The organism is Methylobacterium nodulans ORS 2060 (assembly GCF_000022085.1).
Classification (GTDB): Bacteria; Pseudomonadota; Alphaproteobacteria; order Rhizobiales; family Beijerinckiaceae; genus Methylobacterium; species Methylobacterium nodulans.
The window spans coordinates 890,460-945,648 of the sequence record NC_011894.1 but is presented as its reverse complement, the minus strand read 5'-3'; the positions used below and the strand labels follow the sequence as shown (position 1 = coordinate 945,648).

54 protein-coding genes and 6 pseudogenes (2 of these 60 only partly in view) are annotated in these 55,189 nt (G+C 65.4%); 31 read left to right on the top strand and 29 right to left on the bottom strand.

The genetic code is table 11. The features are described from left to right. The 13 genes from MNOD_RS41230 to MNOD_RS04145 all read right to left on the bottom strand — a co-directional run. Positions 1–1,194, bottom strand: partial view of an acyltransferase family protein gene (locus MNOD_RS41230; RefSeq protein ID WP_015927598.1) — the 5' portion only. 894 nt of this gene lie to the left of the window's left edge; only the first 1,194 of its 2,088 coding nucleotides appear in the window; it begins with the start codon at positions 1,192–1,194; the stop codon falls past the left edge of the window. Between the two features lie 51 nt (positions 1,195–1,245). Next, positions 1,246–2,775: a flippase gene (locus MNOD_RS04205; protein WP_015927597.1), complete on the bottom strand. Its 1,530-nt coding sequence runs from the start codon at positions 2,773–2,775 to the stop codon at positions 1,246–1,248. Positions 2,776–2,939: 164 nt separating this feature from the next. After that, on the bottom strand, positions 2,940–3,935 hold the full coding sequence (locus tag MNOD_RS04200; RefSeq protein WP_015927596.1) for a glycosyltransferase: 996 nt from the start codon (positions 3,933–3,935) through the stop codon (positions 2,940–2,942). Between the two features lie 310 nt (positions 3,936–4,245). Then, complete coding sequence (locus MNOD_RS04195; protein ID WP_015927595.1) at positions 4,246–5,139, bottom strand: glycosyltransferase family 2 protein; 894 nt, start codon at positions 5,137–5,139, stop codon at positions 4,246–4,248. Then, entirely contained in the window at positions 5,139–5,813 is a 675-nt protein-coding gene (locus MNOD_RS04190) for a class I SAM-dependent methyltransferase (protein ID WP_015927594.1), read from the bottom strand. The genes MNOD_RS04195 and MNOD_RS04190 overlap by 1 nt, the downstream gene beginning before the upstream one ends. Positions 5,814–6,662: 849 nt before the next feature. Continuing rightward, positions 6,663–7,355 carry a class I SAM-dependent methyltransferase gene (locus tag MNOD_RS04185; RefSeq protein WP_043750351.1) on the bottom strand — a complete coding sequence of 231 codons (693 nt, stop codon included), beginning with the start codon at positions 7,353–7,355 and terminating at the stop codon, positions 6,663–6,665. 245 nt (positions 7,356–7,600) lie between these two features. Next, the gene (locus MNOD_RS04180; protein ID WP_015927592.1) at positions 7,601–8,449 is read right to left on the bottom strand and encodes an FkbM family methyltransferase; all 849 of its coding nucleotides are present in this window, start codon (positions 8,447–8,449) and stop codon (positions 7,601–7,603) included. A gap of 14 nt (positions 8,450–8,463) precedes the next feature. After that, positions 8,464–10,689 carry a glycoside hydrolase family 16 protein gene (locus tag MNOD_RS48775; RefSeq protein WP_244424660.1) on the bottom strand — a complete coding sequence of 742 codons (2,226 nt, stop codon included), beginning with the start codon at positions 10,687–10,689 and terminating at the stop codon, positions 8,464–8,466. 398 nt (positions 10,690–11,087) lie between these two features. After that, positions 11,088–12,233, bottom strand: a complete 1,146-nt coding sequence (locus tag MNOD_RS04165; RefSeq protein WP_015927590.1) for a glycosyltransferase family 4 protein — start codon at positions 12,231–12,233, stop codon at positions 11,088–11,090. A gap of 288 nt (positions 12,234–12,521) precedes the next feature. Next, the gene (locus tag MNOD_RS04160; RefSeq protein WP_015927589.1) at positions 12,522–14,132 is read right to left on the bottom strand and encodes a tyrosine-protein kinase domain-containing protein; all 1,611 of its coding nucleotides are present in this window, start codon (positions 14,130–14,132) and stop codon (positions 12,522–12,524) included. A 68-nt stretch (positions 14,133–14,200) separates the two neighbouring features. Then, a complete protein-coding gene (locus MNOD_RS04155; protein ID WP_015927588.1) occupies positions 14,201–15,514 on the bottom strand; it encodes a polysaccharide biosynthesis/export family protein in 1,314 nt (437 codons plus the stop codon). A 115-nt stretch (positions 15,515–15,629) separates the two neighbouring features. Further along, positions 15,630–16,784 carry a glycosyltransferase gene (locus tag MNOD_RS04150; protein WP_015927587.1) on the bottom strand — a complete coding sequence of 385 codons (1,155 nt, stop codon included), beginning with the start codon at positions 16,782–16,784 and terminating at the stop codon, positions 15,630–15,632. Positions 16,785–17,342: 558 nt separating this feature from the next. Further along, positions 17,343–18,020: a sugar transferase gene (locus MNOD_RS04145; RefSeq protein WP_015927585.1), complete on the bottom strand. Its 678-nt coding sequence runs from the start codon at positions 18,018–18,020 to the stop codon at positions 17,343–17,345. A gap of 399 nt (positions 18,021–18,419) precedes the next feature. On the opposite strand from MNOD_RS04145, the gene MNOD_RS04140 reads away from it, so the two are divergent. Further along, positions 18,420–18,722, top strand: a complete 303-nt coding sequence (locus tag MNOD_RS04140) for a hypothetical protein (protein WP_015927584.1) — start codon at positions 18,420–18,422, stop codon at positions 18,720–18,722. A gap of 209 nt (positions 18,723–18,931) precedes the next feature. Here the strand turns inward: MNOD_RS04140 and MNOD_RS04135 are convergent, their stop codons facing one another. From MNOD_RS04135 to MNOD_RS04125, 3 genes and pseudogenes are all read right to left on the bottom strand, one after another. Next, positions 18,932–19,603, bottom strand: coding sequence for a response regulator transcription factor (locus MNOD_RS04135; RefSeq protein ID WP_015927583.1), 672 nt, complete (start codon positions 19,601–19,603; stop codon positions 18,932–18,934). Next, positions 19,600–20,298 (bottom strand): sensor histidine kinase, encoded by a 699-nt coding sequence (locus MNOD_RS50490; RefSeq protein WP_083786303.1) that lies wholly within the window; start codon positions 20,296–20,298, stop codon positions 19,600–19,602. The genes MNOD_RS04135 and MNOD_RS50490 overlap by 4 nt, the downstream gene beginning before the upstream one ends. 439 nt (positions 20,299–20,737) lie before the next feature. Continuing rightward, positions 20,738–21,451: pseudogene (locus MNOD_RS04125) on the bottom strand (IS66 family transposase); the annotation flags it as partial. A gap of 354 nt (positions 21,452–21,805) precedes the next feature. Between MNOD_RS04125 and MNOD_RS04120 the strand changes: the two are divergent. From MNOD_RS04120 to MNOD_RS04105, 8 genes and pseudogenes are all read left to right on the top strand, one after another. Then, positions 21,806–23,470 (top strand): IS1182 family transposase, encoded by a 1,665-nt coding sequence (locus MNOD_RS04120; protein ID WP_015927581.1) that lies wholly within the window; start codon positions 21,806–21,808, stop codon positions 23,468–23,470. Positions 23,471–23,885: 415 nt separating this feature from the next. Further along, positions 23,886–24,584: a response regulator gene (locus MNOD_RS04115; RefSeq protein ID WP_015927580.1), complete on the top strand. Its 699-nt coding sequence runs from the start codon at positions 23,886–23,888 to the stop codon at positions 24,582–24,584. A gap of 183 nt (positions 24,585–24,767) precedes the next feature. Then, positions 24,768–24,854: pseudogene (locus MNOD_RS46080) on the top strand (MucR family transcriptional regulator); the annotation flags it as partial. Between the two features lie 715 nt (positions 24,855–25,569). After that, a complete protein-coding gene (locus tag MNOD_RS49880; protein WP_280113446.1) occupies positions 25,570–25,701 on the top strand; it encodes a hypothetical protein in 132 nt (43 codons plus the stop codon). Positions 25,702–25,704: 3 nt separating this feature from the next. Beyond that, positions 25,705–25,857 carry a hypothetical protein gene (locus MNOD_RS46075; RefSeq protein ID WP_244424838.1) on the top strand — a complete coding sequence of 51 codons (153 nt, stop codon included), beginning with the start codon at positions 25,705–25,707 and terminating at the stop codon, positions 25,855–25,857. Next, positions 25,800–26,072, top strand: a pseudogene (locus tag MNOD_RS04110) (IS21 family transposase); the annotation flags it as partial. The gene MNOD_RS46075 and the pseudogene MNOD_RS04110, both read left to right, overlap by 58 nt. A gap of 39 nt (positions 26,073–26,111) precedes the next feature. Next, positions 26,112–26,216 (top strand): annotated as a pseudogene (locus MNOD_RS46070) (IS630 family transposase); the annotation flags it as partial. A gap of 193 nt (positions 26,217–26,409) precedes the next feature. Further along, entirely contained in the window at positions 26,410–27,441 is a 1,032-nt protein-coding gene (locus MNOD_RS04105; protein WP_015927579.1) for a medium chain dehydrogenase/reductase family protein, read from the top strand. Between the two features lie 233 nt (positions 27,442–27,674). Here the strand turns inward: MNOD_RS04105 and MNOD_RS46065 are convergent, their stop codons facing one another. Further along, positions 27,675–27,869 carry a hypothetical protein gene (locus MNOD_RS46065; RefSeq protein ID WP_157091375.1) on the bottom strand — a complete coding sequence of 65 codons (195 nt, stop codon included), beginning with the start codon at positions 27,867–27,869 and terminating at the stop codon, positions 27,675–27,677. Positions 27,870–27,987: 118 nt separating this feature from the next. On the opposite strand from MNOD_RS46065, the gene MNOD_RS04095 reads away from it, so the two are divergent. Beyond that, positions 27,988–28,245 (top strand): hypothetical protein, encoded by a 258-nt coding sequence (locus MNOD_RS04095; RefSeq protein ID WP_015927577.1) that lies wholly within the window; start codon positions 27,988–27,990, stop codon positions 28,243–28,245. Positions 28,246–28,737: 492 nt separating this feature from the next. Here MNOD_RS04095 and MNOD_RS48765 read toward each other — a convergent pair whose 3' ends face one another. From MNOD_RS48765 to MNOD_RS48760, 7 genes are all read right to left on the bottom strand, one after another. Further along, the gene (locus MNOD_RS48765; RefSeq protein WP_015927576.1) at positions 28,738–28,935 is read right to left on the bottom strand and encodes a hypothetical protein; all 198 of its coding nucleotides are present in this window, start codon (positions 28,933–28,935) and stop codon (positions 28,738–28,740) included. 71 nt (positions 28,936–29,006) lie between these two features. Continuing rightward, entirely contained in the window at positions 29,007–29,369 is a 363-nt protein-coding gene (locus MNOD_RS04085; RefSeq protein ID WP_015927575.1) for a DUF6481 family protein, read from the bottom strand. Between the two features lie 3 nt (positions 29,370–29,372). Further along, complete coding sequence (locus MNOD_RS46060) at positions 29,373–29,594, bottom strand: hypothetical protein (RefSeq protein WP_015927574.1); 222 nt, start codon at positions 29,592–29,594, stop codon at positions 29,373–29,375. A gap of 87 nt (positions 29,595–29,681) precedes the next feature. Continuing rightward, positions 29,682–29,891: a cold-shock protein gene (locus MNOD_RS04075; RefSeq protein ID WP_015927573.1), complete on the bottom strand. Its 210-nt coding sequence runs from the start codon at positions 29,889–29,891 to the stop codon at positions 29,682–29,684. A gap of 413 nt (positions 29,892–30,304) precedes the next feature. Further along, positions 30,305–30,682 (bottom strand): hypothetical protein, encoded by a 378-nt coding sequence (locus tag MNOD_RS04070; RefSeq protein ID WP_015927571.1) that lies wholly within the window; start codon positions 30,680–30,682, stop codon positions 30,305–30,307. 98 nt (positions 30,683–30,780) lie between these two features. After that, positions 30,781–31,170, bottom strand: coding sequence for an SOS response-associated peptidase family protein (locus MNOD_RS50485; RefSeq protein ID WP_015927570.1), 390 nt, complete (start codon positions 31,168–31,170; stop codon positions 30,781–30,783). 41 nt (positions 31,171–31,211) lie between these two features. Next, entirely contained in the window at positions 31,212–31,625 is a 414-nt protein-coding gene (locus MNOD_RS48760; protein WP_015927569.1) for a hypothetical protein, read from the bottom strand. A 163-nt stretch (positions 31,626–31,788) separates the two neighbouring features. Between MNOD_RS48760 and MNOD_RS04055 the strand changes: the two genes are divergently transcribed. The 4 genes and pseudogenes from MNOD_RS04055 to MNOD_RS04040 form a co-directional block, all read left to right on the top strand. After that, on the top strand, positions 31,789–31,992 hold the full coding sequence (locus MNOD_RS04055; RefSeq protein ID WP_015927568.1) for a hypothetical protein: 204 nt from the start codon (positions 31,789–31,791) through the stop codon (positions 31,990–31,992). Positions 31,993–32,675: 683 nt separating this feature from the next. After that, positions 32,676–32,960, top strand: coding sequence for a hypothetical protein (locus MNOD_RS04050; RefSeq protein WP_015927566.1), 285 nt, complete (start codon positions 32,676–32,678; stop codon positions 32,958–32,960). A 484-nt stretch (positions 32,961–33,444) separates the two neighbouring features. Then, complete coding sequence (locus tag MNOD_RS04045) at positions 33,445–33,852, top strand: EF-hand domain-containing protein (protein WP_015927565.1); 408 nt, start codon at positions 33,445–33,447, stop codon at positions 33,850–33,852. Between the two features lie 497 nt (positions 33,853–34,349). Beyond that, positions 34,350–34,604 (top strand): annotated as a pseudogene (locus tag MNOD_RS04040) (IS701 family transposase); the annotation flags it as partial. A 148-nt stretch (positions 34,605–34,752) separates the two neighbouring features. On the opposite strand, the gene MNOD_RS04035 reads toward MNOD_RS04040, so the two are convergent. Then, positions 34,753–35,202, bottom strand: coding sequence for a GNAT family N-acetyltransferase (locus tag MNOD_RS04035; RefSeq protein WP_015927563.1), 450 nt, complete (start codon positions 35,200–35,202; stop codon positions 34,753–34,755). A 187-nt stretch (positions 35,203–35,389) separates the two neighbouring features. On the opposite strand from MNOD_RS04035, the gene MNOD_RS46050 reads away from it, so the two are divergent. The 7 genes and pseudogenes from MNOD_RS46050 to MNOD_RS04000 all read left to right on the top strand — a co-directional run. Further along, on the top strand, positions 35,390–35,845 hold the full coding sequence (locus tag MNOD_RS46050) for an SRPBCC family protein (RefSeq protein ID WP_015927562.1): 456 nt from the start codon (positions 35,390–35,392) through the stop codon (positions 35,843–35,845). Further along, entirely contained in the window at positions 35,832–36,173 is a 342-nt protein-coding gene (locus MNOD_RS46045; RefSeq protein ID WP_015927561.1) for an ArsR/SmtB family transcription factor, read from the top strand. The genes MNOD_RS46050 and MNOD_RS46045 overlap by 14 nt, the downstream gene beginning before the upstream one ends. 17 nt (positions 36,174–36,190) lie before the next feature. After that, positions 36,191–36,541, top strand: coding sequence for a DUF1428 domain-containing protein (locus MNOD_RS04020; RefSeq protein WP_015927560.1), 351 nt, complete (start codon positions 36,191–36,193; stop codon positions 36,539–36,541). A 48-nt stretch (positions 36,542–36,589) separates the two neighbouring features. Continuing rightward, entirely contained in the window at positions 36,590–36,985 is a 396-nt protein-coding gene (locus tag MNOD_RS04015) for a VOC family protein (RefSeq protein WP_015927559.1), read from the top strand. 200 nt (positions 36,986–37,185) lie between these two features. Beyond that, complete coding sequence (locus MNOD_RS04010) at positions 37,186–37,371, top strand: hypothetical protein (protein ID WP_043748026.1); 186 nt, start codon at positions 37,186–37,188, stop codon at positions 37,369–37,371. Positions 37,372–37,382: 11 nt separating this feature from the next. Next, positions 37,383–38,477 (top strand): alpha/beta fold hydrolase, encoded by a 1,095-nt coding sequence (locus tag MNOD_RS04005; RefSeq protein ID WP_015927558.1) that lies wholly within the window; start codon positions 37,383–37,385, stop codon positions 38,475–38,477. A gap of 184 nt (positions 38,478–38,661) precedes the next feature. Next, positions 38,662–39,180: pseudogene (locus MNOD_RS04000) on the top strand (IS6 family transposase); the annotation flags it as partial. Here the strand turns inward: MNOD_RS04000 and MNOD_RS03995 are convergent. Next, complete coding sequence (locus MNOD_RS03995; RefSeq protein ID WP_015927557.1) at positions 39,147–39,599, bottom strand: MarR family winged helix-turn-helix transcriptional regulator; 453 nt, start codon at positions 39,597–39,599, stop codon at positions 39,147–39,149. The pseudogene MNOD_RS04000 and the gene MNOD_RS03995 overlap by 34 nt on opposite strands. Before the next feature lie 472 nt (positions 39,600–40,071). Between MNOD_RS03995 and MNOD_RS03990 the strand changes: the two genes are divergently transcribed. The 5 genes from MNOD_RS03990 to MNOD_RS03965 all read left to right on the top strand — a co-directional run bounded on the left by MNOD_RS03990 (position 40,072) and on the right by MNOD_RS03965 (position 46,262). Further along, positions 40,072–41,976, top strand: coding sequence for an FAD-binding monooxygenase (locus tag MNOD_RS03990; RefSeq protein ID WP_015927556.1), 1,905 nt, complete (start codon positions 40,072–40,074; stop codon positions 41,974–41,976). A gap of 1,107 nt (positions 41,977–43,083) precedes the next feature. Continuing rightward, positions 43,084–44,019 carry a LysR family transcriptional regulator gene (locus MNOD_RS03980; RefSeq protein ID WP_015927554.1) on the top strand — a complete coding sequence of 312 codons (936 nt, stop codon included), beginning with the start codon at positions 43,084–43,086 and terminating at the stop codon, positions 44,017–44,019. Between the two features lie 150 nt (positions 44,020–44,169). Further along, complete coding sequence (locus tag MNOD_RS03975) at positions 44,170–44,880, top strand: SDR family NAD(P)-dependent oxidoreductase (RefSeq protein ID WP_015927553.1); 711 nt, start codon at positions 44,170–44,172, stop codon at positions 44,878–44,880. 21 nt (positions 44,881–44,901) lie between these two features. Further along, entirely contained in the window at positions 44,902–45,132 is a 231-nt protein-coding gene (locus MNOD_RS03970) for a tautomerase family protein (protein WP_015927552.1), read from the top strand. Positions 45,133–45,191: 59 nt separating this feature from the next. Beyond that, entirely contained in the window at positions 45,192–46,262 is a 1,071-nt protein-coding gene (locus tag MNOD_RS03965; RefSeq protein ID WP_015927551.1) for an NAD(P)H-dependent flavin oxidoreductase, read from the top strand. On the opposite strand, the gene MNOD_RS03960 is transcribed toward MNOD_RS03965, so the two are convergent. Both MNOD_RS03960 and MNOD_RS03955 read right to left on the bottom strand, forming a co-directional pair. Continuing rightward, a complete protein-coding gene (locus MNOD_RS03960; protein WP_015927550.1) occupies positions 46,246–47,577 on the bottom strand; it encodes a sensor histidine kinase in 1,332 nt (443 codons plus the stop codon). The genes MNOD_RS03965 and MNOD_RS03960 overlap by 17 nt on opposite strands. A gap of 5 nt (positions 47,578–47,582) precedes the next feature. Further along, positions 47,583–48,323, bottom strand: a complete 741-nt coding sequence (locus tag MNOD_RS03955) for a response regulator (protein ID WP_015927549.1) — start codon at positions 48,321–48,323, stop codon at positions 47,583–47,585. A gap of 495 nt (positions 48,324–48,818) precedes the next feature. On the opposite strand from MNOD_RS03955, the gene MNOD_RS03950 reads away from it, so the two are divergent. The 4 genes from MNOD_RS03950 to MNOD_RS03935 all read left to right on the top strand — a co-directional run bounded on the left by MNOD_RS03950 (position 48,819) and on the right by MNOD_RS03935 (position 54,038). Beyond that, positions 48,819–50,588, top strand: a complete 1,770-nt coding sequence (locus MNOD_RS03950) for a cytochrome c biogenesis protein DipZ (protein WP_015927548.1) — start codon at positions 48,819–48,821, stop codon at positions 50,586–50,588. Between the two features lie 152 nt (positions 50,589–50,740). Continuing rightward, entirely contained in the window at positions 50,741–51,793 is a 1,053-nt protein-coding gene (locus MNOD_RS03945) for an alpha/beta fold hydrolase (RefSeq protein WP_015927547.1), read from the top strand. A gap of 334 nt (positions 51,794–52,127) precedes the next feature. After that, positions 52,128–53,174 (top strand): adenylate/guanylate cyclase domain-containing protein, encoded by a 1,047-nt coding sequence (locus tag MNOD_RS03940; RefSeq protein ID WP_043748019.1) that lies wholly within the window; start codon positions 52,128–52,130, stop codon positions 53,172–53,174. 282 nt (positions 53,175–53,456) lie between these two features. Then, a complete protein-coding gene (locus tag MNOD_RS03935; RefSeq protein WP_015927545.1) occupies positions 53,457–54,038 on the top strand; it encodes a TetR/AcrR family transcriptional regulator in 582 nt (193 codons plus the stop codon). A gap of 51 nt (positions 54,039–54,089) precedes the next feature. On the opposite strand, the gene MNOD_RS03930 is transcribed toward MNOD_RS03935, so the two are convergent. Continuing rightward, positions 54,090–54,431, bottom strand: coding sequence for a carboxymuconolactone decarboxylase family protein (locus MNOD_RS03930; RefSeq protein ID WP_015927544.1), 342 nt, complete (start codon positions 54,429–54,431; stop codon positions 54,090–54,092). A 219-nt stretch (positions 54,432–54,650) separates the two neighbouring features. Between MNOD_RS03930 and acuR the strand changes: the two genes are divergently transcribed. Continuing rightward, positions 54,651–55,189, top strand: the 5' portion of a protein-coding gene (gene acuR, locus MNOD_RS03925; protein WP_015927543.1) for an acrylate utilization transcriptional regulator AcuR. 106 nt of this gene lie beyond the right edge of the window; the window shows 539 of its 645 coding nt (coding positions 1–539); it begins with the start codon at positions 54,651–54,653; the stop codon falls past the right edge of the window.

The following is a 55,189-nucleotide window of genomic DNA, read 5'->3' as shown; positions in this document are numbered from 1 at the left end:
CGGGTAGGGCCATTCACCGGCGATCGCCTCGTTGTCGGCGATGAACTGGCGCCTCCCAGGCTCGAACCGCTGCGGGAGGCCACCGCTCGCGAAGAGGCCGAGACCGAGGGCGCAGACCAGGGACGAGGCCGCTCCGCCCCCAACGAAGACCACGCTGTGCCTCGCCTTGGCGTACGACCTGCGGAAGGGAACCTCCACCCAGCGCCAGGACGCGGCGCCGACAGCGAACGAGGCCGCGATGAGAGTCACCTGTGCGCCGGGTTTGAATTCCTCCTGCGTCACGTAGCGGTAGAAAGCAAAGATGGGATGGTGCCACAGATAGAGCGAGTAGGAAATCTTGCCGATGAAGACCAGACCCGCGGCGGAGAGCAGGCGGTTGATCGGGGAGCCGGCCCTGGCACTGCCGACTATGACGAGCGCCGCGCCGAGGGTCGGCACCACGGCGGCGAGGCCGGGAAACCGCGTCTCGCTGTCATAGCGCAGGATTGGCCAGACGATCATGGCGAGGCCGACGAGGCCGAGCGCGTTGGGCGCCAGCGACGGAGGGCGGCCGGACCGCATGAAGATCGCCGTCATGCTTCCGACCAGCAATTCCCAGGCGCGCGTCGGAACGAGGTAGAAAGCCGCTTTCGGCGAGGCCAGAACCGCGACGAACGACAGAAGCGCCGAGCCGACCAGCACGACTCCGATTACGGCCGTCCTCCGCGGCGGGGACAGGCGCGTCAGGGCCAGCACGAAGACGGGGAAGACGAGGTAGAACTGCTCCTCGACACCGAGGCTCCAGGTGTGCAGCAGCGGCTTCTCGGCCGAGTCGGTGTCGAAGTAACCGGCCGAGCGCCAGAACGCCACGTTCGACAGGGAGAGCGCGGCCGCAACGGCGCTCAGACCGAGGCTGCGCAGATCGCCCGGGGTCAGGATCAATGCCCCGACCACCATCGTCACCGTCGTCATGACCGCGAAGGCGGGCAGAATCCGTGTGATCCGGCGATGATAGAAGGCCGCCAGCGAGAATTGGCCCGCATCGATCTCGCGAAGAATGATCTCCGTGATCAAGAAGCCCGAAATGACGAAGAAGACGTCGACGCCGACGTATCCGCCCGATGCCGCGCCGATCTCGGCATGGCACAGGACGACCGCCAGGACTGCGATTCCGCGCAGCCCGTCGATATCGGGGCGATAACTCATGGCAGACATACACGACGCCCTTGCGCAAGGGGAGGGCCGGGACGGCAGCCGGCCAGGAAACTAGGTTTGTGGTTTCGACGCGAGATGAATGAACATGGCGGTAATCGGGACGCGCAGGACGCCAGGCGCGCTGTTGAGCAGCGATCTCAGGCGGTCCACGTCGCTGTGCTCGAGACCCCTGAGCAGACGGACGAGGAGGAAGTAGACCGCGGCCGCGACGCAGACCGCGCTCACCATCCCGGCGATGCCGGGATTCACCTGGAGGATCAGTCGCGCACAGACGGCGCATCCGATCGCGGCGAGAAGCAGGCGCGAGAGATGCGCGAACGGGATCGGATAGCTCAGGCGCCGCAGGACGAACCACGCACTCAGCACGAACAGGTACAGCTGAACGAGCGCCCGTCCGAAGGCCGCACCGACCGTCCCTAAATGCGGGATCAGCAGGAACCCGATCAGGAGGGTCAGAGCGGCGCCCGAGAGATTGAGATAGAAGGAAAAATCGCTCCGCTCCATGCCGATGATCAGCCCGGCGAACAGCATCGAGTTGCCTCCCAGGCAGGACGAGGCGATCAGGATGACGGCTGGATCGGCCGCCTCGCCGAAGGCCTTACCGAAGAGAAGCGGCACGAGCTCCGGGGCGAGCGCCGCCGTTCCGAACGCCATCGGCAGGATCATGAACGCCATGAGGCGCGTGCCGGACGACATCATCTTCTCGAGCAGCGGGCGTTCTCCGGTACCGGCATGTTCGGAGAAGTAAGGGACCAGGCCGGCCGTCAGGAGGAGCGGCCCTTGGATGGCGAGGTTGGCGAGCGTGAACGCCGTCGAGTACAAGCCGACCGCCTCCTTGCCGTGGAAGTAGTTGAGGATCGCGACCTCGGGCCGGGCCACGATCAGGGCCGAGGCGAGAGTGCTGGCCCAGGCGAACAGGGAGTAGCGGCGCACTCGCCGACGCAGGTCCGGCGAAAGCGTCCCGCCGTAGCGGCTGACGGCGAACGGGATCGGCGCCGAGATGGCCAGTCCGACGACGTAGCCGAGCAGCGCCCCAGTGGCGCCCAACCAGTAGCAGCCGATCGTCGTCGCCGTGAGGCGCACGGCGGCGGTGTAGACGGCGAGCTTCGCCGCGATGTCGAATCGCTGTGAACCTTGAAAATAGCCGACGGTGAAGTTCGAGAAGGCCTGCGCCACATACAGGGCACCGACGATGACCCATTGGCTCGGATGCAGGCCGATCTCGTACCGCGCTGCCGTCGCGGGATCGACGTCAACGTAGATCGCCAGGACGATGAACGCCAGCAGACCCAGAATCGTAACGGTCGCGAAGGGGACGAGAAGGTAGCCCGCGAGCCGCTGGGCCGTTGCGGACGGCCCGGATCGCGTCAGTTCCGGAAGATACCGGGCGAGACTCGCATAGGCGCCGAGGTCGGTCGCCGCCGTCGCCAGCGACATCACCCACAGTGCGAAATTGAAGACGCCCGTTTCCGCCACCCCGAGCAGGCGCGCCACGACGATCGTCGTCGCGAAGCTTCCCAACGATCCCGAAAGGGCGGCCAGCACACCATAGAGGGTATTTCGTGCGAAGCGTTCCAACATGGCTCTCTGGATTCGATCGTCAGGCCGGGTTTCCGTCGTGCCCTTGCCGCATGGCCCGCGCGCAGGGACGGCGCCGGCATTCGCCCTCCGACGGCCTCGTCAGGGATGCTTGGTGCCTCCGCCTTCCGTCCTGCATAGTGCCTGCGAGTCCTCATCTCACCGTATCAGTTCTTCGAGACGGCCTCGCCCGCGAAGGGCGTCACCGGCCGTGCAAGGGGCTGGTGCATTTGCCGGAGGCGCCGAAACCGCCCGCTGTGAAACGCGTTCCTGATCATCGTCCGAAGCCGGAGCGCCCTTGGAATCGGCCATGTCGCCATGGTCAGCGCTCCGGCGACGACGCATTTGAGCCGGATCGAGCTGTATTCGCGCGTCGTCGGTTGCCGGTGCCGGAACAGGAGAACCGCGGAGGTCACGCCGGCGCTGTCGTAATAAGACAGGACGTAGTCCAGCGTCTGGCGTGCCAGCGGAATATGGTGGTAGACGATAGGATCCGGCAGGCACAGCCCGGCATAGCCTGCTTTCAGCACCCTTTCGTAGAAGTCGACTTCCTCGCCACCGATGCGCCGGTCGGGCGCCACCCCTAGTTCGGGGTCGTAGAGGAAGCGACGCTGCACCTCAGCCCTCACGCCATAGTTCAAGCCGAACGGAACTGCTCCGCGCGCAAGAGATATGGGCACCGGATCCGGCCCGAAATTGCGCACGGCGAGCAGGTCACGCAGGACTGTCGTGTTGGCGCGAAACCAGCCGATGGCGGGCTCTTCCAGGACGGCGACCGAGCCTCCACCAAAGAGGCTCATACCCGGATGGTTGCGAAACGCATCAGCATAGGAGCACAGCCAATTGCCGTCGACTTCGACGTCGTCATCCGTCCAGACCAGATTCCGGCCCCGAGCGGCGAGCACGCCGCGGTTGCGTGCATGGGAGAGGCCGGGCTGGCTCTCGACGACGCTGCGGAGGGGCAGGGATGAAACGAAGCTTTGAACGACCGACTGGGTTTCGTCGTTACTGTTGTTATCAACGACGACGATCTCCCAGGCCAAACCCTCCGGCTTCTTGGCACGCACGAGCGAGGCGAGGGTTCTTTCAAGCGATCTTGCGCGATTGCGCGTGCAGATCAGGACGGAGAGACTGATCTCGTTATCCGGATATTCGGTACTCATATCAGGTTCACCCATCCATCTACGGTCGGCACGGGCGCGCTAGTACTACAGTCGGGTTTGCCGAAACTCCCTTCGGGAGCCAGTCCTACCAGTCGCGCTCCGCCGTCGGATCCCGAAGGGCACGGACGCTTCGCTGTACGATCTCCGGCTGTAGTGCTAGAGCGCTTTTCGATGAAGTGGACACCGGTTCGTCGTCAAAAAGCGCGACGAAACAAATACCTAGGGTTGTGGCCGATCCAACGTGATCGGTCACGGCTCTAGGACGGTCATGGGCGGCGCGTACATCCCTTCGCGACGGCGTCATGTGGCCTCAGAGACGAATGACGCGTTCGGGCTGCAACCGCCCGCGCAGCAGATCGATGAGACCGAGCAGATTGCCGATCACGCGACCCCGCCGGTCCACATAGGGCTCCGGGAACAGGCTTCGCAGAAGATTCGCCGACACGTTGCGGCTGATCTGCGCGAGGGCGCGCCTGAGCGTGAAATTGCCTTTCCGCAGGATATAGATCGGGTTGGCGATCTGTGAGTAGCCCAGTCGCGTGCCTGTCTGCCGGCCGGCCTTCACGCCGAGGTGAACGCCCCGGAGCTCCGTCGCGCGGGCGATGCGGCCATACTTGGCGAGGCACCGGCTGAAATCGACGTCCTCGAGCCAGCCGTAGAGGGGGAGCATCTCATCGAAGCGGATGTTGTACCGATGCACCAAGTCCATCCTGGCGCTCATATTGCAACCGTAGCCGTTGTAGATGTCGTCGATCGCGCCGCCCCGTGGCGCCGCCGCAGCCGCGCGGATGGCCGCGCGAGCGGCTTCGACCGCGACGCCGCCCGTCGTCACGCCGTCGAGCAGTACCAGGCCGGTCAGCATCGCGATGTCCGGATGAAGCCGATGCAGCGCATCGAGCTTCAGGATGTATTCCGGGTCCATGATGAAGTCATCGTCGAGAAACAGGATGATCTCACAGTCGCGGCAGGCATCGATGATGACGTTGCGTTGAATGGAGGAGCCTCGCACGCCGTAGAGGGTCTCGACGCCGGGCGCCGTTTGCGCGGCTCCGACGGTATCGGCCGGGCTGGGCGCGCAGACGACGACGCGATCGGGGGGACGGACCTGCTCCCGGAGCGTCGCCAACGTCTCGCATAGGATGGCAGCACGGCCGGCCGTTGCGATCCCGATGGCGATCGTCAAGGAACCGTTGGGCGCCGGCATCAGCGCCTCCCGTCTCCGTCGTCCGGGGCGCGCCGCGCATAGGCCCAGACCATGACCGGAAAGTTCGCCTCATTGCAGCGCGAGCCGAAGAAGCCGCGCTTGCGCCACCGCTTGAAGTTGCCGACCACACAGGCCCTGTTCCCCCAGGAGCGCGTCTCGATGTTCGAGGGCAGGAACCCGCCTTCCTGGAGGAGGTGCGACAGGCCCGTCTCCGTCCAGCGGTTGCAGTCGATCGGAACGTTGTGAACCCGCACCAGGAACGGGGTTGCGATGATGAAGACCCCGCCCGGCCTCAGCATCGCGTGCACGTTCTTCACGGCCCGGTACGGCCAGGGCAGATGCTCGAACACCTGATCGGCGATGATGACGTCGAAGGTCCGGGGCAACGCCTGCGAGCAGATATCGAATTCCGGAAACTGCGTCTCGGCGTAAGATCGGAACGAGAAATTCTGCCGCCACTGTGGGCCGGCGGAAATTTCGAGAACCTCGAGATTCTGCGGTCCCAGCCGGTTCAAGTAGGCGAAGCACTCCTCGTACATCACCTCGCGGACCCAGTCCGTGGTGCCGAATCCAACCCGCTCGAGCGGTCTCCGGAGGAGCTGCTTCAGGGCCGGCCGCGAGCGGACGAAACTCACAAGAAAGCCCGCATCTCCGCTATCGCAGACGTTCTCCATCTATTTGATCCCTGCTTCTGGTTGTTTTGTGCTGCAGCGCCAGCTCCGGCGTCGACGTAAGATCGGCTCGGCGGCGACGGACCGTTGCGACGAGCGACTCGTGGGATGCTGTTCGCCACGATGTCCCCGGGCCGCATCGGCGTCAGGGGGGGCGAGGATCGTGTCCGGCCCGCCTCGTCCATTGCCGCCCTTAGAGCCGTTCCCGACCTGATTGCATCCGGTCGGCAGCTCTAAAGCTTTGATGTGGCCTCTCTGACGCCGAACCGGCCTCCCGACGGGAAGCGCTCTAGCTTTTTGATTTTGCCGCATTTTCTGCGACGAACCGGCACCCACTTCGTCAAAAAATGCTCTGGCCTTACCCTGCGACATCGGTGCATGCCCATACCCTCCCTGCCGATTGACTGCATGCCAGACTTCGCCGGAACCGCGAAATGCGGTGCGGTCTTCCCGCTTCTCATTCATCTCGTGATCTCGGAAAAGCATCTCCCACAACATTTGATATACCACCGCCTTCCGATCAGCCAAGAGCATATGTTCTAAGCTCTATCAGCCTGGATAAGGCGTCGCCATCAGGTATTAACCTGACAGGCTGGCGGCTTGGGACTAGGCAGAATCGCCCCGCGTGCCTCCGAATCCTCAATCCAAGAGGGGCGCCGTGACGACGCATGACCCCGTCCTCAGCCCCGCGGCGGGCGCTGTCTGCGGGCCGGACGCAGCATCGGACGGGCCCTGGCCGGGCCGGCGTCCCGCCGCGGATTCTGCCCGATCGGCCCCCGGTGCCCGGTTCCGAGGGCGCGAGAGGGCGCCCCAATGTCCGCGGCGCGATGGCCCGCGCTCCGAACCCATCAATCAGGACGCCAGGATCATCAGGGAGTAGCCGCCGAGGACGCGAACCGCCAAGTCGCGATTCGCCGCGTAGCACAGCCGACGCGGCAGGCGCATGAGCCGGCTGGTGACGGCCTGGTTCGGCAACTCCAAGCGGCTTGCCGTGTAATGATGATCGATGATCCGGTATCCGCAGTCCTTCAGCGTTGCGAGGATGCTGTCCTTGTAGAAATAGTGCAAATGACCGACATTGGCGCGCAGGTTCATGATCGGCCACCCTCGCAGCAGTGATTGGACCGACAGGTCGAGTGGGACATGAAAGATTTTGTACTGGCTTCTGCTTTTGATGGCTTTGAGGAATGCATTATAATCTTCGACGTGTTCGATAACGTCGATCAGCAGGATGATGTCATAGTGATCTTCGGAATCCTGCAGAAAGTCCTTGAGGAAGAATCGGACCGGATCACGCTCCTTTGCTTTCGCGCGGGCATAGGCCTGCGGCGCGATCTCGAATCCGCAAAGATCAACCCCCGGAAACGCGTTCGACAGATTGAGCAAAATATCGCCGGTTCCGCATCCGACCTCGCAAATATTTTTGAATGAGAGTTGATTTCGGTGTATGATTTTCTCAATATGGCTGGCTTTCCAAGGTGCATCCTCTTCGTGCCAAGTAGGGTTGCGATTGCTGTAGAGATCGGTCTCGTAGATTTGCCGCATCGTCATGAATCCCTAGTCAAGCATTCATGGACTGCTATACGCAGTGCCGTCTTGAGGATCCCAAGGAATCCCGGGTCGGTGTCAAGCCAGCTTGCCGTAGCTTTCGCGAATACTCCAATCGGTTTGAGGCCGCCGGATTTGTCCGGCAATCGGGCACTTGACGAGGCGGGCGGGGCCGTGGCGCTCAACGAGTTCGTCACCGAGCGAGGATCCTTCGCGACCCAATGCCCGTTTTCACGGGCCCGTCAGGTGGTCGGGCGCTTCAGCAGATCATGCGAGTAGCTGAAAACGTTCTCGCCGGCATGGACGTAATCGCGAGGGCCGGAATCGATCAGAGCCCTGTATATGGCATGCGCCGTTCCCTTCCAGGCGAACAGCCAATCGTGATGCTCGAAGACGATGAGGGGGAACGCTTCCACCCAGTCGTAGTTCGACCGGAACAAGGCGGTCTCGAATCCCTCGATGTCGATCTTGGCTATGAACGGGACGGTGTTCGGCACCTGACCGAGGGCATCCCTGACGGTGATCGTGTCGGTCTGCCCGGCGTTGCTCTCGACGGTCTCCCAGGCCCAGGGCGCGTCGGATACATTGGAGAGTGAAACCTTGTCTCTCCGGTTCGCGATCGCTGCATTGACCGGTATGATATTTTCATATGGAGCTGTGTTCTTCTTCAGAACAGCAAAGTTTTTCGGCTCTGGTTCAATCGCCACGATCGCCGCTTTCGGGAACTGCAATGAATACCACAACGAGGCGAGCCCGATATTGGCGCCGCAATCGATGATGGCGGGTGTCTTTCCTGCTTGCACGACCGTATCGTAGAATGACCTCAGCTGATCGGCGTGCTCGGCGGAGCGCTCAAGATATTCCTTGTCGACGAAAATCTGGTGAAAGACAGACCAGTCGCTTGTCGATACACGAAGGAATATGGGGTGGTCATATCCCTTTAAGGTCACCGACGAGGCAGACCACTTGGCGTTATGGCCGGCAGCTTTGGCGAGGAACTTCTTCGACGCCGCTTCGACACCCCGCACAAGACCCAGAGTGGACAGCAATTTCCGATAGCTGTGGATGGTTCTCAGGCTGATGATGGTCATGCTCGATGCTCGTATCATTTGCCGCCGAGCGGCCAACACGTCTCCGGACGTGTGGCCGGCGCGGCCGCGTAGACATGGACATAATCCACCAGGAGGGTCGATGGATCGGGGGTATTCTCGATCGAGAAGCCGGACCCGAGGGCGAGATTCACGAGCGGGTACATCGGGAGATCGAGAGCCTTGGGCGTCGCAACCCGCCAGATCGCAGCGCGATCCAGATAAAAGGTGATATCCTCGCGCGAGATCCACACCCCGTAGGTGTGAAAGTCATTCACCAGCGCTTCCGGCGGTAAACTCGTCGTCTTGATCAGATGTTGCGCAATGTTCGGGTCGCCGGACCACACATGAAGGGCCGATTGCATGGCCCTGGGCTCATGTCCATAGTATTCAAGCACATCGATCTCGACGGACGTCCCCTTGGCATCGGCCGGGCGAAGGGTGGTGAGCCAGAATGCTGGCCAAGTGCCAGGTCCCGGCGGCAGCTTCATCCGCGCCTCGAAGTAGCCGTACTGAGTGCCGCGCCCTGCACCCGTGTAATCGGATGCGGCGATCAGTCCCGAGCGCCACCGGCCGTCCTCGTTGCGCTTCGCGGTGATGCGCAGGATGCCGTCTGCGACCGCGAAGGGACCGCCCGGTCCCGGATCGGAGAACATGGCATCGCCGAAATCCCCATTCCAAGGCGTGTGGGCCGTCCATCGGGTGGCGCCGAGCTCCCGCGCGCTGATGCTTTCGGTCGTGAAATCATCCGTGAACACCGGCGTCAGGCCACAGGCCTCCCTTTCATCCCGGGTCAGGCCTTTCGCCGCGCAGGTCCCGCCGGCGGTCAACAGCAGCGCGGCCAGCACGACGCATCGCTTGTACATTCCGGCGACCATGCGAAACTCCGTTGTCCGTACCGAACCGACCGACGAAGCGGCCGGTCTCATCCCGTCGTTCCCGGTCGTCACGCAGCCTCGCCGATCCGAACTCGCCCCGCGCAAGGTGCCCGGAACCGGTGCCACCAGACCGCTTTCGACGCTCCTAAGCATCCTGGATCCTGACGCGCGTGTTGCGGAGCCGGCTGCGGCCGCCGGGGCACTCTCGGCACCGGGAGTGGTCAAGCCGGCCGGATCGCCCACTGAGTCGCAGCGGGGCGCCGTGAATGGCCGGTACCGGGCCCCCGCGCGGCGCGGCAGCGCCGAAGGGAGCGCGCCGGCCGCAATGGCCGCGTAGAGGAAGAAGTTCAGACCCAGGTCGATGAAAGCGCCGGCGACCGACGCCGCGATCACCTGGACGATACAGGCATCCCGGGCGCCCAGTCTCACCGCCCGCGCCACCGTGTCATCCGCATCGCCCCGCTTGAAGAGCGCGGCCAGAACGAAGGCGCCATAGCCGGCCGCCCCGAACGCGCCGATGCTGGCCGGCACCGCTATCAGCCAGCTCGATGCGCGCAGACTGCCGATGCCGGCTCCGAGCCACAGCGTGTCCCGGATCGCCACGATCGCCTGCCTGTTCCACGCGCTGCGCTCGATCCCGGAATCCGACGACAGCTTGTTGAACAGCGTGGCCTGGATCATGTCGTTGACGCTGCTGCTGACCTCCGGATTGAGCAGGATGGCGGCGACCAGGAGGGCCAGGAACGCGGGCGCGAGACCGAGCAGCATGACGATGTTGACCGTCGCGCGCCCGTTCAGAAGGCGGAACGTCCCGAGCACGAACTGGAGCGCGAGCAGGCTCGACAGGCCCACATAGCCGGTCGACGAGGTGGCGAACGTGATCGCAATCAGCGACAGCAGGGCGAGGAGGCCGGTCGCGCGTGGGGCGATCCCCTCGCTCCACAGCCGCAGATTGAAGGCCAGCAGCGCCAATGTCGTGTAGGCGAAGGCCCCGGCCTCCGTGAAGGAGCCGACGATGCGCTTCAGCCCGTTCACCTCCGTGTCGTCGAGCATCCGATAGGCTGAATTTCTGATGAACGATAATAGATCGGTCGTGCTCGTGTAGTAAGTCGCGAGATCGGCGAGGACGAAAAGCAAATTAACCAAGCTGCACCAGATGATCGCGCGCACGATCTCGTGCGCCACGCCGGGCCGGCAGGCATAGGCGCTGAAGATAAGGAAGCAGATCGCGTCGCCGACGAAGTAGATGGTTTGTGTGAGATTTGCCGCCGTGGGAGCGAGCGGGATCGTGAGGATGGTCGAGACCCCGTTATCCGCCCGAGCCGGCGAGAAGACGTAAGTCGCGCCGGCGAAGAGGCGGGGCATGATGATGGTGACGCCGATTCCGTAGCAGACCGTGAGAAGGAGCCAGAAGCCCGCGCTCGGAAAGCGCACGGTGCTCAGGCTCTCGCGGGCCAGGGCGGGCCGCAGGACGAGGTCCAGGGCGATGAAGGCGAGAAGCATGTGGGACGGCTGGATATTCGCGCCACCCAGGGCGGTCAGGAAGGCCGCGCCCGCGGCCCCGAGCAGCGCGAAGCACATGAAGATCGCGATGGTCGCAGACGGACCGAGCGCGAGACAGGCGAAGCCTGCCAGGATGGTGATCAGACCGATCGGCTCGATCGACATGGGACGTCCTTCTCAGGCTGTCACGATCCGGGGCGCGACGCGTCACCCGCATTCGTGAGCCGGGGTGTGGATCGGACAGGCGCCGCACGGCCCCATCACCCAGGCGCGAGTTCGGCGCGAGCGTCGGCCCGTTCCTCGGCGGGGCGCCGCACCGGCACGATGCCGTCGGCCTGCGCCATGGCGTCGAGGTAGATTTCGGCCGATCGCTGCCACGAGAAATGCGTCGCCCTGAGGCGGCCGCGCTCGACCATCTCGGCCCGGAGCGCCGGATTCCGGTGCAGCCTCATGATCGCCTCGTACCATCGATCGGGCGAAAGGGCCGGCGCATAGAGTGCCGCATCGGCGCATACCTCCGGCAGACTGGCGCGGTCCGAGACGACCACCGGGCAGCCGATCGCCATCGCCTCCAACGGCGGCAAGCCGAAGCCTTCCGTCAAGGACGGAAAGGCGAGGCACAGGCTGCGGGCCAACAGGGCGGAAAGTTCCTGGTCCGACAGGCTGCCCATCCAGACCGCTCCGGCGGCGTTCCGTTCAAGCCCGGCATCGCCGTAGACATGGGCTTCTTTGTTCCCGACGATCGCCAGGCGCAGCCCGCTCGCCGCCAGGTCCGGCGCGATCTTGAGGAGCGTCGCGATGTTCTTGTGCGGGGCCAGGCTGCCGAGAACGACGACGGTATCCCGGTCGCCCTCGGCCGTGACGGGCGCGCCCGGCCCCCATCGCAGAGCGTGCTCATGCCCGTTCGGTGCGATCACGATCTTGTCCGGGCCCGTGATCCGGGCCCGCGCAATCTGCTCCGCGGAGAAGTGCGAGACCGTGGCGATCGTCCGACTGACCCGCCCGAGCAGCGGCAGCAGCAACCGGTAGAGAAGCCGGAAGCCGCGCGAGTAGCTTTGCGGGAAGAGAAAGACGTTCAGATCGTGGATGCACACGATCTGCCTGCGGCCGATCACCGTGCTGGTGTTGCACAGGCTGAGAATGCGGCCCCTTGACCAGAGCGGCAGGACGATCTGTTCCCAGAGGTGGCCGGAGAGGCCCTGGGCCTCGCGAACGGAAATCGCGCGCAAATCCGGAAGGGGAGCCGCCCCGGCAGGCACCAGGATCTCAACCGCAAGGTCGCGCGCCAGGGGATGTCCTTCATGGATCAGCCGGTCGAGGGCCAGGACGGTCTCGCGCCCATAGCGCTGGACCCCGGTCATGCGTTGGGTGAGAAAGCGCCCATTCACCGTCCAGTACCGTGTCATCGCAATCCGCCTCGTGCCCAGGTCAGGGGATGGGTCAACACCAAGAGCGCGATATCCCTCCGTGACATGATCGCCGCTGTCGCTCACCCCAGCTCGGCCGATCGGAAACCTGCGCCGTGCACTGTCCGGCAGCATCAAACGCGAAGATCGATCGGCGGTGGTCTGCGCCGGTCGGGGGCGCAGCGTCCCAGAGCAGAATCCGTTCACGGTGGACCGGCTTCTGCCCCAGGCCTTTGAGTTTGCCGCATTGTCTGCGACGAACCGGCATCCATTTCGTCGGACAAGGCTCTAATGAGTGAGGACGTGTCGGCCCTTGTTAATGATGACGCCGAGGATCTTGACGTTCGAGCGGTCGAAACTCCGAAGGGCGGTCGCAATCCGGTAGGATGGCAGGCGGCCGAAGCCGATCACGACTGCGATGCCATCGAGATGGCCGGCGACCGCCCGCGTGTCGGGGGCCTCCTCTAGCGTCGGAAGCGCGATCAGGACCACGCTGTAGAACTTCCGGCAGGTTCCCAGGAGCTCGCTCATGCGCTTGGAGCCGACGAGATCCTCGGACGCGCCGGCGGTCGGGCTCCGGGAGGCCGGGATGAAGTCCGGCTGACCCGGAGCGCCACGGATCAGGACCTGCTCGAGGGTCGTTTCCTCGTTCAGCAGCTCGTAGAGGCCCATATTCACGGTCCGCTGCAGCGCGCGGGTGAGACGGCGGTGGCGCAGGTCGGCATCGATGACGAGCGTGTGGGACCCCGAGGCGGCGAAGGCCCGGGCGAGATTCGCGATCGCGGTGGTCCGACCCTCTCGGCTGGTGACCGCCGTGACGCCAATGCAGACCAGCGGGCCGCCCGTCTGCTGGAGTTGGATGCTCGTCTTGATCTGTCGTACCGCCATCGAGAACGGAGAGAGCGGGTTGCGCGCGAATTCGTTGGCGATCGAGGGCCAGCAGCGGAACCGCAGGTTGGGAAGGACGCCGAGGACGTTGAGGCAGAGGTCGCGCTCGACTTGACCCAGCGTCCGGATCGAGGTGTCCAGGCTGCGATGGACGGCCGCGCTCACGAGCGCAACGAACAGGCCGAGGAGCGCGGAGAAGGCCAGAATCAGCGACTGATGAGGCCAGCTCCGCTTCGACGGCAGCGCGGCCATCGTGATCACGCGGGCTTCCGGGGTGGCCAACTTCGTCACGTCCAGCGTGCCGGTCCGGACCGCCTCGTCCGCGGTCGCCCACTGATCTCTCAGAAGGGAGATCCGTTGCTCGAGGAGCTCGCTGCCATTCTTCGCCGCATCGATCTTGGAGCCGAGCAGATCCTGAAAGTAGGCAGCCGTGATCGCGTTGCAGATGCGGGCCGCGGCGACCGGATCCTCCGACCAATAGGAGATTTCGAGGACATAGGATTGCCCGATACGCCGCACCTGGAGGCGGTCTAGCAAGTCCCGCATCGCCATCGTCGTGCGATCGGGCGGGGTGGCCACATCCCCGTTGCCCAGGATGTAGCCACGCAAGCTTGAAAGCACCGAAGCTTTCAGCTTCTCTTGATTTTGATTCTCGTCAAGTTGCATCGCTCTGACGACGCGTCTTGAGGTTTGTTCGGATTTGATGATCTGGATCTGGTTCTCGATCTGGCTGCTGTCGAGGCTGTATTGCGCGTAGCTGACGTCGGACGTCGCCGCGAAGCCGGATGCGCGGCGCGACTCGATCAGGATCTGCGAGGCGGCGGCGTAGGTCGAGGGCGTGACCAGGACGTAGGCTTCGCCGAGAGCGACGCAGCACGCCATGCACGAGATGATGAGCAAAACGTAGCGGCGCCAGAACGAGATGACATCGCGCGGGCTCAGGCGCTGGTCGACCGGCGAGATCGCCCCAGACAGTTCGGACAGCGGAATTCTAGGGCTAATCTGCAGCATGAGTCAGTTCTGATCCTGAAGGGTGATGCCTCGGAGGAAGCCGACCGTGACGTCTCTGGACGCGGTGGTCACTGCGTCGCGGCATCCGCGATGGCTCTGGCGCTGCCGCTGCGCGGCGCGAGATTCTGCGACGCCATGGGCTGGCTCGCCCGCGTGAGCGGCGCCCGGCGCCGCCTGACCTGGACGATGTCACCCGGTTCGAGCGGCGTGCTGTCGGATGCGTCCCGGGTGGCGGCTCCCGCGGCTTCGGCGCGGACGATCTTGAATTGGAGGTTCGCCGTGCTTTCCCGCGTAGCCTCCTCGGCCTCGGGGCCGGACACCTCAGCATTGAAGGCGAGGCGGTCGGCGGTCACGATCCGCTCCCGCAGCTCGTTGAGCTTGGCCTCGACCTGGCGAAGTTCGATCAGGATCTCGGCCCGCCGCTGGTCCCGCAGTTCCAAGATGTTGCGTTCGAGCCGGGCGCGCTCCTGCTCCGCCCTCACGCGGGCAATGCCGATGTCGAGCCGCGCGGTCTCCATCTGCGCCACCGTCTGCTCCGTCGTGAGCTGGCGCGTCCCGATGGCGAGTCCCTTGCTGGCAAGCGCCCGAACGTTGTCGCGCTCGCTCAGGGCGAGGGTGAGCTGACGCTCGAGGCCCGCATCCTTCGCGTTGAGGGCGGCGACCTCCTTGTCGAGCAGGACCTTGCCCTGCGTCAGATTCTCGATCTTCGACGAGACGGAGTTGCGCCGCGATTCGAAGATGAGCTGCTCCTCGCGAACGGCGTCGCCGGCTTCCGGAGCGGCGATCGGGTTCAGGAGGTCCTTAGGAAAGTCGATGCGGGCCTGATCGTCCGCCTCGGCCTTGAGGCGTGCCTGCTTGGCGGTGAGCGACACCTGTTCGGCGCGCATCACCCGGAGGTCGCCTCGCGCCAACGTCGCGTCGCGCTCGAGCCCGGCCGCCGTTGCGCCGAGGGGGCGGTACGCGCCCCCCGCGATCGCCACGGCCTGAAGCACGGTGAGGCCCGGACGGAACGGGAACTCGCCGGGATTGGCGACGTCGCCGGTGATGTAGAACGGCCGGTACCGCGACACTTCCGCAGCCGCCACGGGGCGCTCCACAAGGCCGAGCCGCTTCTGCAGCTGCTCGGAGACTGCGTTGCCGAGCTGTTCGGGCGTCATTCCCTCCGCATCGATGTTGCCGACCAGCGGCAGCGAGAGCTGGCCGGAGGCGCCGATCGTGAATTCGGTGTTGAGGGCCGCCCAGGAATAGGTCTCGGCGCGCGACGCGCGCCACTCGAACACGATGAGGCGAACCTTGTCCTGTGGACCGAGGCGATACTCGGCGGCGTGTGCAGGAAGCCATCCGAGCAGAAGGAGCGGCGCGAAAGCGAAACGGTGCAGCATCGGATGTCCTTTGCGAGCCTTCGGGGCGTTCGAAGGCCGGGGCGGCTACGCTACGAAGCAGGGGGGTGGCTGACGGCAGACGCGCCCCCATGATTGGGAGACGAGCGGCAGGGTGTCACGCGAAGGCACGGCCCAAGCCGGCTTCAGGCGGCATCGATGCCGCGTTCTGGACGACCCCTCTCTCCAGGCTGGCGTAGCGGTCGATCGCGACGTGCATCTGCTGCTTGAAGCGGCCGATCGTGAACCGGTTGGCATGGGTCCGCAGAACGGAGGGTTCGAAGGACAGGCCATCGAGCGTGTCGATCGCCGCGTTCAGGCTCTCGACGCTCTGCCGATGGAACAGAATGCCCGTCACCCGATCGATCACCGTCTCGAGGGCGCCGCCGCGGCCGAAGGCGACGACCGGCCGGCCGCTGGCCATCGCCTCGACTGGGACGATCCCGAAATCCTCCTCGCCGGGGAAGATCAGGGCGCGGCAACGGGCGTAATGATGGCGGAGCACCCCGAAAGGCTGCGGGCCCAGGACCGTGACGTTTGGACCAGCAAGCCGCTTGAGTTCGCCGAGCATCTCCCCGCCACCGATCACGGTGAGGCGCCGGCCTGACATGTTGAAGGCCTCAACGGCGAGGTCGGGGCGCTTGTAGCGGACGAGTTCGCCCACCATCAGGTACTCGTCGCCGACCTCCTGGGGAGGGGCCAGCTCGAACGCGTCCACGTCGACCGGCGGATGCACGACCTGCGCCTCGCGGCGATAGTAGCGGCGGATCCGTTCCGCCACGTTGCGGGAGTTCGCAACAAATCCGTCGACCCTAGCGGCCGAGCTTTCATCCCACATCCGCATATAATGTGAAAGAACAGGCATCGCTATTCTGGAAAAAAAATCGCCACCATTCCTGTAATCATGATACATGTTCCAGATGTACCGCATGGGTGAATGGCAATAGCAGATATGAATAGAACCGGGGGGCGGCACGATGCCCTTCGCAGGTCCGGATTCACTGCTGAGGATGAGGTCGTAACCGCGAAGATCGAGGTGTTCGAGCGCGAGCGGCATCAGCGGAAGGTAACGCTTGTACCACCGCGCCGGTTGCGGCAGCCGGGAGATGAAGGATGTGCGGATGCGGTGGGCCTTGATCTCATCCGTGATGCTGTCCGGGGACACGACATGCGTGAAGAGGTCGGCTTGTGGATACATCTGGCAAAATGCCTCGAGGACCTTCTCCCCGCCCCGCATCCCGACGAGCCAGTAATGGATGATCGCAACCTTCATGATCCCTCCGATGACCGAAGCGCCGCGTCGGCCTTTGTGTCCACGCGGGCCACGGGGCTGCCCACGCCCGCTTTCGCACGTGGAAGCCCCGCGACCGTCGCGGGGCTTCCACGATCGTTGGCCGGGATAGGGCTCCAGGGCAGTGCGGAGCGGGAGCGGAGTTGACGTGGCGTGCGCTCGCACCGTTGCGCGTTGAGCCACGCGATCGTCCGCATGCCCGCGTCGAGGCCATAGACCCAGGCAAAGCCGGCGATCGTTCCGAGTGCCCGGCTGATCGCCAGGAGGCCCACGGAATGCGCCGGTCGGTCGCCTGGCCCCCTCGGCTGCTTCCCGAGCTGGATCGGGGGCGAGGGATCAATTTCGAGCATGTCGAAACGCTCCCGCTCTGAACTGTTCTGCTCCCCGACCGGCCCCGCCGCGCAAGGACGCCGCTGCCGCGGATCATCTGTGGTCCTGCCTGGAGCATTTTCCGACGACGAGGATGCCGGTTCGTCGCAGACAACGCGGCAAGCTCAAACGCCTGGAGCCGAAGCCGGTCCACTCTGACTGGCTTCTGCTCTAGTAGACCCCACGCGAGCTGATCACGGCCGGGATGGTCCGCAAGATGATCCGAATGTCCTGCATCAGGGACCATGTCCGGACGTAGGCTCGATCCAGCTTCACCCGCTGCTCGTAGCTGACGTCATTCCGTCCGCTGCATTGCCACAAGCCGGTCAGGCCCGGCCTGACGGATTTGTAGTCGGCGAAAGCGGCACCATAGCGCGGAATTTCTTCGGCCACGATGGGGCGTGGACCGACAAGGCTCATCTCGCCGCGAAGGATGTTGATGAGTTGGGGAAGCTCGTCGAGACTGGTCTCGCGCAAGACGCGCCCGAGCGGGGTCACGCGGGGATCGCGCGTGAGCTTGCGCCGGGCGTGCCATTCGCACAGAGCGGCTGGGTCCTCGGCGAGATGGCGCGTCAGAACCTCGTCCGCGTTCACCACCATGGTGCGAAACTTCAGGCACGCAAAGCGGGCGCCGTTGCGGCCAATGCGCTGGTGCCGGATGAGGATCGGTCGCCCTTCCAGGATCAGGATGGCCAGGGCGGTCATCGCGAGCAGGACGCTCAACAGGACCAGGGCGAGCGTCGCCGCCACGACGTCGACCGCCCGTTTCAGGCGGTGAGCCGCAGGCGTGGCCGCGGAGCGCGGCAGCCCCGCCGCTTCGACAGCCGAAGACTCGGGCATGCTTTTCATGAGCAGACAGTCCTCCACGCCGAATGGCCGGTACCCCCCGCCCGGCAGAGCCCGAGGCCTGATCCGAAACGAGCCGCGCAGCCGGCCGGACCGGCGCTGCGGTTCAGGTGTTGGTTTCCCGGTCGGGCAGGCTTCACGCGCTGTGTTGTGCGTTAGCAACAAATTAACTATCAAAGGGGGAGATTGTTGCCCAGCCTATTTCGGGGTTCTTGGTGTAAGGTTAGATTGGTCAATCTGTCGGGGTTTTCCTGACGGCGTCGGAAGATGGGCAGCGGACGAAGGCGAAGTCTGCTCCTCTTGGGTTTCCGGCGCGCGGTGCGGTATGAGTGGTCCGCGGGGGCGTCTCGATCGGGCAGACCGCAGGCCTGCGAGCCCGATCGCGGGAAGTCGGAGTTGAGGATGCTGGCGTTTGCGGTCTGCCTTACCCTCGCGGGCGCGACCCTCAGCATCTTCGCCCGCGTGCCGGCGCTCCTGGCGGTGCTCGGGTTGACCCTGCTGGCCATCGTCGCGGCGAGCGGGCTTCCGCTCGTTGGCCTCGACACATCGCATCCGCTCCCCGTCAACCTCATCGTGGCGGTTGTCGCTCTGCAGGTGGGCTACGGGCTGGGCGTCATCCTGCGTGCCAGTCTGATGCGTTTTTTTAAGGAGCCGTCGGCCGACGTCACCCAGCAGTCGGCACAGGACGAGACCCGGAACCAATGAGTTTCGTCGGGCACAGGTCCGCTTATTTGGACGCGTGTCGCAGAGAGATCTCTGGACCAAGCTCGCGAAATGCCGCTGCCTTTTGTCACGCTGCCATGCGAACAACTCGCTCTCAGATCAGCCGTTAGCGCTGAACACTGACGTGTCCGAGAGCAATGCGTATCAACATCGCAATTATGTCTTCCCGTGCGTCGTTTCTCTAACTGAGATCATTGCATCGGCGACTGAAACCAACCCTGCAGCATCGCGTACTGGACGATCTTGGCGCGAGTACGAATATCGAGCTTCTCGGTCGCGCGCATCTTGTAGGTCTCGACGGACTTTGCCGTGACACCGAGTTTGCTCGCGACCTCCTTGTTGGTGAATCCGAGGGCGATCAGCCGCACGACCTCCCGCTCTCGGTCGGTGAGCATCGGGACCGTGCGCGCTCCTGTGCGCGGCATGATGTCGCTTGTCGAAACGAAGCGATCGGCGATGGCGGGGTCGATATAGAGGCCGCTCCCGCTGACTGCCCGGACGGCCTGGACCAGGTTCTCGCCCGCGGAGCGCTTCAGCACATAACCCCGGACCCCCGCTATCAGAGCTTCGCGCACATAGGTGCGATCCTCGTGCACGCTCAAGATGACGACGCGAGTTGGGGAGACCTCAGCTGCGAGATGCTGAGCCACGGCGATCCCGTGCATCTCGGGCATCGCCACATCGAGCACGGCCACGTCGGGCCGCGTCTCGGTGATCAAGCGCAGCGCGCGCGATCCCGAAGTCGCCTCGCCCACGATTGTAACATCGGCTGCGTCTTCTAGCAGAGCGCGAACGCCGCCTAGAAACACCGGATGATCATCAGCGAGAAGTACCCGTACGTACTTGTCGGCAGAGAGCTTCATGTCAGGTGTCCCTTCAAAGGAACTCGCGCCACAACTCGCGTCCCTCCGTCCGGTCGAGTCTCAATCTCCAGCCGTCCTTGAAGATCCGCGATTCGCTCGTTCATTCCAGTGAGGCCGTGTGCATCTGACTGGCCTCGATTTGCCCCCTTTTTAACAGCCGCGGATGTGAAACCTGCCCCGTTGTCCTCGATCATTACGGCTATGCATCTTGTTGTGCAACGCACCGTGACGGATACCTGATCAACCGTCAATGCATGTTTGGTAATGTTCGTGAGGGCCTCCTGCACGACCCGGTAGAGTGCCGTCTCTACGGCTGGAGCGAGCGGCACGTCGCAGGTCGTAACCGTGAATGCAACCCGACATGCGCTGGCGACCTCCCAGTCGGAGATCAGGGCGCGCAACGCCGGCACGAGTCTAACATGATCGAGCACCGCCGGACGAAGCCCCGCCGCGACTCGATGGAGATCCCGCGCGAGCTGGTCCGCGAGATCGATCGCGCTGTCGAGGCTTCCTGCGGCTTCCGGCGGAAGGCGCTGCTTGAGCCGCGTGAGCGTAAGCTTGAGAACAGCGATCCCCTGGCCTGCTTGATCGTGCAGCTCACGGGACAGACGAACCCTTTCTTCCTCCCGGATGCATGCCGCGCACTGGAGAGCCGCGGCGCGATCCTGGCGAAGCACGTCGACGATTCCCGCCATCTGCCGAAGCTGCCGGCGCAGGCGTTTTCGCTGCCTGAGCAGGCGCTGGGTCGCGAGAGTCACGCCAGAACAGGAGCGCACGCCGGCCGGTCCGATAGAACCGGCAGATCAATGCTGCTGCCCGCGCGAGGTCGGCACGGCAGCCGACCTGCTCGTGAAGTAAGCCGTGTCATACTGCACATGATCTTTTGCAATCAGCTCTCCTGTGATTCCGACGCGACCACCGCTCGGCGTTAATACCGCTGCTGCGAAGCGCAATCAATGCCACCCATATTCGGGGGCGTGCTGTTGCATTCCTCGTGTGGAAAAGCCTCCTCCAAGGGAAACGATACTGCATTTCTCGGCGGTGAGACAAAATAAGGTAATTACTCAGGGGATTTTGCAGGGTGCACGGCCGGGGGCGCCGCCCTTCATGCTGGCGGGGTGAGGTTGAGGGCGGTCAGGCGGTGATGGTGGTGAGCAGGGTGGCAAAGGCGGGCGCGTTCGTCTGGAGGGCGGCGGTGGCAATCACCGTGCGCACATCCGCCTCGCCCTTGGCCGACCACATCGCCCGGTAGCCGTTCGTCACCTTGCGCTGGATCACCGCTGGCCGCAGATCGCGCTCGCAGGCATTGTTGGTCGCGGCGACTTGGCCGGGGAAGGCGGCGAAGGTGAGCAGCTGATCGCGGGCGCGGCGCATCTTGGCCTGGATCTCGCGCGCCAGATCGCAGGTCACCGGAGCGCCAAGGATCTCGGCCAGAGCTCGCTCTAGCTGTCGGCGCTTGGTGGACACGGTGGAGGTGGCCAACCGCGTGATGTCGCGCGCCAGAGCGAAGGCCTTCTCCAGCCACAGCTTGAGCCGCAGCGCCACCGGATCGCTGCCCGTCTCCAGCGCGTAGGTCACGTCGCGCGCCAGATGCGCCAGGCAGGTCTGCTGGCGGTCCGTATGCCCCTGCTGGGCCGAGTAGCGATCAGAGAGCCATGCCGCCGGCCGATGCCCGGCCATGACCTCGCGCACCACCGAAGCCGCCCGCGTCGGCGCGGCGTGATGCACCACCGCCTCCTCGCAGCGGAACACCCAGTGGGAGCTGGTGCTCCCTTCGATCCGCACGCCGGTCTCGTCGCAGGTCACCACCTCGGCCTGCCGCAGTTTGGCCAGTGCCGCCTCACCGCCGGCGGCGACACTGGCCATCTGGCCCGTGCCTAAAATCAACGCGGGGTCCCATGCGGGAAATTCAGACAGGCATCCGACACAACACGGCTCGCCGCGGCGGGCTGAGTGGGTAGGTCAACTCTGGTCGATGCCAATGCCGCGCTCGTTCAGGGCGGCGCGCAACTCGCTGAAGCGGACCATGTACGGGCGAGCCAAGCTCGATTTGCTCCGCGCCCGCGTGCTCGCCGCGCGAACCGCCGTGCCTGCATCAGAAATGATATTGGTGGCGAATTCGGCGCGGCTCCTGCGATGAGAGGACGGCTCGCGCGCCGCATCTCAGCGACGATGCGGCCCCAAGCCAGCCAGGGGTGGGTGATGTCGCTCGACACGACGCGCACGTACGTCGTGCCGGACCAGACCGCGCAGGTCGCGCGGGCGCTCTTTCCGACTGGCACTCCGGTCATGCGCCTGTACGACGACCTGCACATGGTCGTTGAGGATCGCGACTTCGCCGACCTGTTCCCGGCCCGGGGGCGGCCCGCAGAGGCGCCGGTCCGGCTCGCGCTCGCGACGCTCCTGCAGTTCAGGGAGGGGCTGACCGACCGGCCAGCCGCTGACGCGGTCCGCACGCGGATCGACTGGAAGTATCTGCTGTGCCAGGAGCTGGCTGACGTCGGCTTCGACCACACCGTCTTGAGCGAGTTCCGCACGCGCCTTCTTGCGCACGGGGCGGAAAGCCGGCTCCTCGACGCGACCCTCGAACTGGCGCGAGGGCGCGGGCTGCTGAAGGGCGGCGGACGCCAGCGCAGCGACTCCACGCACGTCCTCGGGGCGATGCGCACCATGAGCCGGCTCGAAGTCGTCGGGGAAACATTGCGCCGCGCGCTGAACGCGCTGGCGACGGCGGCGCCCGACTGGCTGCGCGCGTGCACGACCCCGACGTGGGTCGAACGGTACGGGCTTCGGGCGAGCGAGTTCCGGCTGCCGAAGAGCGAGGCCGGGCGTCGGGCGTGGGCGGTGCAGACCGGCGTCGATGGGTTCACGTTGCTGGCTCTCGCCACGGCGGACGGCGCGCCGCCCGCCCTGCGGGACGTCGCTGCCCTCGAGACTGTGCGACAAGTCTGGGTGCAGAACTTCCTCGTTGAGCACGGGCCGGAGGGCCCCCGCGTCGCTTGGCGCACGAACGATCAGGGGCCGCCGTCGGGTCGGTCCATTGGCTCGCCGGACGACGCGGAGGCGCGCTACGCGACCACGGGCGCGACGGTGTGGAGCGGCTACAAGGTGCAGCTGACCGAGACGTGCGACGAGGGCACCCCGAACCTGATCACCAACGTCGAGACGACGACCGCCGCGGTCTCGGACGACGCGACGCCCTCGACCATCCACGCGGCGCTCGACGCACGGGACCTGCTCCCGAAGACCCCCATCGCCGACACCGGCTTCGTGAACGCGGCGCTGTTCGTTGACGCCCGGGAGCGCTACGGGGTCGATCTGATCGGCCCGACGCGCGGCGACCGACCGTGGCAGGTCCAGGCCGGCGCCGGGTTCGCCGCGCGGGACTTCGCCATCGACTTCGCTCAGCAGCGTGCGACGTGTCCGGCCGGCAAGGGGAGCCAAAGCTGGACGCTGGCGCTCGCCCGCGGCACGACGCCGGTGATCAAGATCAAGTTCGCAGTCGCCGACTGCCAGGCGTGCCCGCTCCGGCCGCAGTGCACGCGCTCGACCTCGGCACGCCGGGCGATCACGATCCGCCCCGAGGCCCAACACGAGGCGTTACGCGTCGGGCGGGCGCGGGAGCAGACCGCGGACTTCGCAGCCGAGTACGCGCGGCGGGCCGGCGTCGAGGGCACGATTGCGCAGGGCGTGCGGTCATCTCGGCTTCGGCGGACGCCGTACTTCGGGCACGCAAAGACGCACCTCGCCCACCTCATGACGGCAGCGGTGATGAACTTGGCGCGATTGCTGCGGTGGCTGGCGGACGAACCGAAGGCGCAAACACGGCACTCAGCCTTTGCGCGGCTGCATCCACTCGCGGCCTGACTGAGCCGCACCGAATTCGCCACCAAACTCGAAATGCAGGAGAGCCAGTTTCACTTCGGTGGCTACAGATTAGGAAGTGGAGAGCCGACCAAGGCGCTGCCTCTGGCCCAACTGCGTCAGGCATCCGGCGCTCCACGCCCGTGCATCTAGCACGAGTCCGATGGAAATCAACTTAGGCACATCATTGCTCCCGATCGGCTTGCGCTTGACGGCGCGCCTGAGATCTCTCGCAATTGTAATCCTCGTCCAGCACTTGACGTCGGCATAGGGTTCATGCTGCAGTGCAGTGAGAACAGACTAGATGCAATCTACATGCAGGTCATGGCCCATCCTGAACGCGTCTAACATTTGTTAATCAGAGCGGGCTTGCCTGCTCACTGTTGGGTGCGGCTCTCACGACGGCGAGGAGACCGGGATGACATTGCAAGAAAACAGCTGTACTCGCGTCCTGGTAGCAGATGCTCATCCTCTTCTACTTCGCGGTGTGCAGCACTTACTGCGGCACGAACCCGATCTCTCAATCATCGGCGAAGCCATATCGGGCGCCCAAGCCCTGCGTCTCGCCAGCGATTTGCAACCTGACATTGCTATACTCGACGTCGCCTTGCCCGGCCTGCATGGGAGCGAGATCCGCCAACGGCTCGCCGAAAGGGCCGCCGGCACGCGGGTTATCATCCTGAGCGGGACGGAGGAGCCCATCTGTGCCCAGCGGGCCTTAGCGGCCGGTGTGTGCGGCTACGTGCTCAAGCGCTCGGCACCGGAGACGTTGCTCCACGCGATCCGGGCGGTGCGCACCGGCGGCTTGTACCTGGATCCCACCATTGCCGGGCAGCTTGTGCCAGCAGGCGGCCCGCCAGCGACGCGGACGAGCGGAATTGACGGGTTCTCGGCGAGTCTCACGAACCGCGAGCGCGAGGTCATCCGGCTGATCGCGCTGGGCTTCACCAACAAAGAGATCGCGGGCAAGCTCGGCATCACGGCGAAGTCGATTGAGACTTACAGGACGCGAGCGAGCGAGAAGCTCGACATTCGCACGCGTGCGAAGATTGTGCAGTACGCTATGGCGCAGGGCTGGTTCAGAACCGAGTCCGGTAGCTCAGTGCCCGAAGCCTGAACCAAGCACTCGGATACCAACTGGGCCTATGAAGGGCGGAGCGCTGACCAAGGCGTTGCCTCCGGCCCGACCCAGTCAGGCATCCAGCGCTCCGCTGCCATGATACAATGCATGAAGTTGTTAACAAACCGTTAACGCGCTTGGCGGAACTCTACATGAGAGCGCACCTGGGAGACCTGCGGGAGCGTGACCCCGGACGCCATCATCAGCTTGGAGGACGGCAAGCCCTACAAGACGCTCAGGCGGCACCTTGCCGGACGCGGGCTAACATGCGCTGCGAGGGGTCGCTTTAGGTCAGCCTCGCCCACTTGGCCGGAAGACTGCCAAACGCCGGAGCCGCGAAAGGAAGCGATGCATCCGATGGGGGAGGGGGCTGAGCCTGGCCTTTGCCGCAGCCGGCCTCCATCTGAACCCACGTTCCCCATCACCGAACCTCGCAGATGAGATGCCTTTCGCTCTCGGCGCTCGCTGTTCCGTGGCTGTTCTGAGAACGCTCTTGCGCCCTGGATTACAATCTAAGTCTCTGACGTCGCGAAAATTCCCGGTGCTGGCGGCTGGCGATCACGCGCCACTTTGACCGAATTTCCGCGTTTTCCGTGTTTTGGTCGACCAGATTGGTTTGCAGCTGACTGGCAGCACCACCAATCAAATCAAAGACTTAGCTTAAATTGACGATCCCAGCACTCGCGCCGGGGTACGCTACGGGTAACAGCGCTACCCAGCACCTCTGCGCGTGAGCTGCCACTCCCGCGGCATTCTGCTCTCCAAGCCCAGTCCCATATCGGTCCTCCGCTGACCTCGTGAACGTAGCTCTGGTCTGAGAGGGGCGGCTGTCAGCCGGTGATGGTGCTGAGCAGGGTGGTGAAGGGGCTCGCCTTGGACTGAACGGCGGCGGTGGCCACCACCGTGCGCGCGTCCGCTTCGCCCTGGGCTGACGCACACTCTACTTCATCCAGGGCGAGATCCCCGAGCGGTCTACCAGCTCTTGAGCCAAGCCTATGGCGCAGCCAACCTCGCGCTGGGCACCGCCATCGCCTTCTGGCTCGGCTCGTCGCGCTCCAGCCAGCAGAAGGACGCGCAACTCAGCGCCATCCTGCCGAGCGTGGTGAAGCGCTGAGCCGTGACGGCCCTCGAACTCGCCGGTCTGCTCAAGGACTACGGTCCGTGGGGGCTGCTCGCGCTCGCGCTCCTGGCGGTCTCCTACCTGCAGCGGCGCTCCGATGCCCTGAGACTCTCGGCGGGGCGCCTCGCACCCTGCTCTACGATCGCATGAAGACGGCGGTCGTTGGCGAGGGCGACGAGGGCGGGATTGTCTACAACTCCAGCCTCATCGGCCTGGCGCGCCACTACGGCTTCCACCCGAAGGCCTGCCAGGCTGACCGGGCCAAGACCACGGGCAAGGTCGAGCGTCCCTTCCGCTCCATCCGCCAGGACTTCTTCCTGGCGCGCACCTGCCGCAACCTGGAGGACCTGAACGACCAGCTCCGGCGCTGAGCACGGCGAGATCAGCGCGCTGGAGGCCATCGACTATGGCAGGCGATCCGCCAAGCCTTCACGCACTTCTCGCCCGAGGAGGGCCGCAACTCCTTCGCGGCCGCCGGATACGAGGACGATGCTTGCGCTTCAACCTGATCGGGCGCCGCTCTAGGTGCGGGTCAGCATGAATAGGCTGGTTTGATTAGGATCAAAGCGGCTTTGCAGGCGAACAAATTAGGATGCTGCTCGAGTCCCCGCCATTCGGTATGGCGATGATACCGTCGGTGGGGAGTTCATGGATGCTTTTCGCGTCCTTGCACCGGGTCATGAGGTTGCAAGGAGGACGCCCATGAGGGAGCCGCGCAATCGGGTCGTTCGCGTCAGGCGCTTCGGCGGTCCCGACGAGATGGAAGTGGTCGATGCTCCCATGCCGACGGCCGGCCCGGGCGAGGTGCGGGTGCGCGTGCTCGCCTCGGGCTTGGAATACACCGACGTCACGATCCGGCGTCATCTCTACCCGCAAACGATGCACCTCCGGCCGCCGTTCGTGCTGGGCTACGACGTGGTCGGAGAAATCGATCAGCTCGGTGATGGCGTGAGGGGATTCCAGCTTGGCGATCGCGTGGCCGATATGACGGTCGTCGGCTCGAACGCCGCTTATCGCACGCTCCGGGCCGACGACCTCACCCGTGTGCCGCCGGGGGTCGACGCGGCAGAAGCGGCCGCTCTGACCTTGAGCTGGACGACCGCTTACCAGCTCCTTCACCGCACGGCCCGGGTGCAGCGAGGCCAGCGCGTGCTCGTGCAGGGAGCTGCCGGTGCTGTTGGTCAGGCACTGCTGACGCTCGGCAGGATGGCCGGACTTCAGCTGTGGGGCACCGCACGCGGCGAGCACACCGGGCTCGTCCGTGAACTCGGCGCCCGGCCGATCGACTACCAACGCGAGGACTTCACGCGCGTCCTGCCGGGCGGGTTTGATGTCGTGTTCGACGGGATCGGCGAGGACAGCTATCGCCGCTCGTTCGCGGCGCTCCGGCGCGGCGGTCTGGTCTGCGCCTACGGCTACACAGCAATGGTGCAGCCGCAGCGCCGCTTGTTCACCATGTCGCTCTGGATGTCGCGTCTGTATCTCTGGAGGTTGTTGCTGGGGTGGCTGCCTGGTGGAAAGCGCATCCGCCTGTACTCGATCAATCTGATGCGAGCGCGACATCCCGCTTGGTTCCGAGAGGACCTGGAGCGGCTTTTCGGGCTGCTAGCGGCCGGCACCATCCGGCCGCGCGTGGCCGAGCGGATCTCTTTTGACGGGGTCACCCAGGCGCATCGCCGTCTCGAAGCGGGCAGTCTCGAGGGCAAGCTGGTCCTGTGCCCGGATCTTGGTTGACTGCCCCGGAGGTGTTCATCCCTGCCCTAACCGCTTGGCCGGCAGCGCTCGTCCAATCGCCTGGCAAGCCAAGCTTCCCGTGGTGGGAAGACCCACGGTCCACTAACATTCCAAACCGACCACCCCGTGGGGGCTGATCAAAGCCCTCCGGCAGACGAGTTGCCTGCCGCGTATTGTTAAGCTTACCTTGATCGGACTGATTTGCCCAGGAGGCCGTCGATGTCCTGCCGCCATCAGTTCGCCACGCCGGCTGCTGTCCAGATTGCAGCTGCGCCCTCGGCGGTGCGGAAATGGCGCCGCTGGCCCCGGACATTGCCGCGCCCGAGCAATGACAATCCCCTGCCGCCCGGGGTCGCAGCCCGTCTGATCCTGGTCGCCACGATCGGTATGACGGTCGGCACCGCCGCCACGGTAGTGGGATGGATCATATAATGAGATCTGTGCGCGGGTCGCTCGAAATACGACATCGCGGGCCTATGCGTCACAGTAGGCTACCAGGAATAGTAGCTCCGTCGAGACGCGCACAGGTCTATTTACAGTGAGCGCATGCCCGACACACCCACCCTTGGCGAGCCGTACAAGCTCACGCACGTCACGGACGAGCAGATCGACGCGGCCGCCCGTGAGTACCTCGATGACCCGACGCTCGGCATGCGGCTGATCGCGGAGGGGATCGCTCTCGACCTTGCCGCGGTCGTGCTGGCCCACCCCTATGTCCGCGAGGTGCTCGCTCGGGAGAGTGCGCCCGAGGCGCAGCGGCGCATGGCGGTGCGGACCGCGATTCTGCTGGCGAGGCCAGTGTAGCATCGATAGGGCCTTGTACCCTGCACCGGGGCGTGCTCACGGGCACGCCCACCTGCGAGAATGTGACAGCGCACATATTGCGACCGGGGCTCACTCGTGGAAGTGAGCGTGCCGGGATGCATCGCAAACCTCACAGCCGGGATATGTCACGCCGGTCTCGGGTCAGCACCTGCGCTGATGCGTCACGCTTCGTCGGAAGCATCCTGGGTCGATGTCTCAGTGGATCTCGGCCTGTGGACCGACTTGCCCCCAGAGGACCGAGGAGCGGCTTCCAGGGCAGTCTTGACCGGCGCTGGCGCAAGCCGCGCCAGGCGCTGCTTGAACTCCTCATCAGAGGGGCTGCGGGCTGCGCCGGTGATAGGGCTCTTGGCCATAGCTGGTCTCTTTTCGAATTGCCCGATCAAACGCCCGTGACCGGGAGGCGGGCTGGCGTGAATGGGAGCCGTTTAGGCGAAGACCGATGTCCTCTTCAGGCTGCCTTCAGACGAACGCTCAACGGACGGGAGCGATTTCACTCTCCCGAACCGCCCGTTCGGCCATGCGAGAGCGGATGCGATAAGAGGCTTCCCCACTGCGGTCCTCCGGCATCAATCGCACGATCTCGTAGATCTCCCCGCTGGGCGCCTGGGCATCAGAGAACCCGGCTCGCACCATCTGTACGCGTTGATGAAGCCTGAACTTGTGCGACATGGGATGAATATCTCCGAAACGTGAGCGATGGTGGGCCGGTCCCTGGGGCATGCCTGGACGGCACTGGGCAGTCAGCCGCGTTTGCGCGCCTTGCGGGCCGCATACCGGGCATCACGCGCGGCCTTCTGCTCGGCCTGAAGCGCCAGCGCACGGGCCGAGGCCTCGGCGGCGTCGCGCGCCTGATCTGCCGCTTCCTGCTCGCGCACACGGGCCTGCTCGGTCTCCACACGGGCTGCCTCTGCCCGGCGGGCGGCCTCCCGCTCGGCCAGCCGAATGTTGCGCGCCTCGACGATCGCCTGCCGCTCGGCACGGCGCGACGCCAGGGCAGCGTCGTCTCCCGTAGACCGCGTTTGAAAGCGGGCCAGCATGGCTTGTTTCGCGTCGGCGGCTGATTTCAGCCTGGTGCCGAACGGCTCTTCCTTGAACTTGCTCATGGGCTAGATCCGGCTCAGGCTGAGAGAGCGAACCGGGCTTGAGAACCGGTCGGCGAGGTGCCAGCGCAACTCCCGCACCGAATGGTAGCCATAGGTCCGGTCAATCAGATGGCTGACATCGACTCGGTCGTTGTCGAGCTGCTGCCAGATCTGCCGCACCTGAAAGGTCGCTGGTTCGATTGCCGCAGGTTGACGATTTGAATCAGGAATAAAGGTAAAATTCACTCAATTTCGCCTATTAGAACTCAAGGCCGCTCGCGAAGAGCAGAAGAGGGATGCAGGTGGTGACACCTGCATCCTGCTGCGGACAGGCTACGCCGCCCGGAGATTACCGGCGGACTGCTTGCCGCTGCGGCGGTCAGTTTCGAGCTCGTAGGAGACCTTCTGGCCCTCGGACAGGGTGTGCAGGCCCGACCGCTCAACGGCGGAGATGTGGACGAATACGTCCTTGCCGCCGTCATCCGGCTGGATAAAACCGAAGCCCTTCTGGCCGTTGAACCACTTCACGGTTCCGATGCTCATAGTCGTACCTATAGTTTCGCATGTGTGCGCATGAGCTTGGCGCGCGCTCAGCGCCGCCAAGTCTCGGCTCATCGATAGATTTGGAGAGAGTGTCAGAGCGTGCGCCCAGCGAAAGCGGGGCGGAGGGCCCGAAAGTCCGGCCAAAGATCGATAGATTTAGTATGGGCCGCTTCAGCCCTGATGGCAAGGCGCCCAGGCCAAAAGATCTCGGCGCCCTTCTGTTCCGGCGGCCGCGAGGGGCAGGAGGGCTTGATCCACAGTCAGGTCCGGTGACCCGCATGGCCAAGCGAGTACGCGCAAGAGACTGAATGAGTTAGCGTTTCGTGCTCAGCCTGGCAGTTGTTACGATCTGTCCCTTGGTGCTCGGGGCAGCCGCGATGGTCTTGGGCTTCTCCTTCTTCGGCTTTTTCGCTTCACGGTTCCCGCGCTTGCGATCGCTGCTCATGAGGGTCTCCCTGATCCGGTAGGTTGGCCTTCACGTCCCGTCCATCGGGCTCGGTGGTCGCTGATAGGCGTGCGAAGTCGGCAAGCACGGCGGCAATCATGCTCTGCAGGCGAGGATCCTCGCAGGCAAACGAAGCGGCGAAGCGCTCAAGCAGGTAGCGCGCTCTGGCTGCAGCCTCGGGCCACGTCGCGGCCTCTGCCGCGAACAGATTGGCTTCAAGAGCCTGCTGACGCGCAGCCAGCGCGGCATGTTGGGCTTCGACTTCAGCGCGTCTGCGGCGAAGATTCGTCGCCTTCTGAGCGGCCATCCCGCGCCGCTCGTCCAGTTCGATCGAGCGGTCCGTCATCGGCCCTGCCTGTCTGCTTCCAGGGCCACCATGACACGGTTTGCCCGCCGCGTCCGAAAAATCGCAGAAGGGCGCGGGAGCGCTCTCCGCCGATGTGATCAGCGCCGCCGCATTTCTGCCGCCGCGCGGAACGCACGCTCCACCGCTGCAAGAGCGCTGGCGTAGGCTTTCTCCTCGGTGTGGTGCGGCCGGTCCGACCGCTCAAGAAGTTTGCCGTGCTTGCGGATCGCCCAGCCGAACGTGCCCTTCGGCGATGTCAGCGATGAGATCTCAATGGCGAAAGGGTGGAGGCTGTTTTCGTCGGTCATTGCGGGAAGCATCGCACGTTCGGGCTGGCAAAGCCAACCCATGCGCCCTCGAACAGGCGGCGCCATCTGGTCGGGGAAGGTACCGGGGAGCAGCGGCAGGTTGCCGGTCTCGTCGCGCACGACCCCGAAGGTGCGGCGGATCTCGTCGGGCGAGCGGGAGAGGCTGTAGAGGTTGCACATGGGGCGCGATCGTAGGCCGAGAGGCACTGCCAGATCCTTGCCTAGCAGCCAGCTAAACCGCGTCGGCGCCTCTGATCTGGGCGCCAGGTCCGCTGCAGGTAGCGCTTCCCTCGACAGTCCAGCAGCTGGAAGCGCCCGGCGAGCGCCCGCACCTCGTCGGGCGTGAGGCTGTGCGCGATGCACCGGCCGGCATAGCCACTGCCGCCGATCGGACCGCCCGGGGCGAAGTAACCCAGCTGAACGACGCGACCGCGGATCGGGTGCATCAGGCCGGCATGATCGACCCTGGCGCACGCGATCCCAAAGCCGTCCTGAACGACGCTCAAGCGCTCAAGCGGGAGCGCCAGTGCCTCCTCGAACAGCAGCACGAACTGCTGAAGGCGCTCCGCTTCGTTGTCCTCGCCCTTTGGAGCGAGAGGATGGAGGGTGTGGCGATCCGCGCGGAGATGAGGCATCGCTGCATGCTGTCCTCACACCCGCCGGATCGCCAGAGGGGCGGGCCGAACGGGGCCTGGGCAGTCACAGCATCCGCACGTGGCCTGCACAGGGCGCGGACCGGGGCCGTGAACCGGGTTCTGGGTTCCGATACGCTCTCTTATCGGAACTCAGGAGCTCGCCATGTGCCCTGACGTGATTGCTCTGACCGAGAGTAGCATTGCCTGCCTGGAGCGCTGCCGCACCCGTATGGTGGTCTCGATTAATCTCATGGAGCGGTCGGGCCGGGATACCTCCAGCGCCGAACGCCTTCTTACGATGATCGAGCGGAATCTTGTCGGCCTGCACGTGCGCCTCCGCGCCCTCGTCCAGGTCCGCTCCGCATGAACGGCGCAGGAGAGTGCGGGCCCGGCCTCGGATCAGCAACTCCCTCCGCTCGACCATTTCGCTCTTGCTGGCTGGCATGTCATTGAGAAGGGGCGCTGCCTCCGACAGGCGGCGCTGATCGTGATCATACTGGCGAGGAGGTGATGAGGCGCCGCAACCCGCGCCGGGCCTATGACGAGAACGGCCGGAAGACCCCGCCGCTCACACTCGGCGAGCCGCAGCGGGACAGGCACACAACCGAGGTCGCGACCTGTGATGAGCTGTTCCGGCCCAAGATCGTTATTGCTTATCCTCTGACGCAGGTTCGTAGTAGCCTTGAATGGCTATCCAGAATGCCTTGCGCTCAGAGGGTGGCAATTTAGCCAGTGCAGCATTCAGCTCCGCCAGCCCAGCTCGCGCGAATATCCGCCGATCGGCAGCAGAGATTGTGGTTATGCTTGCCATAACGCAACTCCCAACTTCAGAAGGGGAACGCGCGGCAGCGAGTATCGGTCCCAGCGTCGAAATCGCGTCCTAGCTGTAGCCGCTGGCAAGCGTGACTGAGATGCGGACCGGGATGTTACCCTCACCGGTCGAGCGTGATCAGGGCTGCCGGCGCGGTCCGCATCTCAGCTTGGCCGGAGTAGTCCATCCGACCCGTGGCGCACGTCCGCAGCAATAGCTGATCGCTCTGCATAACCGGCATGCCCGACACCCCCACCATCGGCGAGCTGTTCAAGCTCAAGCACGTCACGGACGAGCAGATCGATGCGGCCGCCCATGACTCCCAGGACGACCCGACGCCCGGCATACGGCTGATTGCAGAGGGCGTCGGTCTCGATGTCGCCGCGGTCGTGCTGGCCCGTCCCTACGCCCGCGAGGTGCTCGCATGGGAGAATGCACCCGAGGCGCAACGGCGCATGGCGGTGAGGACCGCGATTCTGCTTGCCGAGGTCGGGGTGAAGCGTGACGGTGGGCAACATTCTTAAAGTGGCCTGCGCTCGCCCTGGAGCCGTGGCCGTTTCGGTTGAAACGGGCACGGCTCTTCAGTCTTTGATTTTTCGCGCTCCCTTGTGCCGAACCGGCCTCCACTTCGGCGGGGAGCGCTCTAGCCCGGGAGAGCGGCTGGGCCACAACTGCGAGGACCGCGATCTCGCCGGGCGTGAACCGCGCTGCGATGGCCGGCGGGAGCCGCCCAGAGGCCGCCCAGCGGCGGCGGGGATCTAGGCTGGCGTGGTCTGGCGTGGTCTCCGCGACCGGGAGCCCATGGGCTTCCTTGACCGTTTTGGGGTTCTGGGAGGGCCCTCCTGGCTTCGGTGAGGGCGGACGGTTCTACTCCTCTCCTGGGCGGCCTGCGGCTCACTTCCCGCGCAAAAAGCCGGCGCGAGGGCCCTCGGAGCGATCCATTGCCGCGCCCCAAATCTTGTCATGATGAAGGGCGTTAGCCTCCAGACTCAGCCGAAGGAGGAGGCCATGGCCCTCACTACACTGGTGCGCGTGACTGCTCTCACCACCATTCTCGCTGCCGGCGCAATCTCCAGCGCAAGCGCCCAGACATCAACGGCTCCGATGAGCACGCCGGGCCAAAGCGCCCAGCCTACTCAGCCCGGCATGCCGGGCATGATGAGCGGCATGGGAGGGATGGGCCAGGGTGGCATGTGTGGAATGATGGGCCGCATGATGGGCGGGATGAACCAGGGAATGATGGATGGCGGCCTCAGGATGAGGATGATGTTCGCAATCGCCGATGTGAATGGTGACGGGGCCCTCTCGTTCGACGAGGTGACAGCCATTCATAAGCGCATCTTCGATGCAATCGACGCCAACAAGGATGGCAAGGTGACCCCTGAAGAGCTTCAGAAATTCCTCCGAGGGCAATAGTTGAAACGCACGTCAACGCCCGCAGTCGCCTTCCGGGGCGGAACGGAAACCGATCCCACGATGCACGACATGATGGACAGCATGGGCGGGATGATGGGCGGCATGGCCCTGTTCGGCCTGCTCGTCCTTCTTTTGCTGGTCCTCGCGATTGCTGTCCTGCTCAAGTACCTTTTTGGTTCCTGAGGCTTCGCCTGGATAGGCGAGCGTGCCGACACCCGGAAGGTGCCTCCCGGGTCCGGACCGCCCTCTTCGGTCCATCGCTGCGCCCGGCCGGCTGGTAGCGGGCGCCGGACGTGGCGGCGGTGATCCTGGCGGACCGGCCGCGGGCGGATATCGCGGAAGACCTCGGCATCTCGGTCGGGACTGTCGGGCGGCTGCGGTGGGTGCTGCGGAGCGCGACCATCACAGGTAGCGCTTGCCCCGGCAGTCCAGCAGCTCGCAGCAGCCGACGAGCGCCCGCACCTCCTCGGCCGTGAGTTGGTAGTGATCGCCTCGTGCGCCGCTGGGCGGTCGCGGACGCCTCTGAGACCGCCCAAACGGAACTCGGCTTGGCCCCCAACGAGAGCCGGTCCTGGCATGGCTGGCACCGGCACGTCTCGCTGGTGGTGCTGGCCTTCGCCCTGCTGGCCCGGGTGCGCCGGCTGGCGAATGGCGCTCCCTCAAAAACGGCGCTCGTCGCCACGCTCTCTGGTGCCCTGGTCGATCCAGGAGATCCGGCGCGGGGCGATGCAGCTGGCGCAGCGGCGCATTGAGCCGGCCTTCGTTCTGGCTTGGTCCGCATGGCGGCGTGCCCACCAGGCGGCCGCTCAACGCGCGCACCTGAGGCGCAAGTCGCAACTGTAATGCTAGGGTCCAGACTCAATCAACTTGACCGTGAGATGCCGGCATGCGGCCGCTCATTCATGTTGCTGGGCGCGTAGCGACGTAGGCTGTCCTGAGCCCCGGCTTGAAGCCCAAGTCCTCGTAGAAGGCGTGCACCCGGGGATCTGTCCGGCCGCTTTGCATCAGCACGTGATAGCAGTCCGTCTCCCAGGCGTGCGCCAGAGCAGCCCGAACGACGGCCCTACCGTGACCCCGCCCTCGTAGCTCGGGGTGCGTGACGACGTTCTCCAGGAAGGCATGGCGTTTCCCTTCACGGAGCAGGTTCGGCGCAGTGATGAGCATGCAGGTCGCAGCGAGGCGGCCGTGCGCTTCAGAGACAAAGACACGGATAGCTTGCTCCCCCATGATCTCCCGCCAGATGTTCTCGGCGCGCTCCGGCGGTTGAACCATCGCGCTCACCTCCGATGCGGCGAAGAGCGAGAGGAGAGATGGCAGATCGGAAGGGAGGGCAGGGCGGGCGTCGGGCATGGAAGGTGATCCGTGACAGGCATGCACCTGCCTATGACCGGCCGGCGCTGTCCTGTTGCGATAAAGCTGATTGGGTTTTGACCCTGGCTTCCTCCCTGTAGCCCGGCTCTCGCCTCCGAGAAAAGCAACTCATGGGTTGCGTTTCCGCCCAGGATGTGTCTACGGTCGGGCAACCAGGAGGTTGCGCATGGACGACGCGGAGGATTGCATCTCGAAGGTTGTGGAACTCGCCGCGCCGGTATCGCGGGTCTGGCGCGCGCTCACCGACCACGTGGAATTCGGCCATTGGTTTCGCGTCAAGCTGGACGGGCCGTTCAGACCCGGGGAGATCACCCGCGGCCGCATCACCTATCCCGGCTACGAGGGCGTGGCCTGGGCGGCCAAGGTCGAGCGCATGGACCGCGAGCGCCTGTTCGCCTTCTCCTGGCATCCGTTCGACGTGGACGCGACTATCGACGTCTCGGCCGAGCCGACAACCCTCGTCGAGTTTCGGCTCGAGCCGATCGCGACCGGAACACGGCTGACCATCACCGAGTCGGGTTTCGCCGCGTTGACCGATCCTCGCCGGCTGGAGGCACTGCGCAGCAACCGGAAAGGCTGGGACATCCAGGCCGGCAACATCGCCCAGCATGTCACCGCTTGAGTCGTCTCGGCAGGCGCCTGCCGATGCCGCGCTGCTCTTCGCGGCACTCGGCGACACGACGCGGCTAGAGATCGTGTCACGCCTCGCCGACGGCCGGCCGCGCTCGATCGCTCAGCTTACGGAAGGGCTGGCGCTGACCCGACAGGGTGTGGCCAAGCACCTGACTGTTCTAGAGCGAGCCGGCGTCGTTGCCAGCCGGCGCGTCGGCCGCGAGCACCGCTTCGCGGTCCGGCCAGAGGCGATCGTCACGGCCCGGCGCTACCTCGACCGCGTATCGGAGCAGTGGGACGACGCCCTATGGCGCCTGAAAAGCTTTGTCGAAGTCTGACCAGCAGGAGAAACGAGATGGCCTATGTCGAAGGATTCGCACTCGCCGTGCCGCATGCGAACCGGCAGACCTATGAGAAGATGGCCGTCGTCGCCGCCCACGTATACAAGGAGCACGGCGCCTTGAGCGTCATCGAATCCTGGGGTGATGACGTGCCCGATGGGGGGATCACCTCCTTTCCGATGGCGGTCAAGGCCAAGGCGGATGAGGCGGTGGTGTTCTCATGGGTGCTTTGGCCCTCGCGTGAGGCACGCGACGCGGGGAACGCCAAGGTCTTCGCCGATCCGCGCATGAAGCCGACCGCCGACGCGCCCTTTGACAGCAAGCGCATGATCTACGGCGGGTTCGAGGTCTTCGTCGAAGCGTAGAGCGATTGAGACGGCACAGCACTTTCCGGTTACCATGGGGAATAGTGCATGATCTGCACCGTGACGCCATTCTTGATGTTCGAGGGAAAGGCCGAGGAGGCGCTGAGTTTTTACGCTTCAACACTCCCGAACAGTCGTTTGATCGAGATAGAACGGTACGGGGCGGATGGCCCGGGCGCCGAAGGCTCCGTCAAGCTGGCGCGTTTCTCCATAGGCGGCCTGGTCCTGATGTGCACTGACAGTCCGGTCCCCCATTCCTTCACGTTCACGCCCTCGATTTCGCTCTTCGTCAATTGCGGCTCCGAGGAGGACCTGGTTCGGCTGGCCGAGGCGCTCGGGGCCGGGGGCGAGGTCCTGATGCCGCTCGGGAATTACGGCTTCAGCCGCAAATTTGGATGGTTCAAGGACCGCTACGGCGTGTCCTGGCAACTGAACCTCGAGTAGCTAGAGTATTTTCCGACGAAGTGGACGCCGGTCCGTCGCAGAAAATGCGGCAAAGGCCTGGAGCAGGATCCGTTCCACCATGAACGGATCCTGCTCTAGTGCAGCGACGGTGCCGGAAGCGCGGTTCGGTCTGCTCTCGAAGTCAATTGCGGAGCGGTGCAACAGGCCAGCGCGGGAACCTGCAATGATGGACTTACGACATGGTCGATGATGAGAAAGCGATCGAAGGGCGTGTGGGGCACGAACGCGCACGACTCGCCCGCTCCCGCAACATGGTGCAGGTGGCGGTCGAACAGCTGACCCGCGGCCCATCGCTGTTCCTTCATCAGCGAATGCGGGTTGCGCGGAATGTGATCAAGCCCGGCGCAGTGTGCGCGCATCCTTGACGGTTTGAGGAATGGCGCCACTGATCGGGCGGATCCTCTTGTGGGCGGTGAGGAGCGTGGGGGCGCTCGTCCTGTTCCTTCTCGTCCTCGCCCTCGCTGACCGTCCGAGCACTCCACCATTCACGGATTCTGCGGGGCGGCTGCTTCCGGGCAGCATCGCCGAGATGACCACCATCCCGATCGGCGATATCCCACAGGCGGTCTGGTTCAGGGGCGCGAGCACAAGTAACCCGCCGCTCGTTCTGCTACACGGTGGTCCGGGTACAAGCGAGTCGGCGCTCTTCCGGGCCTTCGTGCCGCAGCTGGAGGCAGGCTTTCTCGTCGTCTACTGGGACCAGCGCGGCGCGGGCCGCTCGTTCTCTCCCGCGATTCCCCCGCAGAGCATGACCATCGATCGGCTTGTCGCCGACCTCGACGAGCTGATTGCCTATGTGCTGCAGCGCTTTGGGCACGAGCGCGTGATATTGCTCGCTCATTCCTGGGGCACGGTGATCGGATTGCTCTACGCCCACCGCCACCCGGAACGGGTTGCTGCTTACGTCGGCATCGCCCAGGTGGCGGATGTTCCTGCTGCCGAACGGATTGGTTGGGAGTGGGCGCTGGCACAGGCACAGATGCGCGGCAGCGACCGGGCGATCGCCGCGCTGACGCGGATTGGCCCGCCGCCGCACGATGTTGCCGCCATGCTCACCTCCCGAAGGTGGGTCGAGCGCTTCGGCGGCTCGTTCCACGGCGGCCTCTCGACGGGTGCGCTCATCTGGGCGGCACTGCGAACGAGTGAGGTAACGCTGTGGGACCTCGTCCTGTTCGGCCGCGGCAATCGCTTCTCGCTCGATCACCTCTGGCCGGAGATGCGAAACCTCCGGCTGACCGGGCTGACCACATTCGCAACGCCGATCGTCTTCCTTCTTGGCAGGCATGACAGGCAGGTGCCAGCCAGCGTCGGGGTGGCCTATTTCGAGACCATTGCGGCCCCCTGCAAACGCTTGGTCTGGTTCGAGCGGTCGGCTCACAATCCGCCTTTCGAGGAGCCGGAGGCCTTTATGGAAGTGGTCAGCCGACAGGTGCCGGCGTGGCTGGCTTCACCCGTTTGCGCGCGGCACTGAAACGACCTCGTATTCCTCGCCGCCAATCTGACACCCTGCAACTCCTTGCTGTCTGGCGCGAGACCTCGTTGGCGGCCGCAACGACTTGGAGCGCTCTTGGCAGAGCGCCGGGGACGCAGGCCGGCGCTGGGCGGATGACCAGCCGGCGCAAAGGATCTGGATCTTTCATCGAGAAAGCTGAGCGCATTGTCGGTCGGTGCGCGTGGACGAAACGGACATCCGGATCCGGGGACAGTGGCATTGCCTTGACCGGGCCATCGACAAGCACGGTGAGGCGGTCGATTTCCTCCTCGCCGCCCACCGTGATCTCGATGCCGCCAAGCGGTTCTTCCGCAAGATGCTCTCGGCCGAGCCGCTGCTCGCCCCGGATCGGATCGGCACCGATGGCGCTGGTCCCTATCCGCCGGCGATCGCCGAGAGCCACGAGGACGGTCTGCTGCCGCGCATGCCCATCCACCACGTCACCAAGCCCCTGCAGCAAGGGATCGAGAGCGACCCCTTCCGGATCAAGCGGCCGATGCCACGAGTGGGCGGGTTCCGATCGTTCCACACGGCGCGGCGCACGATCCAGGGCGTCAAAGCCATGCTATGGCTGCGCAAGGGCTTCGGGTTCTCGGGTGTCTGGACCGTGCGCGAGCAGAACCACACTCGGTTCCGCGACGATGAGCCCTATTTCGCCGCGTCCAGCGTACCCGTCACGTGATTGTGCAGATTGACGAGCTGCGCGAGCAACCGCACCATCTTGGCTCTCTCGCTGGGATCGAGCGGCTCGAGAAGCCGTTGCTGGACGCGACGGACCGCGGGTTCCACGTCGCTGAGCACCTGCAGGCCGGCCGGCGAGAGGCGCAGCAGCTTGACCCGTTTGTCGCTCGGGCTCGGGCTGCGAAGGATCCAGCCCTTCGCCTCCAGGCGCTCCAGCACGTCACCGAGCGTCGAGCGGTCGAACGCGATCAGGGACGACAACCGCGTGGCATCCACCTCGGGGTTCTCGCGTATCGCGGTCAGCGCGGCGTACTGAACCGAGGTCAGACCGGACGCGGCACATTCCTCGGCGAAGATCGCCGATGAAATCTGGTGAATACGGCGGAACAAGTGGCCGGGCATCGAGTAGAGATCGCTCATGGGTTCCTGGCAGGGCATCTGATCTAAGCTTATAGCGAGCCGGCGGAATCTGCCGATTCGTCCGTACTTTGACGCCTTTCCGACTCCGGCTGCCGGCGTCGGACGCGGCCAGCCTCGCATCGCTGCGCGATCCTGCCAATCCAGCGGCGGCGAGAGAGCCTCACGCTCGCTGGCGAGGTGCGTGGCAGCGCCTGCTACGGCCGTGACGCGAGCGCCTTCGAGCCAAGCCGCGTCCTCACAGTCCTCCCCACCCCAGAAAGGCGGCACCCCGCCGCGAGCCGATATTGACAGCATACATATTATCCGTATACGGTCTTTTTGGCGAGAGGGCGTCGCGCGATCCGACAGGCCGCCCTCGCGGCGCGGGCTGCGCGCTGGGCTGTTCCCAGCGACAATCTCGTAGAGAAGCGAGAGATCTTCTGCGCCGCAGCGAGAGTTCATCTCAGCCAATAAGAGATTTGGGAGGACAGTCATGCAGTTCTATCTCGACGGCTACAATCCTGGCGACCCCGACATTCTCGCCGCCGCACCGGGCGCCGAGAACCAACCGGCGGGTCTGCCCGAGACCGTCGACGTCCTCATCGTCGGCGCCGGCCCGGCCGGGATGCTGCTGGCCGCGCAACTCTCGACTTTCCCCAGCATCAGCACGCGCATCATCGACCGCCGCGACGGTCCGCTCCAGGTGGGGCAGGCAGACGGCGTGGCGTGCCGCACGGTCGAGATGTTCGAAGCCTTCGGCCTGAGCGAGAAGCTGGTCCGCGAGTCCTACTGGGTCAACGAAACCGTGTTCTGGCGTCCCTCGCCGGACGACCGCTCCACAATCACGCGCACCGGTCGCGTGCAGGACACCGAGGACGGCCTGTCTGAATTTCCCCACCTGATCGTGAACCAGGCCCGCCTGCTGCAGCACCTGTCGGACTACATGCTGAAGGCGCCGACGCGACTGGTGCCTGATTACGGCCTGGAGTTCGTCACGCTGACGATCGAACCCGAGGGCGATTACCCGGTCGTGGTCACGGTGCGTGACGTGGGCAGCGGGGCGGAGACCTCGATCCGCGCCCGCTACGTCGTCGGCTGCGACGGCGCGCGCAGCCGCGTGCGGGATGCGATCGGCGCCGAGCCGCGCGGGGACTTCGCCAACCACGCCTGGGGCGTCGTGGACATGCTCGCCGTCACCGACTTCCCGGATATCCGGCTCAAGGCCGCGATCCAGTCGGCGGACGAGGGCAACATCCTCCTCATCCCGCGCGAAGGCGGCTACCTGGTTCGGCTTTACGTCGATCTCGGCGAGATCGACCCGAACAATCGCGACGCGTTCCGGCTGAATACGCAGGAGATGGTGATCGAGACCGCCCAACGCGTGCTGCGCCCGTACACGCTGGACGTACGCGATGTCGCGTGGTTCGCGGTCTACCAGGTCGGCCAGCGCGTCACCGACCGGTTCGACGATGTCCCGGCGGACGAGGCCGGATCTCGCCTGCCCCACGTCTTCATCGCGGGCGATGCCTGCCACACCCACAGCGCCAAGGCCGGCCAGGGCATGAACGTGTCCATGCAGGACACGTTCAACCTTGGTTGGAAGCTCATCGCGGTTCTCGAGGGGCGCGCCAAGCCGGAGCTCCTTCGCACCTACACCACCGAGCGCCACGCGATCGCTCAGGGCCTGATCGACTTCGACAAGGAATGGTCGAAGATCATGGCCTCGCCGCCGACGGATCCGGCGCATCCGGAGCTCGGCGGCGTCGACCCTGCGGAGCTGCAGGCCTATTTCGTCAAGTCGGGCCGGTACACGGCCGGGGTGGCGACGCATTATCCGCCGGCGACCGTTCTCACCGCCGCGGCGACCCACCAGGCGCTTGCCGCGGGCTTCCCGGTCGGCATGCGGTTCCACTCGGCGCCCGTCGTGCGCCTCGCCGACGCCAGGCCGATGCAGCTCGGCCACGCGGCCCGGGCCGATGGCGCCTGGCGCATCTACGCCTTCGCCGACGCGAGCGGACAGCGGGTGCGCGCGCTCATGCGCTTCCTCGCGGAGTCCGAAAACTCGCCGATCCGCCGGTTCACCCCGGAGGGGGCGAGCATCGACAGCGTCATCGACGTGCGGGCGATCTTCCAGCAGGGCCATCGCGATCTGAAGGTCGAGGAGCTGCCCGCGCTGCTGCTCCCGCGCAAGGGACGGTTCGGCCTGATCGACTACGAGAAGGCCTACACGCCCGACCTCAAGACCGGCCCCGACATCTTCGACCTGCGCGGCATCGACCGTGGGACCGGAGCGATGGTGGTGGTCCGTCCGGACCAGCACGTGGCGAACGTGCTCCCGCTCGATGCGCACGACGACCTCGCCGCCTTCTTCGGACGGTTCCTGCTTGATCGTCGCTGAGGTCGGCTGGCCTAGCGCAAGCGCCGTGACGCTGCCGGACCGCATAGGATGGATGGGGATGGCGCGCTGTTTCCGAAGGTCGCGCAGTCGATCCTGCCTGTTCCGAACAGAATACCTCCCGCCTCACAGCCGTGGGGCTCGAGCCTGACCAGAGCCGAGACGAATACTTGCAGCTGAAGGTCCAGGTCTGGCTGACCCACAAGAAATCACGGAGAGGAAAGATGCCCAGCCAAACAGTGCCGGGCCGACCCCGGCGGATGACACCGCGGCTGACTGAGCGCCCCTCCCTCCGATGGCACCCTCAACCGCCCTCATGCTGCGGTGCGATCTTCGATCGCCTGCACCTCAGCATGAGGAGCGGGGCGGCTGCCACGCAGGTCGGTTTCGATTTAGAGGGAAGAGGCGCGAGCGGAAGCTTGCTGGGCTGAACGAGGCGAACCGCGCCAGTGCCGATGGCGTCCATGCGCCTGGGTCCGCGGAGGGAGTCCACGGCCACCCGGATGTCCGCCCAGCGCTCCTTACGTGTGGGCGCAGATCACGGCGGTAACGGCCTCCGTCATGCCGCGACCCTCGACAGGGTGGGCAGGCTGCGGCCGTCGTCGTAGCCGGTTCTCCTGCTGCGGGCTGCGTTCTATGGGTTGCACCCGATGCAAATGTTCGTAACGGGTCGCATCTCCGGGACGCGGGCCTTGGTCAGGGTGAGCTCGTGCCGTTTGGAAGCAGCTTGGACAGGCGTCGTTCCTGTCGACTCGTCCTTGGACGGCGTTTTCGGCGGCGCGAGTGCGGAGCTGGATGCAGGCACGGCCGTTTGCGCCAGGGACGCTGACGCCGTGGCCAAGGTGATGATCAGGCCCAGCGTCATGCCGCGATAGCTACCCATTGGGCTCTCCCTTTGAAATTTCTTCGGACTTAGGCCCTCAGGTTATCAGCAGCTCCTACGGATCGAGCGGCGATTACGGCTGATGCGGTGTCACTTCGGATGGGCCGGAGGAGTGACGACGGTCGGGCATCCGTGGCCTTCGCCGAGGCCATCCTCGCCATCGACCGCGCTTGAACGAAGGCGGGAACTATCCGAACTTGGGCGTCCCGCGAGGCGGTTGATGCTGCATGGATCGGATCGATGCCATGAGGGTCTTCGTCGCCGCCCTGGATGAGGGGAGTCTCGCCGGGGCGGGGCGGCTGCTCGGCCGATCGCCCGCAGCGGTCAGCAGGGCCATTGCGTTCCTCGAGCGGCAGGTCGGCGCTCCTCTGCTTCACCGCACCACCCGCGCCATCAAGCTGAGCGAGATCGGTGAGCGCTATGCGGCCGCCTGCCGCCGTGTTCTCGTCGATCTGCAGGAGGCCGAGATGGTCGCCGCGGGCGAGCAAGCCGCGCCGCGGGGGACCTTGACCATCACGGCGCCCCCGATCAGCGGCGAGGAGATCCTGCGCCCCATCGTCGATGCCTTTCTCGAAGCTTTCCCGACCGTATCGGTCAATCTCCTCCTGCTCGACCGAAACGCCAATCTGGTCGAGGAAGGGATCGATGTCGCACTGCGCGTCGCCGAGCTGCCGGACTCCTCCATGGTGGCCGTGCGCGTCGGTGGCGGCGTGAAGCGTGTCGTCGTCGCGTCTCCGCGCTATCTCGCCATGCATCCGCGGATCGAGCAGCCGAGCGACCTCGCCAAACATCGCATCGTGACCACCGCACATTTTGGGCAGGATGCCTGGGTGTTTCCGCCTGCAGCGGGAAGCCCGATCGGTCGGTCGATCCATTTCAAGCCGCGCCTGGTGGTCAACAGCGTGCGTGCGGCGCTCGGCGCGGCGGTCGGCGGGCTCGGCGTGACGCGGCTGTACACCTACCACGTGGCCGAGCGCGTCCATGACGGGTCGTTGCAGCGGCTGCTGCGGGATGCCGAGCCGCCGGCCATGCCGGTCAATCTTCTCATGCCGCAAGGGCGCATGTCCGTCCCCAAGGTGCGCGCCTTCATCGACTTCGCGGCTCCCCGCCTGCGCGCGGAGTTCGCCAGGCTGTCCGCCGAGGCGGTTGCGCCGACCCCCTGACCGACGCGGCCACTCTTCCGGCTGCCGCAAGAATGCCTGCCGAACAGCGGCCATTCAGTTCTTTCGCCAGGGCCTCAAGATCATTCCCGCAGACCAAGACGGTCTGCCAGCCGCAATCGGGCGGCCGAGAGAATGACGGGAGATCACCCTATGAGCACCGATCGGAAAGTCGCGATCGTCACAGGCGCGTCGCAAGGTATCGGAGCCGGTCTGGTCACGGCGTTTCGGAATCGCGACTACCGCGTCATTGCCACGTCTCGCTCGATCCAGCAGACCGGCGACCCCGATATCGTGGCGGTCCGTGGCGACATCGGCGATCCGGAGACCGCCGAGGCCGTGACCCGGGAGGCGATCTCTCGCTTCGGACGGATCGACACGCTCGTCAACAACGCCGGTATCTTCATCGCCAAGCCGTTCACCGAGTACACGGCGGAGGACTTCGAGAGCAAGATCGCGACCAACCTCGCCGGCTTCTTCTACATCACGCAGCGGGTCGCGGCCGAGATGCTGAAGCAGGGTTCCGGCCACATCGTCAGCATCACGACGAGCCTCGTCGATCAGGCAACCAGCAGCGTGCCGACCGTGCTCGCCAATCTCACCAAGGGCGGCATCAACTCGGCAACCAAGGCCCTGGCGATCGAGTACGCCACGAAGGGCATCCGCGTGAACGCCGTCGCTCCCGGTATCATCAAGACACCGATGCATTCACCGCAGGCCCACGAGTTCCTGGCCGCGCTCCATCCGATGAAGCAGATGGGTGAGATCAAGGACATCGTGGACGCCATCATGTTCCTGGACTCCGCCGGCTTCGTGACCGGCGAAATCCTGCACGTCGATGGCGGCCAGAGCGCCGGACGCTAGGGCAAGCTGCAGGAGGCCGTGATGCCGATCGTCACCATCCAGGTCACCAGGGAAGGCTCCGCTCCAGGCCGCTCGTCCGTGACGGCTGAGGAGAAGGCGTCGCTGATCGCCGGTGTCAGTCAGCTTCTGCTCGACGTTCTGCACAAGCCCCTCGATTCGACCTTCGTCGTGATCGAGGAGGTCGAGCTGGAGAACTGGGGCTGGGGCGGCCTGCCGGTGGCCGAGTTCCGGAAGCAGCGGCGACCCCGGTGAAGGCTCATCCACCGCCCGATCCGCGAGTTCGACCACTGTGACTTGCGAAAGGGATGGTCATGACGAGCGTCAGTCAGTCGAGACTTCTGGATCTCCTCGGCATCGAGCTGCCGGTCATCCAGGTGCCGATGGCGGGTGCAACGACGCCCGAGATGGTCATCGCGGTGAGTGAGGCCGGCGGTCTCGGTTCGCTGCCGAGCGCGCAATACACGGAGGTCGATCTCCGGGCGGCCCTGGACCGGGTTCTCGCCGGCACCCGAAGGCCGATCAATCTCAACTTCTTCTGCCATGCGAACCCGGCCGAGGATGCCGCACGGCAATCCGCCTGGCTTGCGCGTCTCGCCGGGTACTATGCCGAGGCCGGTCTCGACCCGGGAATGCCGAAGGCGCAGAGCGGACGCACGCCGTTCGATGCCGCGGCCTGCGCTGTCGTGGAAGCGTATCGGCCCGAGGTCGTCAGCTTTCATTTCGGGCTGCCCGATGCTGCGCTGTTCGATCGGGTGAAGCGTACAGGGGCCAAGGTTCTCGCCTCTGCGACCATTGTGGCCGAGGCACGCTGGCTCGCCGAGCGTGGGGTCGACGCCGTCATCGCGATGGGAGCGGAGGCGGGTGGGCATCGCGGCAGCTTTCTGACGGAAGACATGTCTCAGCAGATCGGCACCCTCGCGCTCGTCCCGCAGGTCGTCGATGCCGTGTCCGTCCCGGTCATCGCCGCCGGCGGCATCGCCGATCGACGCGGGGTCCAGGCGGCCTTCGCGCTGGGCGCAGCCGCCGTGCAGGTCGGCACCGCCGATCTCTTCACACCTGAGGCGAAGATCTCGGAGATCCATCGCAGGGCGCTCCATGCGCCCGACAGACCGACGGCGATCGCCAACCTGTTCACCGGCCGGCCGGCGCGAGGCTTGGTCACTCGGCTGATGGCGGATCTCGGCCCCCTGTCCGATCTCGCTCCGGCCTTCCCGACGGCCGGCACGGCGCTTGGACCGCTGCGGAAAGCTGCCGAGGCTGCGGGTCGCGACGACTTCAGCCAGCTCTGGGCCGGGCAGTCCTTCCCGCTCTCAAGGCCGATGTCCGCGGCTGCGCTGACGCGGCTGCTTGCCGGCGCGATTGGGATCAGACCGGTCGGCTAACGCTCCCAGAGGGAAACATCACCTTGGCCATGAGGCCGCCACCCTCTCTGTTCTGCAAGCTGAGAGATCCATTGATGGCCATCGTGAGTTGGTGGGCAATGGCAAGACCGAGGCCGGTGCCGCCCGTGTCGCGGTTGCGCGACTGCTCCAGGCGGACGAAGGGCTGCAGCACGGCATCGAGCTTGTCGGGCGGGATTCCCGGCCCCCTGTCGAGGACCGAGATGACGATCTTGCCGTCGGCTGCCTCCAGGTCGACCTCGGCCCGGCCGGCAAACTTGAGAGCGTTGTCGATCAGGTTGGTGAGGATGCGGCGCAGCGCGTGCGGGCGTGTCACGACCGTCGCCTCTTGCGTCGCCAGGGACGCAACGTCCTGCCCGGAATCCTGGTAATCGAACACGATGCTCTCGACGAACGCGCGGATGTCGATTCGGGCCGGCTGTTCGACCTCCCCATGGACACTGCGCGCATAAGCGATGCCCTCGCGAACCAATGCCTCGATCGCACCGAGATCCCGAAGGAGAAGCTCTCTCTCCGAACTGTCATCCGCCATTTCAGCGCGCAGCTTCATGCGGGTGATCGGCGTCTGGAGATCGTGCGATATGGCGGCGAGGATCCGGACGCGCTCGTCCAGATGACGGGCGATCCGATCCTGCATGGCGTTGAAGGCCGTCGCCGCCCGGACCACTTCGATGGGCCCGCGCTCTGCGAAGCGCGCGTGTTTCCCGCCCGGCTCGAATGAATTCGCCGCGTCGGCGAACTGCATGAACGGCCTGATCGCGAGCCGGACGGCAAACCAGATGCATCCGATCAGCAACAGGAGCTGGGCAAGCAGCACGGCGGGAAGCCAAAACGCCAGCGGCATCAGCTCGGGCGTGACGTCGATCGTCACGGGCGCGCCATCGCTCAGGACAGCATGCGCCTGGAGCCGCTCACGATGTCCCGGAATGGCTTCGATCCGGACGGCGAAGCGCGGACCGACCGCTTGGCGAATCTCGTCGGCGATGGCGCCTGCCCGGGCGGAGAGCTCCGGCTTCCCCGGCAGGCCGGGGCCGAGCTCGTACCGGTAGGTCCGCCGATCCAGCATCGGGATCCAGTCCGGCCGCTCGGCAGCCGGCAGCCTGTCGAGCAGCGCGATCGATACCGCGACATCGCGCTGCAACGTGGTCAGCATCACCGCTCGCGCCGAGACATAGCGCTCCAGAAAAAGGACCGCGAAGGAGAGCCCGTGCGCGACCACCAAACCCGCCAGGAGGATCAGGAACAGCCGGGTTCGCAGGCTCCGTGTCCAGGCTCGGATTCGTCGAAACGTCTCCATTGGGCTCAACTTCGCGTCTTCGCGATCGTGATCGGCATCGCGAAGACGTAGCCCTCGCTCCGGACCGTCTTGATGTAGGTCGGCTCGCGCGCATCGTCCCGGAGGCGCTGCCGCAAGCGGCTCACCAGCAGGTCGATGGACCGGTCGAAGAGCTCCGCCTCGCGGCCCTGCGTGAGGTTGAGGAGCTGGTCGCGCGACAGGACCCGCTGGGGATGGTCGAGAAACACCCGCAGCAACCGGTATTCCGCGCCGCTCAGTGCCACCACGGTTCCCGTCGCGTCGAGCAGATGCCGGGCGGTGGTATCGAGCTGCCATGCCCCGAAGGTCAGCAACTGGGCGACCTCGGTGACCTGCAGATTGGGCGGCAGCATTCGGGTCCGACGGAGCACGGCCTTGATCCGGGCGAGCAGCTCGCGCGCTGCGAATGGTTTCACGAGATAGTCGTCCGCGCCCATCTCGAGGCCGACGATCCTGTCCGTCTCGTCGCTTCGTGCCGTCAGCAGCACGATGGGCGTCGTCTTGTGCTTGCCGGCGCGCAGTTCGCGACAGAGCACGAGGCCGTCATCCCCGGGCAGCATGATGTCGAGGACGATGATGTCGACACGGTCGGCGTCGAGAAAGGACCGCATCTGCCGCCCGTCCGCGGCGACGGTCACCCGCAATCCGTTCTTCTTCAGATATCCGGAGACCAGCTCACGGATCTCGCGATCGTCGTCGACGATCAGAACATGGTCGACATGGTCCATCCGGACGGCCCTCGGCTTGTCGTCCCCGGATAGCGGTGCGGAGCACCGATCGAACCAGCTCGGGACGAGAAATTCGTATCCTTCTTTGTATCCGGGTATCCGGCTGTTGCGGATACGGCGAAGCCCATCAAGAATCCATGCCGACGGCCGTCTCGACGTCTCCTCTGCCCAGGGCGGCGCCTCCGCCGGCAAGACGCGGGCGGGGTGTATCATACCAACGGGCCTTGAAAATGACCGTTGGTTCCGTTCTCGGATTTTCGCCAAGCCTTTGGCTTGGTGTCGAAAATTCGAGTTGGGTCAACGACCCGCTGCGTCAGCAGCCTGGGCCGTTGGAATCACGTCTCGCCCGGGATGGCGGTGGCGTCGGCACGCCTACACGCCGTTACAGATCTCCGCGATCCGAAAACATGGCAGACACTTTCAGTGGGTTGAACGGGCCGAGTTCAAGGGCGAGTCGGCGCGGAGCGCGCATTGATCTCGCCCCGGGGAGCAGCCATGACCTTGTTCGTCATCTCCTATCTGGCCGGCGTGCTGACCATCCTCAGCCCCTGCATCCTTCCAGTCCTGCCCTTCGTCTTCGCACGTTCGGACCAGCCGTTTTCCAGGAGCACGCTGCCGATGCTCATCGGGATGGTCGCGACCTTCGCCAGCATCGCAACGCTGGCCGCCGTCGGCGGAAGCTGGGCGGTTCATGTCAACGAGGCGGGTCGCGCCGTGGCCCTGGCGTTGCTGGCGCTGTTTTCCGTGACCCTGCTGTCGCGGCGGGCCGCGGCGGTTCTCACCGCTCCTGTCGTGAGGCTGGGCAGTGACCTGTCCGACCGAGCCGGAAGGCAGGCCGCCGGCGCTGCGGGGTCCTCGCTGCTGCTCGGGATGGCCACCGGGCTCCTCTGGGCGCCCTGTGCGGGACCGATCCTCGGCCTCGTTCTGACGGGCGCGGCTCTGCGCGGCGCCGATGTGGAGACGACTCTGCTTCTCGCCACCTATGCGGCGGGCGCCGCGACCTCGCTGGCGGTGGCAGCCCTCGCGGGTGGATCGGTTCTGGCCGCCATGAAGCGATGGCTCGGGGTCGGCGAGCGCCTCCGACAGGGACTCGGTCTGGCCATGCTGGCAGCCCTCGCCGCCGTCGCGCTCGGCTCCGATACCGGTCTTCTGGCCCGCTTGTCCTTCGCGACAACGACCAAGCTCGAACAAGCGCTCGTGGATGGCCTGGGCGGCGCCACAGCGTCGACCGGCGCCGTACAGGATGCCGATGCCGCGCGGTCGGCGGATGCGACGCCCGGGCGCTATCGCAGCCGCCTGCCGGTTGAGGGCCGCTTCCCGTCCCTCGACGGCGCCGTCCAGTGGTTGAACGGCGGGCCGCAGACGGTCTACCAGCTCCGCGGCAAGGTGGTCCTGGTCCACTTCTGGACCTACTCGTGCATCAACTGCATCCGGACCATCCCCTTTGTCCGAGCCTGGGCGGAGACCTATCGGGACAAGGGACTCGTCGTGATCGGCGTTCATGCGCCCGAGTTCGCGTTCGAGCGGAACCTCGACAACGTATCGAGCGCAATCCAGAAATTCAGTCTCTCATATCCCGTGGCGGTCGATAACGACTTCAGGCTCTGGCGCGCGTTCCGCAACAGCTATTGGCCAGCCTTGTATTTCATCGATGCGGAGGGCCGCGTCAGGCATCATCACTTTGGAGAGGGCGAGTACGCGAGATCCGAGCGCGTCATCCAGGACCTCCTTGCCGAGGCGGCCGGGCATCGGAACGCCGACGCGCGCTTGACCGCGCCGGGCGCCCATGGAGCCGAGCTCGCGCCCGATCTGAGGCGTCTCCGGTCCGGGGAAACCTACCTCGGACACGCGAAGGCGGAGAATTTCGTCTCGCCGGAGGGTGTCGAGCCGGACGCCGCGCGGGACTACACGTCAGGGCAGCCGCGCTTGAACGAATGGAGTCTCGCCGGCAACTGGACCGTCCTGCCGGAACAGGCCGGGCTCAACCGCGCGGGCGGCGCGATCACCTATCGCTTCAGGGCACGGGATCTTCATCTGGTGCTCGGCCCCGGCCCAGCCGGGAGGCCGGTTCGCTTCGTGGTGACGCTGGACGGCGAAGCGCCGGGTGCAGACCATGGCGCCGATGTCGACCGCAGCGGCCATGGCGTCGTCTCGGAGGCTCGGCTCTACCAGCTCGTGCGCCAGACGGGCGATGTCGGGGAGCGCACCTTCGCGATCCGCTTCCTCGATCCCGGAGTCGAGGCGTTCGCCTTCACCTTCGGGTGAGGCGGGCCGCCGCGGTGCCATCCGCTCTGTATCAGCCTGTATCCGGACCGGCAGATGCCTACATCCGCTTTCACTTTCCCCGCGCGGGCACATCATTGCGATACGCCACGCTGGCTTTGTCCCGACATCGTCGAAACGGTCAGGAGGAGCACATGGCTGAAACGATCGATCTGCAGCGTCGGCGGCTGGTCGCAGCAGCGACGGGAGCTTTTGCGGCGACCGGTCTCGGATTCATCGGAACAGCCAGCGCGCGTTCCGGTCGTGGCGCGTCCGCTGGTCTTCCAAGCATCGAGGCGGGCACGCACACCTCGTTCGGTGCGCTCAAGCAGATCGATGCGGGAGACCTCAGCGTCGGCTATGCCGAAGCCGGGCCGGCGACCGGAGCGCCCGTCCTGCTGCTCCACGGCTGGCCCTACGACATCCATAGCTACGTCGACGTTGCGCCGGCCCTCGCGGCTGCAGGCTATCGCGTGATCATCCCGTATCTGCGGGGCTATGGCACCACGCGCTTCCGGTCCCAGGCGACGCCGCGGAACGGCCAGCAGGCGGCGCTCGCCGTCGATATCCTCAACCTCATGGACGCGCTCAAGATCGAGAAGGCGATCATCGCCGGATACGATTGGGGCGCGAGGACGGCCAACATCATCGCGGCGCTCTGGCCGGAGCGCTGCAAGGCGCTGGTGTCGGTGAGTGGCTACCTGATCGGCAGCCAGGAGCTCAACGCGAAGCCGCTGCCTCCCAAGGCCGAACTCCAGTGGTGGTACCAGTTCTACTTCGCCACCGAACGCGGCCGGGACGGCTACGGGCGCTACACCCGCGACTTCGTTCGACTGATCTGGGAACTGGCGTCGCCGCAGTGGCACTTCGACGACGCCACCTTCGACCGCTCGGCGCCTGCATTCGAGAATCCGGATCATGTCAGCGTCACGATCCACAACTACCGGTGGCGGCTCGGGCTCGCGGACGGTGAGGAGAAGTATGCCGAGCTGGAGAAGAAGCTCGCCACCTTCCCGGTCATCACGGTGCCGACGATTACGCTGGAAGGAGATGCCAACGGAGCGCCTCACCCGGATCCGGCCGTCTATGCCAGGAAGTTCTCAGGCCGGTACGAGCACCGCCTAATCACGGGCGGCATCGGCCACAATCTTCCGCAGGAGGCACCGCAGGCCTTCGCCAGGGCGGTGGTCGACGTCGATGGCTTCTGAGCGCTGCCATGCCCGGAGCAACTGCGGGTCGCAAGCATCGGATCCGCTTCTGTCACGAGGCTCGCGCGAGGCAGCGCGACCGCGTCTCCACGCGATATGCGCGGTGATCGATAGCGCGACCGCCCGCGATGACTCCGGATCACCTCGAATGCGAAGCGCCGGCCATTGAATCTCGCCCTCGTGACGTTCGAGGTTCCAGCCGTTCAGACGCCGGAGGCGTATCATCCGGCCGGACGTCCTTGGCGCGGGTCGCCTGATTGTCAGCGACAGCCCGCCGGAGATGATCCACAAGCCGCAAGGAGAACCGTCCGGTCGAGTGATGAACCAGAGTACGATGCGATCTCGCCGGCCCAGTTCCTGGATCGCCGCGCCCGTCCTGGGAGCGCTGGCGGGTCTCCTCTACGCCGCCATCGTCGATGCCGGGATCCTGGCGGATTCGGCGATCCGGGGAGCCTTCATCGGATCGCCCATCCTGTACTATGAGCGCGGGTTGCTGTTTCCGCGCTGGCGCGACCGGATCCGGCGGGCCGCAGCGCCTCTCTTCGCCGCGGCGACCATCGCGACCTACACGGTCATGATCGTGCTCGGCAATGCGGCCGCCGGGACCGTGTTGCATCACCTGTTCGGCTACATGCCGAGCGCCCGCGCCGCGATGAGGATGTCGGAGACGGGATTCCTTTATTCCCTCGGCGTGTCGGCCATCATCGCGTTTGTGTTCCGCGTGCGGGACCTGATCGGCCCACGCGTGTTCACGAACCTGCTGCTCGGCCGTTATCATCGGCCGATCAGCGAAGAGCGCATCTTCCTCTTTCTCGACGTATCCGGCTCGACCCGCTTTGCCGAGCAACATGGCGACCTGGCGGCCCAGCAATACCTCGGGCAGATCTTCAGCGCGCTGGCCATGCCGGTCCACCGGTCATGCGGCTCGATCGACGATTACATCGGCGACATGGCCTTGGTCAGCTGGACCATCGCGCAGGGCACCCGGGACGCCGCGTGCCTGCGCTGTGTCTTCGATTTCGCAGCGACGCTCGCGGAGAGCGCTGCAATCTGGCAGGCACGGTTCGGTCAGGTGCCGGGCTTTCGCGCCGCGCTGCATTGCGGCTCCGTCGTGACCGCCGAGATCGGCCTTGAGCGCCACAAGATCGCGTATTTCGGCGATACCGTGAACACGACGAGTCGTCTTGAGGCTCTCGCCAAGACGTTGGGCGTTCCCGTGCTGGTTTCGGCAGATCTGCTCGACCGCATCGGTGATCTGCCGGACGATCTCGTGGCGGACGATTTGGGGCGTCACGCCATCCGTGGCCGCAACGAGCCTCTCATGGTGGCGGCTATCCGACAATGTGCCGATCCGCCCTCACGGGAGCGGTCCGCCCTTTAGGGTCTGGACCCGAAACACCCCAGGGGCAAATAAAGCCGGCTTGGTTTCGGTCCGATTTCCGCCCCGTCCAGCTGGTGTCCCGGCGATCGCCCAATCCGGCTTGTTCGCTGGGGGGCAACACAAGAAGCCCAGGTTGTGCCGGTCGACCCTGTGCCCTACCTACTGGTTGGTTGAGGGGTCCGTCGGAATCGAGACCGCAGGCGCCCGACGCGGTGCCGCGACATCGGCCGTCAGGTACGGGATGAGCAGGGACGCGCCGCATTCGGCAGGCGAAGGACGACCATGAGAGACACCCGCGCGGAGCTGCTTGCCCAGGGCGAAATCCTCGTACGCAAACGTGGATATTCCGGCTTCAGCTATGCCGATCTGTCCCAGGTCATCGGCATCAGCAAGGCAAGCATCCATCATCATTTCCGGACCAAGGAGGATCTCGCGATCGCGCTCGTTGCGGCTTACGATCGGCGGTACGATGAAGCCCTGGCGCGGATCCGGGCAGAGACGCAGGACGGCGTCACGCGCATCGAGGCGTATGGGCACCTTTACTTGAACGGGCTGGAGCAGGGGCTGGGCTGCCTGTGCGCCGCTTTGGCCGTGGAGCAGGATACCTTGCCGGATGCGCTCCGGGCGGCCGTGGCGCGCTTCTTCGACAAGCACGTGGCATGGCTGGTTCGGGTTATTGCCGACGGCATCGCGAACGGCAGCATCCGCGCCGACGCCGATCCGGAGGCTCACGCCCGCATGGTCGTCGCGATGCTCGAAGGCGCACTCCTGATGGAGCGGCTTCTCGCCGGTCCGCATGGCTTCACCGCTGCACTGAAGGCGGTGACGGACACGCTCCGGCCCGCTCCGACCGGCAGGCAATGAGGGGGCCCTGCTTCGTCTGAGCGAAGCAGGGCTGGCTCGATGCGGCTCGGATCAGGACGCACCCTTGGTGAAGGCGTCGAAGGCGCGGGCGGTGTAGACGAGCGCCGCTCCCGTGTTGAGGGCGATCGCGACGCCGAGAGCATCGACGATCTCCTCCTTCGAAGCGCCGGCCTTGCGGGCGGCTTCGCTGTGCACGGCGATGCAGCCATCGCAGCGCGTCGTCACGGCGACCGCGAGGGCGATCAACTCGCGGGTCTTGGCGTCGAGCTTCGGCTCTCTCGGGGCCGCAGACGCGATGTGGTCGTGAGCGGCGATCAGGTCCGGGCTGATCTGGCCGATCTCCTTGAGGGTCGACATCAAATTCGACCGATAGGTGCTCCAGTCGTTCAACATCGGGTCGTTCCTCCAGCATGAGGTCTCGGGCGAGCGTCGATTCCCCCACCGACGCATCCTACCAACTAGTTGGTAGGACAAGATGCTCAATTGCGCAACCCCGGCGCGCGACGTCCGCCTGTGATCGGCGTCCCACGCGCCGCGCCCCGTCCCAGGGTCGGAGCATCCGCCGAGCGGAGCTCGGTTGCATTTTCTAGACGATCGGTCTATTAATCCGGAATGGCAAACCAAGCAGCTGATGCGCCCCTGCCGCGCACGCGTGGCAGGCCGCCCAAGACGGCACCCGGATACGGCCCGACCCGGGAGGCGCTGGTTCGCGCGGGCATGGCGGCTCTGTCCGAGAAGGGCTATTCGGCGACTGGCCTCGACGAAGTTCTGCGCAGCGTGAGCGTGCCGAAAGGCTCGTTCTATCACTACTTCCCGAGCAAGGATGCTTTCGGCGCGGAGCTGATCGATGCCTACGCCGCCTACTTCGCTCGCAAGCTCGACCGATGGTTCCTTGATGAGGGCGCTGCACCGCTCCAGCGCCTGAGAAACTTTGTGGCCGACGCGTGCGCCGGCATGGAACGGTACGATTTCCGGCGCGGCTGCGTGGTCGGCAATCTCGGCCAGGAGATGAGCGCGCTGCCGGAGGCGTTTCGCAGTCGCCTGCACGGCGTTCTCCTCGACTGGCAGGCGCGCACGGCCCGCTGCCTCGAGCAGGCGAGGGCAGCGGGTGAGATCGCGGCGGACGCCGATTGCGAGGCGCTCGCAGCCTT

Excerpts from the sequence above, each read along its gene's own strand:
- MNOD_RS04190 (WP_015927594.1), bottom strand. The coding sequence starts at position 5,813 with ATGGAGAACGTCTGCGATAGCGGAGATGCGGGCTTTCTTGTGAGTTTC.
- MNOD_RS04095 (WP_015927577.1), top strand. The coding sequence starts at position 27,988 with ATGCCCGACACACCCACCCTTGGCGAGCCGTACAAGCTCACGCACGTC.
- MNOD_RS04055 (WP_015927568.1), top strand. The coding sequence starts at position 31,789 with ATGTGCCCTGACGTGATTGCTCTGACCGAGAGTAGCATTGCCTGCCTG.
- MNOD_RS04180 (WP_015927592.1), bottom strand. The coding sequence starts at position 8,449 with ATGACCATCATCAGCCTGAGAACCATCCACAGCTATCGGAAATTGCTG.
- MNOD_RS04045 (WP_015927565.1), top strand. The coding sequence starts at position 33,445 with ATGGCCCTCACTACACTGGTGCGCGTGACTGCTCTCACCACCATTCTC.
- MNOD_RS04135 (WP_015927583.1), bottom strand. The coding sequence starts at position 19,603 with ATGAAGCTCTCTGCCGACAAGTACGTACGGGTACTTCTCGCTGATGAT.
- MNOD_RS04160 (WP_015927589.1), bottom strand. The coding sequence starts at position 14,132 with ATGCTGCAGATTAGCCCTAGAATTCCGCTGTCCGAACTGTCTGGGGCG.
- MNOD_RS04005 (WP_015927558.1), top strand. The coding sequence starts at position 37,383 with ATGGCGCCACTGATCGGGCGGATCCTCTTGTGGGCGGTGAGGAGCGTG.
- MNOD_RS04035 (WP_015927563.1), bottom strand. The coding sequence starts at position 35,202 with ATGCCCGACGCCCGCCCTGCCCTCCCTTCCGATCTGCCATCTCTCCTC.
- MNOD_RS03965 (WP_015927551.1), top strand. The coding sequence starts at position 45,192 with ATGACGAGCGTCAGTCAGTCGAGACTTCTGGATCTCCTCGGCATCGAG.
- MNOD_RS03990 (WP_015927556.1), top strand. The coding sequence starts at position 40,072 with ATGCAGTTCTATCTCGACGGCTACAATCCTGGCGACCCCGACATTCTC.
- MNOD_RS48760 (WP_015927569.1), bottom strand. The coding sequence starts at position 31,625 with ATGCCTCATCTCCGCGCGGATCGCCACACCCTCCATCCTCTCGCTCCA.
- MNOD_RS04010 (WP_043748026.1), top strand. The coding sequence starts at position 37,186 with ATGGTCGATGATGAGAAAGCGATCGAAGGGCGTGTGGGGCACGAACGC.
- MNOD_RS04200 (WP_015927596.1), bottom strand. The coding sequence starts at position 3,935 with ATGAGTACCGAATATCCGGATAACGAGATCAGTCTCTCCGTCCTGATC.
- MNOD_RS04140 (WP_015927584.1), top strand. The coding sequence starts at position 18,420 with ATGCTGGCGTTTGCGGTCTGCCTTACCCTCGCGGGCGCGACCCTCAGC.
- MNOD_RS46065 (WP_157091375.1), bottom strand. The coding sequence starts at position 27,869 with ATGATCCATCCCACTACCGTGGCGGCGGTGCCGACCGTCATACCGATC.
- MNOD_RS04070 (WP_015927571.1), bottom strand. The coding sequence starts at position 30,682 with ATGACGGACCGCTCGATCGAACTGGACGAGCGGCGCGGGATGGCCGCT.
- MNOD_RS50485 (WP_015927570.1), bottom strand. The coding sequence starts at position 31,170 with ATGTGCAACCTCTACAGCCTCTCCCGCTCGCCCGACGAGATCCGCCGC.
- MNOD_RS04105 (WP_015927579.1), top strand. The coding sequence starts at position 26,410 with ATGAGGGAGCCGCGCAATCGGGTCGTTCGCGTCAGGCGCTTCGGCGGT.
- MNOD_RS03935 (WP_015927545.1), top strand. The coding sequence starts at position 53,457 with ATGAGAGACACCCGCGCGGAGCTGCTTGCCCAGGGCGAAATCCTCGTA.
- MNOD_RS48775 (WP_244424660.1), bottom strand. The coding sequence starts at position 10,689 with ATGCCCCGCCTCTTCGCCGGCGCGACTTACGTCTTCTCGCCGGCTCGG.
- MNOD_RS03995 (WP_015927557.1), bottom strand. The coding sequence starts at position 39,599 with ATGAGCGATCTCTACTCGATGCCCGGCCACTTGTTCCGCCGTATTCAC.
- MNOD_RS04185 (WP_043750351.1), bottom strand. The coding sequence starts at position 7,355 with ATGCGGCAAATCTACGAGACCGATCTCTACAGCAATCGCAACCCTACT.
- MNOD_RS03945 (WP_015927547.1), top strand. The coding sequence starts at position 50,741 with ATGGCTGAAACGATCGATCTGCAGCGTCGGCGGCTGGTCGCAGCAGCG.
- MNOD_RS46045 (WP_015927561.1), top strand. The coding sequence starts at position 35,832 with ATGTCACCGCTTGAGTCGTCTCGGCAGGCGCCTGCCGATGCCGCGCTG.
- MNOD_RS03960 (WP_015927550.1), bottom strand. The coding sequence starts at position 47,577 with ATGGAGACGTTTCGACGAATCCGAGCCTGGACACGGAGCCTGCGAACC.
- MNOD_RS50490 (WP_083786303.1), bottom strand. The coding sequence starts at position 20,298 with ATGGCGGGAATCGTCGACGTGCTTCGCCAGGATCGCGCCGCGGCTCTC.
- MNOD_RS03930 (WP_015927544.1), bottom strand. The coding sequence starts at position 54,431 with ATGTTGAACGACTGGAGCACCTATCGGTCGAATTTGATGTCGACCCTC.
- MNOD_RS48765 (WP_015927576.1), bottom strand. The coding sequence starts at position 28,935 with ATGTCGCACAAGTTCAGGCTTCATCAACGCGTACAGATGGTGCGAGCC.
- MNOD_RS03975 (WP_015927553.1), top strand. The coding sequence starts at position 44,170 with ATGAGCACCGATCGGAAAGTCGCGATCGTCACAGGCGCGTCGCAAGGT.
- MNOD_RS03950 (WP_015927548.1), top strand. The coding sequence starts at position 48,819 with ATGACCTTGTTCGTCATCTCCTATCTGGCCGGCGTGCTGACCATCCTC.
- MNOD_RS04155 (WP_015927588.1), bottom strand. The coding sequence starts at position 15,514 with ATGCTGCACCGTTTCGCTTTCGCGCCGCTCCTTCTGCTCGGATGGCTT.
- MNOD_RS03955 (WP_015927549.1), bottom strand. The coding sequence starts at position 48,323 with ATGGACCATGTCGACCATGTTCTGATCGTCGACGACGATCGCGAGATC.
- MNOD_RS46050 (WP_015927562.1), top strand. The coding sequence starts at position 35,390 with ATGGACGACGCGGAGGATTGCATCTCGAAGGTTGTGGAACTCGCCGCG.
- MNOD_RS03940 (WP_043748019.1), top strand. The coding sequence starts at position 52,128 with ATGCGATCTCGCCGGCCCAGTTCCTGGATCGCCGCGCCCGTCCTGGGA.
- MNOD_RS04120 (WP_015927581.1), top strand. The coding sequence starts at position 21,806 with ATGTCGCTCGACACGACGCGCACGTACGTCGTGCCGGACCAGACCGCG.
- MNOD_RS04165 (WP_015927590.1), bottom strand. The coding sequence starts at position 12,233 with ATGACACGGTACTGGACGGTGAATGGGCGCTTTCTCACCCAACGCATG.
- MNOD_RS04195 (WP_015927595.1), bottom strand. The coding sequence starts at position 5,139 with ATGCCGGCGCCCAACGGTTCCTTGACGATCGCCATCGGGATCGCAACG.
- MNOD_RS04150 (WP_015927587.1), bottom strand. The coding sequence starts at position 16,784 with ATGAAGGTTGCGATCATCCATTACTGGCTCGTCGGGATGCGGGGCGGG.
- MNOD_RS04020 (WP_015927560.1), top strand. The coding sequence starts at position 36,191 with ATGGCCTATGTCGAAGGATTCGCACTCGCCGTGCCGCATGCGAACCGG.
- MNOD_RS04075 (WP_015927573.1), bottom strand. The coding sequence starts at position 29,891 with ATGAGCATCGGAACCGTGAAGTGGTTCAACGGCCAGAAGGGCTTCGGT.
- MNOD_RS04115 (WP_015927580.1), top strand. The coding sequence starts at position 23,886 with ATGACATTGCAAGAAAACAGCTGTACTCGCGTCCTGGTAGCAGATGCT.
- MNOD_RS04085 (WP_015927575.1), bottom strand. The coding sequence starts at position 29,369 with ATGAGCAAGTTCAAGGAAGAGCCGTTCGGCACCAGGCTGAAATCAGCC.
- MNOD_RS03970 (WP_015927552.1), top strand. The coding sequence starts at position 44,902 with ATGCCGATCGTCACCATCCAGGTCACCAGGGAAGGCTCCGCTCCAGGC.
- MNOD_RS04145 (WP_015927585.1), bottom strand. The coding sequence starts at position 18,020 with ATGAAAAGCATGCCCGAGTCTTCGGCTGTCGAAGCGGCGGGGCTGCCG.
- MNOD_RS04015 (WP_015927559.1), top strand. The coding sequence starts at position 36,590 with ATGATCTGCACCGTGACGCCATTCTTGATGTTCGAGGGAAAGGCCGAG.
- MNOD_RS04205 (WP_015927597.1), bottom strand. The coding sequence starts at position 2,775 with ATGTTGGAACGCTTCGCACGAAATACCCTCTATGGTGTGCTGGCCGCC.
- MNOD_RS03980 (WP_015927554.1), top strand. The coding sequence starts at position 43,084 with ATGGATCGGATCGATGCCATGAGGGTCTTCGTCGCCGCCCTGGATGAG.
- MNOD_RS04050 (WP_015927566.1), top strand. The coding sequence starts at position 32,676 with ATGCCCGACACCCCCACCATCGGCGAGCTGTTCAAGCTCAAGCACGTC.